Source organism: Paraburkholderia atlantica (genome assembly GCF_009362785.1).
GTDB classification, from domain to species: Bacteria; Pseudomonadota; Gammaproteobacteria; order Burkholderiales; family Burkholderiaceae; genus Paraburkholderia; species Paraburkholderia atlantica.
Genome location: NZ_WHNQ01000040.1, coordinates 1 through 54,174, shown reverse-complemented (window position 1 = coordinate 54,174; position 54,174 = coordinate 1). Strand labels below are relative to the sequence as shown.

Sequence of the window (54,174 nt, the reverse complement as noted above, 5' to 3'; positions counted from 1 at the left end):
AAGACATGCCGGTTGAGATCGGTGTTGTGCCAGAAACAACACAGCCCCACACACGAATCCTTTACGCTTCTTCCCGATTGGCTGTGGCGCCCGGTTGACCCCAACCTGAGAGCGACGCAGCAACCCGTCATGCCTGATGACCATAGCGAGTCGGTCCCACCCCTTCCCATCCCGAACAGGACCGTGAAACGACTCCACGCCGATGATAGTGCGGATTGCCCGTGTGAAAGTAGGTAATCGTCAGGCTCCCCCAAAGCCAGAAACCCCACCCCCAGCGGTGGGGTTTTTGCGTTTACGCCACCGTCATCGGCAGAGATGACGTCTCCGTGGACAAGTGGACCTTCTATCAAGCTCCTGGTCGCCATTACAGTCCGCGCGTAAGCGGCGGGATCAAGCGGAAGTCGTCATTCCCCGCCATGGAAACGCGGCTAGCACCTGCCTGATCGCCGTATCGAAAGGTGTGCGTCGGCCGAGTCCAAGTGCCTCCAGACGGCTCGATGCCAAATGACAGTTGTGCGGGCGCGGCGTCGCGTCGGTGGGTGTGTGCTGCGGCGTCAAATGCGCGTCGAGTTGCAATGCTTCTGCCAGGCGCACGGCGATCTCGTACTTGTTCATCGGTTCGTCGCCCGACCATTGCACGATGCCGGAGATGGTTTCGCCGCGCGCGTGTCGCTCGAGCATCTGTCGGATCACGACCGCGACATCGGGCGTGAACGTAGGATAGCGTATCGCCCAAGCGTCCATCTTGGCAGCTTGGGCGGCCGGCGCGGCCGACGCCGCGATCGCCGGCACGAGGCTAGTCACGGCCGACTCCGACCAATTCGCAATCGGCCCATACAACAGCGGCAGACGCAGCACGCATCCGCGCTCGGCCGTTTCGATTAGCGCTCGTTCGCCTTCGAGCTTGCTCTGTCCGTACGCGTTCAGTGGCGCTGGTGTACTGTCGTGACGATAGGGTGGGTGCTTGCCGTCAAACACGTAGTCGGTCGAGATCGACAGCGTCCATGCGCCGTGTCGATTTGCCGCGCTGGCGATCATTTGCACGGCATCGACGTTCAACGCGCGAGCATGTGCCGGATCGCGTTCGCATACATCGGGTCGGCGCTCCGCCGCGGCGATCACGACGGCATCCGGGACCACATGGTCGATGAAACGCTCGACCGCCAGGCTATCGCGAACATCCAATCGGACCATTTGCGGAGACGGCCGACTAAATGCTGTGGAGGCGATGTGCCAATCGACCTGGCCCGCGAGTTCGTCGATGAGCGCGCGGCCGAGCAGCCCGGAACCACCGATTACGGCGACCTTGAACATGCCGGGCACCCTCAGCGCAGAGACGTGACGGCGTATCCGGCTTCGTCAATCGCGGCCTTCAGTGCCTCGATCGGTTGTGCCGACTCCACGAGCACGCGGCCGCTCGCGAGATCCACCTGAACCTGCGCGGCCGCGTCGTGCTCGCGGATCGCGTTCGTGACGGCGCTAACACAGTGCTGGCAACTCATGCCTTCTACATGGAGTTCGATTGTCATTGCAAGGACCTCGAGGGAGTCAGATCGCGGATAGCCGAATTATGCCTGCCGTTTCGTGTTTGGGTAGCTGACCTTCCCGCGATGGGAAGGTGTAGGATCGGTTCGAGTTCACCCGCAATCTTGGGAAAACAGTCATGAACATTGGCGAAGCGGCCCGCGCGTCGGGCGTCACGGCGAAAATGATCCGCTACTACGAAAGCGTCGGCCTATTGACCGCGAAGGGGCGCACCAGTGCTGGCTACCGCGTGTATGGCCCGCAGGAAGTGCATTCTCTTCGCTTTATCCGCCAGGCGCGCCGACTCGGATTTCTCGTCGAGGATATCCGGCGACTGCTTGCCCTATGGAACGACCGCTCGCGTGCAAGCGCCGAAGTCAAGCGGATCGCGCTCGAACATGTCGCCGAACTCGATCGCCGCATCACCGAGCTGACGGACATGCGCGACACTCTCGCGCATCTGGCCGACCATTGTCACGGCGATGACCGGCCAGATTGTCCGATTATCGAGCGATTAGCGGACACCGATCTTGTTTCGGGACAAGGTTGCCATCCGCTTTAGCCGGGTGGATCGAGGAAAAAGGCGCAACCCGGTCTGCCGTCGCTCAGGCCAGCGAGTTGCGCACCGAAAGTGTGCGTGGAGATTGGCGCAATGACCTGCGCGCCCGGCGTCCTCGGTGAATCTCAATGAAATCAGTGCCCTGAATGCACCTGTACAGTGCGTCATTCCAGAATGGAATGCACGCCATGCGGGCATTTCACTGTTCAGGTTGCACCCTATGGCTATAATACGGGTTAACCCTTTTACGGGAAATCCCTGATGTCAAATCACCGGGGATTCGATCTGATCCTTGGAGAACATCATGTTTGCATTCATTCTTGACAAGCTGAGCACCTGGTTCGAAACCGCGGAACGTAGCCGTCGTGAGGCATACCTCGCATCTTCGTCCGATATCGTCCAGCTCGAACAGCGCATTCGTTCGCTCGAAACCAACGGCTATTCGCGCTGAGTTTCCGCTTTGAGTTTGACCTGGCGGCGCCTTTTGCCTGGCCATTGCAGTACCAATGTCGAGCCCCGTCAAAGCGGGGCTTTGTCGCATCTGAACACCGAAACCGCGTGCCTTCGGCGTTTTTCGATGATCGTCGCAAGAAGGCTTCTCATGGCGAATATCGACTAGCTTCGTAACGCGGGCCGCGGTAATGTAGGGCGTTTTTCGCGCAAGACGGCATTCATAACCAATCGGGCTGCCCATGTCCTCCGTCCGTTCACTGCAAACTTTCCGATCCATGATGGCCGCGGCTGCCACGGCGACCCTCGCCACCCTTTGCGCTGCGTCGGACGCATATGCGGTGTCCGATTACGAGCGTCCTCCCGTGATTCTCGATACGCTTGGCGGCATCAATAATGGCCAGAGCGGTACCGTACTGCTGAGCTCGCCGCCAGCGCCGGAGCCGATCGTCGCCGCGCCGTCGATCGCGGCACCGGTCGAACTGCCTGCAGAATCGTCGCCGCCGTTCGTCGTCGCACCGTATATCCAGTTGCCGGCGGGTGGGGGCGTGCCGCCGCGGCCGATGCCTCGACCGGTGCCGTTTCCGCAATAGGCAGTGACGGCGCGAAAGATCGCCGGTCTCGCTTCTCTCCCTACGCCAGCTTTGCTCGGACCCAGCAACTCCATCCGGGTTTGGGCGCATGGCGTCGGTGAAACCGTCCGACGACAATCGTTCCGACGCCTCGTCGCCCTGAGCTCGGTCCCCGGCGTGCGCGCCTGCGTCACCGCTTCGAACGGAAAACACAAGGAGACGTCACCATGCCCAATCACTGGATGCAGCGTGCGACGCGCGCCTGCGTGATGTTGCTCGCACTGGCTACGCTGCCCAGCGCCGGATTCGCGAAGGACGCGCCGGAAATGCCGACACTGACGATGGCCGTCGGCGGCTTACCAGGTCTCTACTACCTCCCGGTCCTCGCCGCACGGCAACTCGGCTACTTCAAGGACGAAGGCCTGAATGTCACGCTCGAAGATTTCGCGGGCGGCTCGAAGGCGCTAGAAGCGGTGGTGGGCGGCAGCGCCGAAGTGGGCGCGGGCGCATTCGAGCACACGCTATTCATGCAGGCGAAGGGACAGCACTATCGGGCGTTCGTGTTGATGGGCCGCGCCCCGCAGATCGTGATCGGCGTGGTGAAGTCGAAGGCCGATCAGATCAAGTCGCTCGCGGACTTCAAAGGCGCGAAGGTTGGCGTGAGCGCGCCGGGTTCGTCGACGGATCTCGTGCTCACCGTTGCGTTGCGCAAGGCCGGCGTGCAGCGCAGCGACATTTCGGCGATCGGCGTCGGCAGCGGGGCGACGGTGCTGGCCGCGGTGGGCAGTGGGCAGATCGACGCACTATCCAATGTCGATCCGATGATGACCAAGCTCACGCGTAGCGGCGCGATCAAGGTGCTGGTCGATACGCGCACGGTCAAAGGCACGCAGGAGGTTTTCGGCGGCACGATGCCCGCAGCAACGCTTTACGCGCCCGAAAGCTTCATCCAGAAAAATCCGAAGACGACGCAGGCGCTGACCAACGCGATCGTGCGCGCCAATCATTGGCTGCAGACCGCGAGCGATGCGGATCTGTTGAAGATGGTGCCGCCAGCCTACCTGTTGGGCGACCCGACGCTTTATCTCGACGCCTTTCACAACGTGCGCGATGCGTATTCGCCAGACGGACTGATGCCCGCGGATGGGCCGGCGACGGCGCTGCGCGCGTTGTCGTCGTTCGACAGCCGGCTCGATCCGAAGAAGATCGATTTGAGTGCGACCTATACGAACCAGTTCGCGAGCAAGGCGGCCGCGCAGTTGAAGTGAGCCCGGGTGCAGACCAGGTTGCGGGCAGGCAACTGCAGACCGTACGCGCAATCCGCTCACGCGCCGCTCATCGCGTTCAATTGCCGCGATATTCGACTTTGAACGTCGCAGCCTTGTCCTCGCCGAGCGTCTTGACGAGCCATGGCATCTGATCCTTCAGCATCTTCGCAAGCGTATACGGCGGGTTCAGGACGAACATGCCGCTACCGAAGAGCCCATAGCCGTCTTCCGGCGGATTGCTGACGGTCAGGCTGACGTGCAGCCAGTTGTCCTTCTGCAACTGCTTGAGCTGGTCGGGAAAACGCTGCGACTCGGGGCGCTTGACTTGCGGATACCACACCGCATACGTGCCGGTCGGAAACCGCTTCAGACTTTCCTCGACACAGCGCAGCGTGCGCCCGTAATCGCGCTTGTCTTCATACGACGGGTCGAGCAGGATCAGCGCGCGGCGTGGCGCCGGCGGCAACAGCGTGAGAATGCCGTCGAAGCCGTCGCCCGCGTACAGCATCGCGCGGCGTCCCGCGTCGCGGAAATTGTGGCGCAGCACGTCGATTTCGGTGCTGTGCAATTCGAATAGCCGCATCCGATCCTGCGCGCGCAACTGTCGCCATGCGAGATACGGCGAGCCCGGATAGAAATGCAACTGGCCATCGGCATTGAGCGCGCTGACTTCGTCGACGTAGTCGGCGAACAACGGCGGCAGATCGTTGCGGCCCCACAGTTTTGCAATACCCGTCTCGAACTCGCCGGTTTTCGTCGCGTAGCCTTCCTTCAGCGAGTAGACGCCGGCGCCCGCGTGCGTGTCGATATACCAGTAGGCCTTGTCCTTCTGGCCAAGGTAGCGCAGGAGCTGCAACACGACGGCGTGTTTCAGAACGTCGGCGTGATTGCCGGCATGAAAGGCGTGGCGGTAGCTGAGCATGATGAGAGGACGCTAAGAGAGCGCAGGCCGGCCCAAAGGAGCCGGCGACGCGCGGTCGCGTATTGTACGCGACCGCGCGTGCCCGGTTGGCCACTCGGTGCGTGGCGCTGCGCGGGCGATTACTCGTGCGCGTCGCCGATGATCTCCTCGATCCGCTGCTTGATCTCCGGCGTGATGCGCGCCGCCACCTCGGCGGACTGCATGTTTTCGCCGATCTGTTCGACCCGCGAGGCGCCCGTGATCACCGTGCTGACATTCGGATTCTTCAGAATCCACGCGATCGCGAGCTGACCCACGGTGCAGTCGAGTTCGTCGGCGACCGCGCCGAGCTGGCCGACCACGTTGTTCCGTGTCGGGTCGGTGAGTTGCTGACGCAGCCAGTCATAGCCCTGCAACTGCGCGCGACTGTCGGCCGGCACGCCGTCACGGTATTTGCCGGTGAGCAGACCCGATGCGAGCGGACTCCACGTGGTCAGGCCGAGGCCGATGTCCTCGTAGAGCCGCTTGTATTCCTGCTCGACGCGTTTGCGGTGAAACAGGTTGTATTGCGGCTGCTCCATGACCGGCTTGTGCAGATGATGCCGCTCGGCGATTTCATATGCGGCGCGAATCTCGTCGGCGCTCCATTCCGAGGTGCCCCAGTACAGCGCCTTGCCGCGCACGATCATGTCGCTCATTGCCCAGACCGTTTCCTCGACCGGCGTGTTCGGGTCGGGACGATGACAGAACACGAGATCGACGTAATCGAGTTGCAGGCGCTTCAACGACCCGTCGATCGCGTTCATCAGGTACTTGCGGTTCAGCGTGTGGTACTGATTCGGCGCTTCGTTGAGTCCCCAGAAAAATTTCGTCGACACGACGTAGCTCACGCGGGGCCACGCGAGTTCCTTCAATGCATGGCCCATGATTTCCTCGGATTTGCCGCCCGCATAGACTTCGGCGTTGTCGAAGAAATTGACGCCCGCGTCGCGCGCCGCGGCAAGCGATTCGCGCGCGGCGCGGTGATCCACCTGGTTGCCGTATGTGACCCATGAGCCGATCGACAACTCGCTCACTTGCAGGCCGGAGCGGCCCAGACGTCGATAATTCATGCATGTCTCCTGGTTGGTGATGCCACGGGAATGGAGCCCGGATTCAGCCGGAAAGCGTCCAGTTTAAATAGATCCGGTTCGGCGTGCGTTTTACCTATGCCGTTCACAGGGTTCATGCACAATAGCAAAGTCGGCCGCCGCGCTGCATCCGCCGAACGGTCTATACCGTTTGGCCGACTTCTCGCCGCGCGCGGCTTCGTGGTCTCATTGCTCATCAACTGCATGGAGGTTCTGGATGTCGTCTCTGAACTCGAATCTGAACGGCAAGGTCGCCGTCGTCACTGGCGCCGCGAGCGGCATCGGCAAACAGATCGCGTTGACTCTGTCAGCCGCGGGTGCGGCCGTCGCGATCGCCGACCTGAACCAGGACGGCGCGAACGCCGTTGCTGAAGAAATCAGAAAGGGCGGCGGTAAGGCAATCGGTGTGGCAATGGACGTGACGAGCGAAGACGCCGTCAACCAGGGTATCGACAAGGTCGCCGAGGAATTCGGCTCGATCGACATTCTCGTTTCCAACGCCGGCATCCAGATCGTCAATCCGATCGAAAACTATTCGTTCTCGGACTGGAAGAAGATGCAGGCCATTCACGTGGACGGTGCGTTCCTGACCACCAAGGCCGCGCTCAAGCACATGTACAAGGACAATCGCGGCGGCGTCGTGATCTACATGGGCTCGGTCCACTCGCATCTCGCCTCGCCGCTGAAGTCGGCGTACGTGACCGCGAAGCATGCTCTGCTGGGTCTGTCGCGCGTGCTCGCCAAGGAGGGGGCTGCGCATAATGTGCGTTCGCACGTCGTGTGTCCGGGCTTCGTGCGCACGCCGCTCGTCGACAAGCAGATTCCCGAGCAGGCGAAGGAATTCGGCATCAGCGAAGAAGAAGTAATCAAGCGCGTGATGCTGGGCGGTACCGTCGACGGTATCTTCACCACGGTCGAAGACGTCGCGCAGACCGTGCTGTTCCTGTCGACCTTCCCGAGCGCGGCGCTGACTGGCCAGTCGTTCGTCGTGAGCCACGGCTGGTACATGCACTAAGGGGCGGCCCATGGCGCAACGCAATCTGAAGCGGGCGCGCGTGGGCGTGTCCGGCGACGGGGAGGGCGCGGGTCCGGCGGTTGCCGCCCGCTCGCGCCGGCACCTCCGGTTGCCCAACTACGAAACCGTCGCGCTGATGCTGCAAGGCGGTGGCGCGCTCGGCGCCTATCAGGCCGGCGTCTTTCAGGGACTTTACGAAGCCGGCATCGAACCGAACTGGATCGCCGGAATTTCGATCGGTGCGCTCAATACCGCGATCATTGCGGGCAATCCGCCGGAACGACGCGTCGAGCGCCTGCTGCAGTTCTGGGAGACGATCTGCCAGCCGGCGTTCGGACCGCCGTTGCCCGCTCCGGTCGAACACGCGCTGTTCAATTCGAGCGAAGCGGTGCGCAAGGCATTTACGGCAGCGCAGGCAATGAGCGCGATCGTCGAAGGGCAAAAGGGCTTTTTCGTGCCGCGTTTCCCGCCGCCGTTGCCCACGGTGTCCGGTCCGCCGCAATTGGCGAGCTACTACGACACCACGCCGCTGAAGGCCACGCTCGAGTCGCTGTGTGATTTCGACCGGATCAATTCCGGGGAAATACGCGTGTCGGTGGGCGCGGTGAATTGCGGCACGGGCAATTTTGCGTACTTCGACAATACGCATACCACGCTCAGGCCCGAGCATTTCATAGCGTCGGGCGCGTTGCCGCCGGGCTTCGCGGCTGTCGAGATAGACGGACAGTTCTACTGGGACGGCGGCCTGATGTCGAACACGCCGCTCTACGAGGTGCTCCAGACCACGCCGCGTCGCGATACGCTCGCGTTTCAGGTCGATTTATGGAGCGCGATCGGGCCGGTGCCGGACAACATCACGGACGTGCAGGGGCGCATGAAAGACATCCAGTATTCGAGCCGTACGCGTCTCGTGACCGACATGCTGCAGCGCTCGCAGCGTTTCCGCCACGTACTGCGCGAGGTGCTGGACCGTGTGCCCGAAGAGCAACGCGACGATCCGTGGTGCAAGCTCGCCGAAGACCTGTCGTGCTCGAAGCGCTACAACGTGATTCACCTGATCTACCGGCACAAGGAATACGAAGGACATTACAAGGACTTCCAATTCGGTCTGTCGACGATGCGCGAGCATTGGCGAAGCGGTCTTGAAGATATTGTCCGTTCCCTCGAGCAGCCCGACTGGCTCGATATGCCGCAGAACGATGCCGGCTTCGTCACGCACGATATTCATAGGGACTCGCGCTGATTTCTGCGCAGACAGACCCGACGTGACGCCGGCAACGTCCAACGAACAGTCAGGCAGGCATGAAAAAACGGCGCCCTTTTCATAAAAGAGCGCCGTTTCTATAGACAGTTGCAGCGGTGAACCTGCTGCACTGGCGCGGCAAACCTCCGCGCCGTCACTCGCCTTACTTCAGCACGTGAGCAATCGCGTTGGCGACGACGTCGAGGTTGCGCGTATTCAGCGCAGCCACGCAGATACGGCCCGTGCTGACCGCATAGATGCCGAACTCTTCGCGCAGACGGTCCACTTGCGGTGCCGTCAGACCCGAGTACGAGAACATGCCGCGCTGTGCGTTCACGAAGCTGAAGTCACGATCGACACCGCTCGCCTTCAGGCGTTCGACGAGACCGTTACGCATTGCGCGGATACGGTCGCGCATTTCGCCCAGTTCGCTTTCCCACGTCGCGCGCAGTTCCGGCGACGCGAGCACGGCCGCGACCACCGAGCCGCCGTGCGTCGGCGGGTTCGAGTAGTTGGTGCGGATCACGCGCTTCAGTTGCGACAGCACGCGCGCCGCTTCTTCCTTGCTCGAGGTGATGATCGACAGTGCGCCGACACGCTCGCCGTACAGCGAGAACGACTTCGAGAACGACGACGACACGAACACGTTCAGTTCCTGCGCCGCGAACAGACGCACGGCTGCCGCGTCCGCTTCGATGTTGTCGCCGAAGCCCTGGTAGGCGATATCGAGGAACGGCACGAGGTTGCGCGCCTTGACGACCTCGACGACCTGCTTCCACTGTTCGACGCTCAGGTCGACGCCGGTCGGGTTGTGGCAGCACGCGTGCAGCACGACGATCGTGCCCGCCGCATAGCTGTTCAGCGCGTTCAGCATGGCGTCGAAGTTCACGCCGTGAGTCTGCGCGTCATAGTACGGATACGATTCGACGACGAAGCCCGCGCCTTCGAACAGCGCGCGATGGTTTTCCCAGCTCGGGTCGCTGATCGCGACCTTGCTGTTCGGGTTCACGCGCTTCAGGAAGTCCGCGCCGATCTTCAGCGCGCCCGTGCCGCCCAGCGCCTGCGCCGTGACGACGCGGCCGGCCGCGATCAGCGGCGAGTCGTTGCCGAGCAGCAGCTTTTGCACGGCGGCATCGTAAGCGGCGATCCCTTCGATCGGCAGATAGCCACGCGGCAGCGCGGCATCGACGCGGGCCTTTTCCGCCTCGCGCACGGCGCGCAGCAGCGGGATCTTGCCTTCTTCATTGAAGTACACGCCAACCCCGAGGTTGACCTTGGTGGCGCGCGTATCGGCGTTGAAAGCTTCGTTCAGGCCCAGAATCGGGTCGCGGGGAGCTAGTTCGACGGCGGAGAACAGAGACATGATGGGTGGGCAGCAGTAGTAAAAAGAGGGCGGCTTCGCGCGCGGGAGGCCTCATATGGAGCGTCGGCGGCGTTTCGGGCGTGCGGCGTGAGTTCGACGAAACGCGAAAATCAGGGACGGCCTATGGACAGCGGCGGGCGAGCGCAACTTCGCATTGTAACGAATCTGGGCGCGTTTTTCGGACGACCGGATGGCCAAAAGGCAATTATTTGCTTGAAAAACAGGCAGTGGGGGCCATGTGGCAGTAAGGAATTCGAGCGGACGGCGCGCGGTGGACCGCGCGAGCGGGCCGAGGTGCGCTGCCCTTCGCCGCGCGTACGTCCGCAAGGGGCCATAACAGATAGTCGCCCGCACGGCCCAGCGCAGCCCTACGTAACCCCGCTCGATCTTCGCTTTCCACAACCCGTTAGAATGATTCTTTGCCCAAGGCCCGGTGCCGCCCCTCATGTCCGAACACCATCTGACTGAAGCCGACGATACGCTCGACGAATCCAAATTCATCACGTTCGAAGGTTCGCCGTTCAAGCTGTACCAGCCGTATCCGCCCGCCGGCGACCAGCCCACGGCCATCGAGACGCTCGTCGAGGGCGTCGGCGATGGTCTCGCGTTCCAGACGCTGCTCGGCGTGACCGGCTCCGGCAAGACCTTCACGATGGCCAACACGATCGCGCGGCTCGGCCGGCCGGCGATCGTTTTCGCGCCGAACAAGACGCTCGCCGCGCAGCTGTACTCGGAGTTCCGCGAGTTCTTTCCGCGCAACGCGGTCGAGTACTTCGTCTCGTACTACGACTACTACCAGCCGGAAGCGTATGTGCCGCAGCGCGACCTGTTCATCGAGAAAGACTCGTCGATCAACGAGCATATCGAACAGATGCGGCTGTCGGCGACCAAGAGCCTGATGGAGCGGCGCGACGTCGTGATCGTCGCGACGGTGTCGGCGATTTACGGTATCGGCAATCCGTCCGAATACCACCAGATGATCCTGACGCTGCGCACCGGCGACCGGCTCGGCCAGCGCGATGTCATCGCGAGGCTGATCGCGATGCAGTACAGCCGCAACGAAGCCGACTTCCAGCGCGGCTCGTTCCGCGTGCGCGGCGACACGATCGATATCTTTCCGGCCGAGCACGCCGAGATGGCGGTGCGCGTCGAGCTGTTCGACGACGAAGTCGAAACGCTGCAGCTGTTCGATCCGCTCACCGGCCGCGTGCGGCAGAAAATTCCGCGATTTACCGTGTATCCGTCGTCGCACTACGTGACGCCGCGCGACACCGTGCTGCGTGCGGTCGAAACGATCAAGGCCGAACTGCGCGAACGGCTCGAGTTCTTCTATAGCGAAGGCAAGCTCGTCGAGGCGCAGCGGCTCGAGCAGCGCACCCGGTTCGACCTCGAAATGCTGCAGGAACTCGGATTCTGCAAGGGCATCGAGAACTATTCGCGGCACTTCTCGGGCGCGGCGCCGGGCGAGCCGCCGCCGACGCTCGTCGATTACCTGCCGCCCGACGCGATCATGATGCTCGACGAATCGCACGTGCTGATCGGCCAGCTGAACGGCATGTACAACGGCGACCGTGCGCGCAAGGAAAACCTCGTCGACTACGGCTTCCGGCTGCCGTCGGCGCTCGACAACCGGCCGCTCAAGTTCAACGAGTTCGAGCGCAAGATGCGCCAGGTCGTGTTCGTGTCGGCGACGCCCGCCGATTACGAGAAGAAGACGTCGGGGCAGGTTGCCGAACAGCTGGTGCGCCCGACCGGCCTCGTCGACCCCGAGATCGAGGTGCGGCCGGCACGCAGCCAGGTCGACGACGTGCTCGGCGAGATCAACGAGCGCATCAAGGCCGGCGACCGCGTGCTGGTCACGACGCTGACCAAGCGGATGGCCGAGCAGCTCACCGAATTTCTGGCCGACCATGGCATCAAGGTGCGCTATCTGCACAGCGACATCGACACGGTCGAGCGCGTCGAAATCATCCGCGATCTGCGTCTCGGCGCGTTCGACGTGCTGGTCGGTATCAACCTGCTGCGCGAGGGTCTCGATATTCCCGAGGTGTCGCTGGTCGCGATTCTCGACGCGGACAAGGAGGGCTTCCTGCGCGCCGAGCGTTCGCTGATCCAGACCATCGGCCGGGCGGCGCGTAACGTGAACGGCAAGGCGATCCTGTATGCGGACAACATCACCGACTCGATGCGCCGCGCGATCGACGAAACCGAGCGGCGCCGCGCGAAGCAGATCGCGTTTAACGCCGCGCACGGCATCACGCCGCGTGGCGTCGTGAAACGGATTCGCGACATCATCGACGGCGTGTACAACGTCGACGAAGCGCGCGCCGAGTTGAAGGAGCAGCAGACCCGCGCGAAATTCGAGGACATGTCCGAGAAGCAACTCGCCAAGGAAATCAAGCGCCTCGAAAAGCAGATGATGGAGCACGCGAAGAATCTCGAGTTCGAGAAGGCCGCGCAGACTCGCGATCAACTGGCGCTGCTACGTCAGCGCGTGTTCGGCGCGAACGTCGGCGATCACGTGGCGGGCGTCGACTAATTGACGTTTCGCGCCATCGCCTTGTCCACCATGAAAGGGCGCGGCCATTCGCCGCGCCTGTTCGCATTGGCCGGCACTTAAGCTCCCGCGGGAGCCGTCGGAATGGTCACTTTGACGGTGACGAATTCCATCCCTGCTTCCCAGCCACACAAAGATTTTTCTTAAGCGAACCTTAAGACCATGCTGGCATGAGGCCAAGCGCACTAACAGGTTTGTTCTCACCAGCGATCGATGATAAACTCAACCAATATTGAGAATGGTTCGCATTTAAATTTACATCTGACTTGCGACCGCCGTATTTCAATGAAATCGATTCCAGTCTGATAAAAACAAGGAGCATCAATGCGGATTTCTTCCTTTGTGCGCGGTGGCGCGGCAGCGGTAGCCGTGGTCGCGGCGCTGTCGGCCACGGCCGCCGAATATCCGATCGGCAAGCAGCAGATTCAGGGTGGCATGGAAATCGGCGTGGTCTACCTGCAGCCGATCACGATGGAGCCCGAAGGCATGATGCGCAAGGCGTCGGATTCGGACATCCATCTCGAGTCCGACATCCACGCGGTCAAGAACAATCCGACCGGTTTCGCCGAAGGCGACTGGATGCCTTATCTGCAGGTGCGCTACGAACTGACGAAGGCCGGCTCGAACCAGCCGTTGAAGGGCGACCTGATGGCGATGGTCGCGAACGACGGTCCGCACTACGGCGACAACGTCAAACTGCAAGGCCCGGGCAAGTATCACCTGAAGCTGATCGTCGAAGCGCCGATGCAGACGGGCCACATGGCGTTCGGCCGCCACGTCGACAAGGAAACCGGCGTCGGGCCGTGGTTCAAGCCAATCACGCTCGAATATGACTTCACCTTCGCTGGCATCGGCAAGAAGGGCGGTTATTGATCGGCGCGCGGCGCCAACGCGGTCGCTCAACGTATCAGTTAATGCAGCAGACGGCGCGCGGACGGTCGGTGTGAGACCCGCTGTCGGCGCGTCGCGTTTTCCGGAAAGGGCAATGGGAATCAACCGAAAGATCACGATGCTTGCCGCCACGTTCTGCCTGGCGGCCACGGCTCACGCAGCCGATCTGCCGACCTTCAAGCTCGAAATGAACGACGGCAAGCTGAACCCGGCCCGCATCGAAGTGCCCGCGGGGCAGCGTATCAAGATCGAAGTGCGTAACACCGGCAAGGGCGCGGCCGAATTCGAAAGCGTGCAGTTGCGTAAAGAGAAGGTGCTGGCGCCGGGCGCCGATTCGTTCGTCGTGATCGCTCCGCTGGAGCCGGGCGAATACAAGTTTTTCGACGACTTTCATCAGCAGGCGCAGGGCGTGATCGTCGCGAAGTGAAGCGGGCAGTAGAAGGATCGAAGGGAGAGCTTGAATGGGTCAGATTCTGTTCATCGTGTGGCGGGAAAGTGTCGAGGCGCTGCTGGTCGTCGGCATCCTGTACGCGTGGTTGAAAAATGGCGACGACGACGCGCGCCGCGGCCTGCCGTACCTGTGGGGCGGCCTGGCGGCCGGCGTGATCGCGGCGGTCGCGCTCGGCGCGGCGCTGGTTGGCTTCACCGAGGTGCTCTCCGGTGACGCGCAGGATTACTTCCAGACGGCGATGGTGCTCATCGCCTGCGTGCTGATCGTGCAGATGGTGCTGTGGATGAAGCAGCACGGCCGCACGCTGAAGCGCGACATGGAACAGTCGCTGCAAAAGAGCAAGCGCGATTCGAACTGGTGGGGCGTCGCGCTGCTGGTCGCACTGGCGATCGCGCGCGAAGGCAGCGAAACCGTGATCTTCCTGTATGGCTTGGGCTTTGGCCAGTCGGGTCATGTCGACGGCAGCCAGATGCTCGCTGTCGCGATCGGTCTTGCGCTCGCGTTCCTGACCTTCTACGTGTTGCAGCTCGGCGGCAAGATCATCTCGTGGCGGCTCTTTTTCCGCGTCACCGAAATCATGCTGCTGTTCCTCGGTGCGGGGCTGTTCCAGACCGGCATCGACAAACTGATCGACAAGGAAATCCTGCCGACGCTCGTCGACCAGCTGTGGAATTCGTCGGCGATCCTCGATGATTCGAGCACCTTCGGTTCGCTCGTCGCGACGCTGACCGGCTACCGTGCGCATCCGGCACTGATGAATCTGCTTGCCTATGCCGTGTACTGGGCGGTCGTTTATCTGCTGGTGCGCCGCGCCACTCGCAAACCCGCGCAACAAACAGCAGGGCGCGCGGCATGAGCGCCGTGATGGCTTCGCGGCCTGGCCGCCTCGCGGCGGTCGGCCAGTGGATGCAGCGCCATGGCGCGGTGATTCGTGGCATCCAATGGGTCGTCGTCGCGGTGTACGCGTTCCTGATCATCGTGCCCGCGCTGATGCCGCTGCCGGACGATACCGCGCACCTGTGGAGCAACCTGACGCTCGCCGCGCAGTTCGTGTTCTGGGGCATCTGGTGGCCGTTCGTGCTGCTGTCGATGGTGATGCTCGGCCGCGTCTGGTGCGGCGTGCTGTGCCCGGAGGGCGCGCTCGCCGAGTTCGCGAGCAAGTTCGGGCGCGGCCGCGCGATTCCGCACTGGATGCGCTGGGGCGGATGGCCCTTCGTCGCATTCGGCATCACGACGATCTACGGTCAGATGGTGAGCGTCTACCAGTATCCGAAAGCGGTGTTGCTGGTGCTCGGCGGCTCGACTTTCGCGGCGATCGTGATCGGTCTGCTGTACGGTCGCGAGAAGCGCATCTGGTGCAAATACCTGTGCCCCGTCAACGGGGTTTTTTCGCTTCTGGCGCGCCTCGCGCCGTTTCACTACAAGGTCGACGAGGACGCGTGGCGCCGTTCGTACAAGAACGGCGAGCATGGGCACCGGGTGATTCCGATCAACTGCGCGCCGCTCGTGCCGTTGCGCAACATGAAGGGCGCGGCCGACTGCCATATGTGCGGCCGCTGCAGCGGACACCGTGATGCGATCGCGCTGACGTGGCGCAAGCCTTCGACGGAAGTCGTGCAGTTGGGCGACAAGAACGCGAATCCGTGGGACACCGCGCTGATCTTGTACGGCCTGCTCGGCATCGCGATCGGTGCGTTCCACTGGACCGCGTCGCGCTGGTTCATCGACCTGAAGATGTTCGCGGCAACTTGGCTCGTCGATCACGACATCACGTGGCCGCTCGACACCAACGCGCCGTGGTTCCTGTTCACGCATTACCCTGACCAGAACGACGTGTTCTCGTGGCTCGACGGCTCGCTGCTGATCGGCTACATCCTCGCGACGGCGCTCGTCTACGGTACCGCGCTGCTGCTGTTGCTGACGGGCGCGACGCGCATGCTGGGGCGCTTCAACGCAACGCGGTTGCATCATTTGACGCAGGGGCTGATTCCGATCGCGGGCGCGGGCGTGTTCCTCGGTTTGTCGGCGACGACGCTGTCACTGCTGCGCGCCGAGCACGTGTCGCTGTGGTGGGCGTCGGATCTGCGCATCGCGATTCTCGTGATTGCCAGCGCTTGGAGTGCATGGCTCGCGTGGCTCGTCACGCGTCGCTATAGCGAGCGCTTCGTGCCGCGTGCGCTGGCGATGCTGTGGTTCGTCGCGGCGCTGGCGGTCGTCAATAGCGCGTGGTGGCTGATGTTCTGGGGCTGGGCGTCGAAGTAAGTCTTTGGCCTGTGTTCGGTGCGAACGCAGGCGCAAGCGCAAACAAAAAGCCGTGGGATGGTGACATCCCACGGCTTTTCTTTTTCATCTTCAGCGATGTGCGCCGTTGCGCGCATCCGCTTTCGAGTGAGAACCAAAAAAAACGGCCTGGCTTGCTGCGACGGCTGGCTTGGTGTCTGCACGAAGGGGTCTAGTTCTCGCGTGCAAGCCGTCGTGGCTGGCTAATGCCTAACACCTCTCGCAGAGGTGGTCCCCACAATACCCGGTACTTACTTCGTTCGTGTTGCGTTGCTACTTCGTCAGGATCAGCTTGCCGAGGCGCGTCGCACGTAGCTGGTACGTCTCGCCGTTGTGCACGATGCTGATGTGACTATGGCCTTGCAGCAGCGCGTCGCTGCGCACCACCCGTTCCGCAGTCGCGCTCTGGCCGGCGGTGCGTTCGGCGGTGGGCTTTGCCGCGGGCGCGGTCGTCGTCGACGGCTTCGGGCGGCTTGTTAGCGTGGCCGCCGAGCGGCGCAGGCTGAGCGTGGTGGAGCGAGTCATATCGGTCATTCGTTCTAGCTTGTTCGTCGATTCGATGTGAGGATTCTAAATGATAACTATTCCTATTTACAAGGCCGAGAAATTGATCGGATTCGACTTCTGATAGCTGAATGAAATGTGCGGCTAGACGGCGACCTTGGGGCCATCCTGGACATGGCCCCGCGATGGCGCGGGCAGCGCGCCCGCGCGGTTTCTCAGTGCAACGGTCCCGGTTCCTGTCTGGTCGCGACGTACTGGCGGATCAGCCGCACCGTATCGATATCGTTCTCGCGATACGCGGACTTGACGATCTCCTGCGTCCGCACGGCGTCCTGATCTGTCGTCGAAACGGGCAGCGTGGTCGCGTACTCGAAGCGCAGGAACAGCTGCAGCTCATCGGGTTGCTCGATCGTCATCGTCAATGAGCCGCCGACGTGTTCCGCGGTCGGCAGGATGTCGTAACGCACGCTGTCGCTTTCCTGCAGCGTGACGCGATCGCGCACGGTGGCCTGGCCGTAGTGCAACTCGCGCTCGAGCACATTGCCGTCGCGCGACAGGATCGTGCAGCTGTCGAGACCCATCACGAACAGTTGTGGCTGCTCGGCGCGCAGCACGAGGCCTTCCCACAGCTGCTCGCGAGTCATCGATTCGACGAGGGGATTCAACGGATCGTTGATCTGAATGAGATGTTCGAAATTCAAGACGACTGCGTCCTATGAAAATATTGCAATGCCCGTGGCCCGAACGGGCGACGTCCGACCGTCCTATGCATCGTCTGGTGCGCCTGTTAAGCGACGGCGAGCGCGGAGCGGATCGAAATCGTGTGCGTGAGGATTTTGTGCACCGGGCATGCATTGGCAATTTGCAAAAGCCGTTCCCGCTGCTCGTCTGATAGTTCGCCATCGAGCATGATCTGACGGTCGATCGTCGAGCCCGCGTCGCCGGTTTCCATCGACAGTTTGACCCGTACGCCCGCGAGCGGCCAGCCTTTGCGCTGCGCATACATCTTCAGCGTGATCGACGTGCACGCGCCGAGGCTCGACAGCAGCAGCGAGACCGGCGTCGGACCGCGGTCGCCGCCGCCTAGCGATTCGGGCTCGTCGGCAATCCATGTGTGTTTGCCGTCGTCGAACACGACCTGAAAATTCGTCGAACCGATGTGGGCGGTGACGGTGGGCTCTGCCATGCGCGCTCCTGTGATAGCGATCATATTGGGTCGCGCGCCTCGGACTGTTGCAAGCAACGCGGCTCGCGCGACATGAGCCGATATTGTGACCGAATTTACCGGTGTTCGCGCCCCGAGAGGGGCGATCTGGCGGCGCGCGTTAGCCGGTCAATGCGTGATCGCGCCCATCCGCCCGGCCTGATAGTCGACCACCGCCTGACGGATCTCGTCTTCGGTATTCATCACGAACGGGCCGTAGCGCACTACAGGCTCCTTCAGCGGCACGCCGCCGAGCAGCAGCACTTCGAGCGGTTCGTCGCCGGCCGTGATGGTCACCGTGTCGCCGTCGTTGGCGAACACGACCATCGTGCGCGCGTCGACATCGGCGCGCGCGTCGCCTTCGCCATACACGCCCTTGCCGGACAGCCCATACGCGAACGCGCGATAGTCGGCCGGCACCGGCTGGCGGATCGTCGCGCCCGGCTGCAGCGAGAAATGCTGATACAGGATCGGCGTACGCGTCTCGATCGCGGCCTTGACGCCGAGCGCTTCGCCCGCGATGACCTTGACGCGCACCTGGCCGTCTTCGGACGTCGCGACCGGAATGCGTGTCGACGGGATCTCCTGATAGCGCGGCGCGATCATCTTGTCGCGACGCGGCAGATTCACCCACAACTGCAGGCCGTGCACGCGACCGCCGGTGCGCGTGAATTCCGGGTCCGGCATTTCGCTATGCACGACGCCCGCGCCCGCGGTCATCCACTGGACGTCGCCGGCGTGCAGCGTGCCCGAATGGCCCGCCGAGTCCTTGTGGCCGAACTGGCCTTCGAGCACATAGGTGACCGTCTCGAAGCCGCGATGCGGATGATCGGGCGCGCCGATGGCCTCGCCCGGCGCATAGTCGATCGGCCCCATTTCGTCGAGCAGCAGGAATGGATCGAAGTCCATCAAGAGACGCGTCGGAAACGGCCGATGAACGATGAATCCGCCGCCTTCCACCGTGCGAACCGACGGAAACGTGCGTTCGATCGTGCGTGACGTAGTCATCAATATCACCTCGAAAAATGGGGAATAGCGTTATTTCTGAAACATGGAGCTATTATAGGGACCGTTTTTCGCGGTGCCAGCCGCCTCCCAGCAATGGATTGTTCTGTTCACGGAACGATGAGATGAAGATCGATTCACACAACCTGAACGACCTGATGTACTTTTCGCAGGTCGTCGAACATGGCGGATTTTCGGCCGCCGAGCGGGTCTTGGGCATCTCGAAGTCGCGCCTGTCGCGCCGGCTCACGGAGCTGGAGGCGTCGCTCGGCGTGCGGCTGTTGCAGCGTTCCACTCGCAAGCTCGCGCTGACTGAAGCTGGGCAGCTGTTCTACCAGCATTGCCAGGCGATGCTCAGCGAAGCGCAGGCGGCGGTCAATGTCGTGCAGCAATTGCGCTCGTCGCCGCGCGGCACGGTGCGCGTCAGCGTTCCGGTCACGATCTCGCAGACGATTCTGTCGACGATCCTGCCGGAATTCATGCACCGCTATCCGGAGGTGCGCGTCGTGATGCGCGTGACCAATCGCGTGGTCGATCTGTTCGAGGATTCGATCGACGTCGCGTTGCGTGTGCGTTCCGATCCGCCGGAAAACGCGAACATCGTCGTGCGGCCGCTGTGGCGCACCGAGCAGATGCTGGTCGGCGCGCCGAGTCTGCTGCAGCAGAATGCGCCGCCGCTCACGCCGGCCGACCTGAACCGCTTCGAAACACTCGACGTGCCGACGAGCGACGGCCGCCACGTGTACAACCTGATCTCGCCCGACGGCACGCGCCATGCTCACGAGCACGAGCCGCGCCTCGTGACCGCGGATCTGATGACGATCCGCGAGGCGGTGCTGGCCGGCGTCGGCATCGCCGCGTTGCCTGAGATGATGTATGGCGCCGCGTTGAGGGCAGGGCTGTTGTCACCCGTGATGCCGGGCTGGAGTTTTCCGACGCCGCAGTTGTACGCGGTGTTCGTATCGCGTCAGGGGATGGTGCCGGCCGTGCGCGCGTTCGTCGATTATCTGGTCGAGATGCTCGATCCGGATGAAGGTAAGCACATCATGGGCGAGTGTCCTCCGCACGGCAACAAAACGATCGCGCAGGCATCGGTTGCGGCGGCGGCTCCCGTTGCGTCGACGGTGGCTTGATAAGGCGCCTGAGGAAACACAGGAGTCGCACGGTGCGCCGCGACCCTGTATCGCGCTTCGCAAATCGCTTTTAGCATTTAAGCGTGGCCTGTTATGGTTACTTTCAATGGCCGTTTGCTTGAATGCGCGCGCGCACAGGCATATAGTGAAATCCCTTTCGCTAAGGAGTCTCCTATGCGAAAACTCATGGCCGCTATCATAGCGGGCCTGATAGGGCTGACCGCGTTGTCCGTGTCGACCACGGCCCTCGCATGCGGTGATAAAAGCTATCAGTCTTCGGCCGATGGCAAATGATCCCGCCGCCCGAAGGCGCCGAGCGCGCACAAAAAAGGCCTTCATCCGACGATGAAGGCCTTTTACTTTCTGGCCGTGTTTCAACGGGTATTTCGCGTGGACGAGCGTACTGCTTCGCGTGCCACGCCACCCGTTACTTCGCTTTGGGCTGCGTGACGAAACCGATCTTCGTCAGTCCGCCGGCCTGCGCGGCGGACATCACCTGAGCGACCTTCTCGTACGGCACCTTGCGGTCAGCATCGAGATGCAGTTCCGGCTGCGGGCTTGCCTGCGCGGCCGCGGCGATCTTCGCGGCGAGCGCCGCCTCGTCGACCTTGGTGCTGTCCCACAGCACGTTGCCGTCCGCGTCGATCGACACCGTCACCTGCGCGGGCTTCGTGTCTTCCTTTTGACTGCTCGCGTGCGGCAGGTCGATCTTTACCGCGTGACGGATCACCGGAATCGTCACCATGAAGACGATCAGCAGAACCAGCATCACGTCGACGAGCGGCGTCATGTTGATCTCGTTCATCAGGCCGTCGTCATCGTCTCCGGCGAAAGGGCTCATTGCCATCGGGATGCCTCGTCGATCAGTTGGCGCGGGTCGCGAGACGCAGGCCGTCGCCGCGCTTGGTCGACGACAGACGCGCGCCGGTTACGAAGAACGCATGCAGGCCGTGCGCGAAGCGGCTCAGCTTCGCGACGATCGCCTTGTTGGCGCGCGTCAGCGCGTTGTAGCCGAGCACCGCCGGAATCGCGACGAACAGACCGAACGCGGTCATGATCAGCGCTTCGCCGACCGGGCCGGCGACCTGATCGATCGACGACTGGCCGCTCGCGCCGATCGCGAGCAGCGCGTGATAGATGCCCCACACGGTGCCGAACAGGCCGACGAACGGCGCGGTGCTGCCGATCGACGCGAGAATCGCGAGACCGCTCTGCATGCGCGCGACGCTTTCGTCCATCGTGTCCTTCAGGCAGCGCGTGATCCAGTCCGATACGTCCATGCGGTCATGCAGATGCGGCTGCGTCTGGTGGTGATGGTCAGCCGCTTCCTGGCCCGACAGCGCGAGTGCGAGGAACGGGTTGTCATGCGGCGTCGAGGCGCCGCCGCCGAGCTTTTTCACGCCGTCGGCGAGGTCATCCGAATGCCAGAACGCCTGTTCGGCGTTCTTCGTCAGACGCTTCAGGCGCACCACATTCCACCCTTTGACGACGATCACGCTCCACGACATCACCGACATGATCAACAGCGCGAGCGCGATACCGCGCGTCACGAAATCCCCTTGCGCCCAGACGTGCGCCAATCCGTAGTTTTGCATCGCAATTCCTTGTTTTTGAAAGCTTGCTTCAGTCGGTCAGGCCGAAGTTGAAAGGCTGGGTAAAAGCGGCCCGAATCGGTTGGCCGTTCTCGAGGTAAGGCTTGCAGGCGCTTGCGTGCACGGTCGCGACGGCGGCGTCGTCGAGCCGGCTAAAGCCGCTGCTTTTCGCCAGTTCGATGTTTTCGAGCTTGCCGCTCAGGCCGATGACGAACCGCACGGACGCGGTGCCGGTCTCGTGACGGCGCTTTGACAGCGTCGGGTAATCCGGCTGCGCGATATTGCACTCGACGTGCGACACGTTTTTCGGCGCGCTGACCTCCATCGTCGGCTTGCCGATCGCAGGTGCTGCCGCGGCGGGCGGCGTCGCCGGCGCGGTGGGCGCGGGCGGTGTCGGATCGGGCGCGGCGACTGGCGTCGGCGACGGCGCATCGGCTTGCGGCAATGGGGTCGGAGTGGGAGTCGGCTTAGGCGTCGGAGCCGGTTTGGGCTGGACTTTCGGCTTCGTATGGACGGGCGGCGTCGGCTGGGGCGGCGGCGGAGCGATCGATTGCAGCGCGACCGGCGCGGCGACCGGTGCGGGCGGCAGCAGTTCGGCGGTCATCACGCGCGATTCGAGCGCGACCTGCACAGGCTCGTGACGCAGCGTCATGATCACGGCGAGCAGCGCGACGTGAACCGCGGCGACCACGGCGGTGGCCGTCAGCGCGCGGGAATTTGGTCGGGTGGACGACGCCAGCGGGGCGCCTGCGGTAACGGGGTGCGGAGCCTGCATGGTCAGTGTGGCAGCGCACCGTTCGGGCGGCGCGTCGGACAGGACATCGTCATGTTCGGAAAATCAGCAGCGAAATGGACAAAGTAGTCACGAAACCAATCAGCAATTCCATCTCGAGCTCCTTTCGAAGGGAGAGCGGGGTAGCTGGCTGGTACGAATACTGGCTTGCTGACGGCAGTGGGATAACGCGGTACGGCGGACTGTACTGCGGTTGTGTTGCAGACATGCGGCACTTTCAATGTCGCATTAAGCGTTACATTAAACGTGCATGAAGCATAGGGGCTTGGGAAACACCGACACGGCTTGCACCGCGCCCCGCTAGCTAACTCAGGCTGCCTTGCGCTCGTAGAACGTGACTTGCACGACTTCGGCGACGCTCTGCACCTGTTGATGACGCTCGACTACGCCACAACGGCTCGCGCATACGCCGCTTTGCAGCATCACGTCGCGCACGGATTCCTCGCATTTGCCGCAGCACGAGGCGACGCCGAGTTCAAACTGCAACTCGTCGAACGAGTCGATGCCGTCCGCAATCGAGGAGCGGATTGTGCGGTCGGAAACGGATTTGCAGACACAGACGATCATGGCAGGCGTCATAGCTAACGTTAATGCGAATTATTATCATTTTGTTTGGTTCGTTTGGCAAGCGTCCTGTGCGGTTTTTTGTAACAAAACCAGCCGCTTAGAATGGATTTTGTCGGCAGGCAGGGCGACGCGCGTGCCGGATGCCGGCTCTAGGCGGCGCGGGAATCCGATGCGGCAGTGCGGCGGGACGGTATCAACACCTGCTCGACCGCCGCCTCGATCTGCAGCAGTGTGGCAGCCAGTTGCTGCTGATGGATGCCGTCGTCGGTGGAATAGAAGCGCGGCAGCGGCGTGCTCGCGGCTGGCGTGGCGGCGCGCAGGCCGTGTTGCTCGAGCACGCGCTCGAGCTGACGCGCGATCGCCACGCTCGTGTCGATCAGCGCGAGCCGCTCGCCGACGATGTCGCGGATCGCCGCGTCGAGAAACGGGTAATGAGTGCAGCCGAGCACCAGCGTGTCGGCGCCAGCGTCGAGCATTGGTTGCAGATAGCTGCGCAGCAGTGCGCGCAGCTCGGCGGAGCCGACGTCGCAGCGCTCGACCGCCTGCACGAGCCCGTGACCGGGCTGGCACAGAAAGCGGCAATCGGCGGCGTAGCGTTCGAGCAGCCCCTGGAAGCGGGCGCTGCGCAACGTCGCCTGGGTCGCCAGCACGCCGGCGACGCGGCTTTTCGATTGCAGTGCCGCAGGCTTGACGCCCGGTTCGACGCCGACCAGCGGAATCGGCAGCTTTTCGCGCACCAGCGCGATCGACTGCGCGGTCGCCGTATTGCACGCGACCACGAGCGCCTTCGCGCCTCGTGCGGCGAGCCATTCGCCGATGGCTAGCGTGCGGTCGGTGATGAAGTCGTCGTCGCGCTCGCCATAGGGCGCGTACAGCGAATCCGCGACATACAGCAGCGCCTCGTCAGGCAGTTGCGCGCGCACCGCACGCAGCACCGACAGTCCGCCGAGCCCCGAATCGAAAATACCGATCGGCGCCTGCGACGCGGCGCCAGCGGCAACACTGCGGACAGTCGGGGACGGCGCGGGGACGGGCATAGACGAAGCAAACGAGCGTGACGTGGCGGTCGAAGAAACAGGCGGAGCCAAGGGCGAAGCGCGAGCAAGCGCGCAAGTATATCGCCCGCGCGGTACGGTCCGGCGCGAATGCCTGCCGGGCAGGTATCGGGCCGCTACCACGCGGGATGCTTCAACGTGCCTGGATCACGACTCGACCGAGCCCATCGCGCTTTGCTGGTAATTCTGGATACCGACCTTATCGATCAGATCGAGCTGGGTTTCGAGCCAATCGATGTGCTCTTCGGTGTCGTCGAGAATCTTCGTGAAGATTTCGCGCGAGATGAAATCGCGCACCGATTCGCAGTAGGCAATCGCCTCCTTGCAGGTGCTTTGCGAAACCTGTTCGAGCTTCAGATCGCATTCGAGGATCTCTTTGGTTTCCTCACCGATCAGCAGCTTGTGCAGGTCCTGCAGATTCGGCAGACCGTCGAGCATGAAGATCCGTTCGATCAGCATGTCGGCATGCTTCATTTCGCCGATCGACTCGTCGTACTCGTGCTTGCCGAGCTTATCGAGGCCCCAGTGGCCGTACATCCGCGCATGCAGGAAGTACTGGTTGATCGCGGTCAGCTCGTTCTTCAGCTGCGCGTTCAGATATTCGATGACCTTCTTGTCGCCTTGCATGTTATTTCCTTTTTCGGGGACCTTGAATTTCCAACAACAATAAACGCCATGCCCAAAAAAGCCAAGAATCCGACACAACTTTTGGCGCCGTTCGCGGCCCCGTACATACGGCGCCTCGCGTATGCATGATGCGCGGCAAAAAAAAGCCGGGACAGCGGCCCCGGCTTTTCGACTGATCTGAGTGGCGCTAATTGCGACTCATCAAGCCGTGGCGACCGGAATCTTGCCGATCTTGGCCTGCCATTCCTTCGGGCCGGTCTGGTGCACGGAGGTGCCGTTCGAATCGACGGCCACCGTGACCGGCATGTCCTGCACGTCGAACTCGTAGATCGCTTCCATGCCGAGGTCTTCGAACGCGAGCACCTTCGCGCTGCGGATCGCTTTCGACACGAGGTACGCAGCGCCGCCGACAGCCATCAGATACGCGGCCTTGTGCTTCTTGATCGCCTCGATCGCAACCGGGCCGCGCTCGGCCTTGCCGATCATCGAAATGAGGCCCGTTTGCGCGAGCATCGTCTCGGTGAACTTGTCCATCCGCGTCGCGGTGGTCGGGCCTGCCGGGCCGACTGCTTCGTCGCGCACCGGATCGACCGGGCCGACGTAGTAGATCACGCGGTTCGTGAAATCGACCGGCAGCTTCTCGCCCTTCGCGAGCATGTCGGCGATGCGCTTGTGCGCGGCGTCGCGGCCCGTCAACATCTTGCCCGACAGCAGCAGCGTCTGGCCCGGCTTCCAGCCGGCCACTTCTTCCGGCGTCAGCGTGTTCAGATCGACGCGCTTGCTGGTTTCCGTGTTCGGTTCCCAGTGCACCTTCGGCCATGCGTCGAGCGACGGCGCTTCGAGCTTGGCGACGCCCGAGCCGTCGAGCGTGAAGTGCGCGTGGCGGGTCGCCGCGCAGTTCGGGATGATCGCGATCGGCTTGGACGCGGCGTGCGTCGGCGCGGCCATGATCTTCACGTCGAGCACAGTGGACAGACCACCGAGGCCCTGTGCGCCGATACCGAGCGCGTTGACCTTCTCGTGCAACTCGACGCGCAGCTCTTCGATCCAGTCCTTCGGGCCGCGTGCGATCACGTCCTGAATGTCGATCGGGTCCATCAGCGATTCCTTCGCCATCACCATCGCTTTTTCAGCGGTGCCGCCGATGCCGATGCCGAGCATGCCCGGCGGGCACCAGCCGGCGCCCATCGTCGGCACGGTCTTCAGAATCCAGTCGACGATCGAGTCCGACGGGTTCAGCATCGCGAACTTCGACTTGTTCTCCGAGCCGCCGCCCTTGGCCGCGACCTGCACGTCGACGGTGTTACCCGGCACGATCTCGTAGTGGATCACGGCCGGCGTGTTGTCCTTGGTGTTCCTGCGCGCGCCTTCAGGCGGGCTCACGATCGATGCGCGCAGCACGTTGTCCGGGTTCAGGTAACCGCGGCGCACGCCTTCGTTGATCATGTCGGTAACGCTCATCGTGGCGCCGTCCCAGCGCACGTCCATACCCACCTTCACGAACACCGTGACGATGCCGGTGTCCTGGCAGATCGGGCGCTTGCCTTCGGCGCACATGCGGCTGTTGGTCAGGATCTGCGCGATCGCGTCCTTCGCTGCCGGGCTCTGTTCGAGCTCGTAAGCGCGGCCGAGCGCTTCGATGTAGTCGAGCGGATGGTAGTAGCTGATGTACTGCAGCGAATCAGCGATGCTCTGGATCAGGTCTTCCTGTTTGATGACGGTCATGGCTAGCTCAGTGGGGAGGCGCTTGTTGTCGGATCGCAGCGCGGTGCGGTCAGTCTTGCGCCTTCAGGGGAGTGGAAACCTTGATGCCGCCCACGGCGTGCAATGCCGCGGGCTCTTCGAAATGTTTGGGATGCGTGTGCGTGGTAAGGCGGTCGACGAACGCCATCACGAGCGCGGAAACGAGGAACGTGACGTGGATGATCACCTGCCACATGATCGTGTGCGTCGTGTTCTGGTCGGGGCTGATGAAGGTCTTCAGCAGATGGATCGACGAGATGCTGATCAGCGCCATCGACAGCTTCACTTTCAGCACGCCGGCGTTCACATGATCGAGCCATTCCGGTTCGTCCGGATGGCCGTCGAGGCCGAGGCGCGACACGAACGTTTCATACCCGCCGATGATCACCATGATCAGCAGGTTCGAGATCATCACCACGTCGATCAGACCCAGCACGACGAGCATGATGCTGGTTTCGTCGAGCTTCATCGCGTCGGAGACGAGATGCCAGACTTCCTTCAGGAATAGCACGACGTAGACTGCCTGCGCGACGATGAGTCCAAGATACAGGGGCACCTGCAGCCAACGGCTCATGAATACGAGGTGGGGCAGCGCGCGCATAGGGCGGCGCGGACGGGCGGAGGCGGGTCGCGAAGCGGACATAGGCAACGGTCAGATGAAGCGGGGGTGACGGAACACGGGCCACGCGCCGACGGCGGTGCGGGGGCGGCCATCGAAGGATCGCGAGACTCGCGTCGGGCGCCGTATTGTACAGCGTCGGTCGGATCTGCTGCTCTGCGGCGGGCAGCGAGCCCGCCACACTGGGATTACGATGCGACCGGCGGCACGCTGCGCGCCTTCAGGCTCGCGAGGCCGATACCGGCGACCACGCAGGCGAGCGCGATGCCGTGCGCGAGCGTGGGCCGCTCGCCGAGAAACACGATGCCGTAGAGCGCCGCGGCGACCGGCAGTACCGCACTGAACACGCCGGCGAGACTGCCGGGCACGTGACGGATGCCTTTCATCCACAGCCAGAACGAGAAGATGCTGGCCGATAGCCCGTACCAAAGAACCAGCATCCAGACGCTCGATGGCACCGCGCGATAGTCGAAATGCGCGAGCGCGCCGGCGCCGAGCGGCAGCATCAGCAACAGGCCGAACAGATGCGTGTACGTGCAGATGTCGATCGGCGCGAGCGTCTGCGTGAGGCGGCGCGACAGGATGATGTACAGCGATTCGCAGCACACGGCGCCAAGCACCATGAAGTTGCCCGCGAGCGAGCCGGTGCCGGCCGTCGCAGCCGCGCCCGCCTCGACGTGCGCGACATTGATGACGACGACGCCGACGATCGCCAGCACGATCGACGCGAGCGCGCGGCCATCCGGCCGCTCCTTCAGGATCAGCCACGACAGCAGCGCGACGACCGCCGGAATCGTGCTCGTGATCACGCCGGCCGCGACCGCGCTGGTGCGCGCGACGCCGTTGAGCATCAGCAGCGTGAAGCCGAAGGTGCCGAAAAGCGCTTGCAAAAACAGGTTGATCCATTCGTCGCGTTTGACGCGGCGCAGTTTGGTCACGCGCAGGAGCGGCCATAGCACGGCCATCGCGATCACGAAGCGCAGCAGCGCGAACAGCGGGACGGGGACGAAGGCGACGATCGATTTACCGATTCCGACATTGCTGCCGACCAGCAGCATCGAGGTAATGAGAAGCAGGGCGTAGCGATTCAAGCTGGAATCCGGACGGCTAGTTCAGTTAGCATTGTAAGAGGCCGTGCCACAGAGCGTAAGGGTGCGAAAGCGGGCGACCTGGCGGTGCATCGAGTTCGCATTAGCGGCATGCGATGTGCTGCGGGTGAACATGGAACGCTCGATAGAACGGGCGATCTTTTCCGCGCGCATCTCGTCTGATCAACGCGCAAGCGCCTCGATGGCTCGCCCGATCTAAGGGTTTTCGCTTGTAGATCAACACGATGCGCGTAAGTGGCCGGTAAGTTGCGGCGCTTAAGGTTGAACCTTGACGCGGGTTAGGGGTCGAGCAGGGCGCCCGCATGCACGGATGTTGCGATGCCGCACGCACACGCGTTTGACGGCATTGCGAGGTGGGAGACAGCGCCGCTCGTGGCGGCTCGAACAGGATAAGGCGCGCGCGCGACGCGCGCCGGTACAGGTTTTACGTTTTTCATCTTCACCAAGGGGTTGTCGATGTCTGCGATTGAATCGGTTCTTCAGGAACGCCGCGTTTTTCCGCCCTCCGCTGACACGGCGAGGGGTGCCACGATCTCCGGCATGGACGCGTACCGGGCGCTCGCCGCCGAAGCGGAGCGCGATTACGAAGGCTTTTGGGGGCGTCTTGCGAAGGAGACGCTAAGTTGGCACAAGCCATTCACGAAGGTGCTCGACGAATCGAAGGCGCCGTTCTACACGTGGTTCGAGGACGGCCAGCTGAACGCGTCGTATAACAGCATCGACCGTCACGTCGAGGCCGGCAACGGCGGGCGCGTCGCGATCGTGTTCGAAGCCGACGACGGCACCGTCACCAACGTCACCTATCAGGATCTGCTGCAACGCGTATCGCGCTTCGCGAATGCGCTGAAAAAGCGCGGCGTGAAGAAGGGCGACCCGGTCGTCATCTATATGCCGATGTCGATCGAGGCCATCGTCGCGATGCAGGCGTGCGCGCGCATCGGCGCGACGCACTCGGTCGTGTTCGGCGGCTTCTCGTCGAAGTCGCTCAACGAGCGGCTCGTCGACGTCGGCGCGGTCGCGCTGATCACGTCCGACGAGCAGATGCGCGGCGGCAAGGCGTTGCCGCTGAAGAACATCGCCGACGAAGCGCTCGCGCTCGGCGGCTGCGAGAAGGTCAAGAGCGTGATCGTGTACCAGCGCACCGGCGGCAAGGTCGCGTGGGACGCGGCGCGCGACCTGTGGATGCACGAACTCACGCAGGGCGAGTCGGACCAGTGCGCGCCCGAATGGGTCGACGCCGAGCATCCGCTCTTCATCCTTTATACGTCGGGCTCGACCGGCAAGCCGAAGGGCGTGCAGCACAGCACCGGCGGCTATCTGCTGTGGGCCGCGCAAACGCTGAAGTGGACCTTCGACTGGCGCCCGTCCGACGTGTTCTGGTGTACCGCCGACATCGGCTGGATCACCGGCCATAGCTACATCACGTACGGACCGCTGACGCTCGGCGGCACCCAGGTCGTGTTCGAAGGCGTGCCGACCTATCCGGACGCCGGACGTTTCTGGCAGATGATCGCCAGGCACAAGGTCACGCTGTTCTACACCGCGCCGACTGCGATCCGCTCGCTGATCAAGGCCTCCGAGGCCGACGCGAAAGTGCATCCGAAGAGCTACGACCTGTCGACGCTGCGCATCATCGGCACGGTCGGCGAGCCGATCAATCCGGAAGCGTGGGTGTGGTACTACGAGAACGTCGGCGGCGGCCGTTGTCCGATCGTCGATACATGGTGGCAGACCGAGACCGGCGGCCACATGATTGCGCCGATGCCGGGCGCGACGCCGCTCGTGCCGGGTTCTTGCACGCTGCCTGTGCCGGGCATCATGGCCGCGGTCGTCGACGAAACGGGCCAGGACGTGCCGAACGGGCAGGGCGGCATTCTGGTGGTCAAGCGTCCGTGGCCGGCGATGCTGCGCAACGTGTGGGGCGATCCGGACCGCTACAAGAAGAGCTACTTCCCCGAGGAGCTCGGGGGCAAGCTCTATCTCGCCGGCGACGGCGCGGTGCGAGATAAGGAAACCGGCTACTTCACGATCATGGGCCGCATCGACGACGTGCTGAACGTGTCGGGCCATCGACTCGGCACCATGGAGATCGAGTCGGCGCTGGTCGCCAATCCGCTCGTCGCGGAAGCTGCCGTGGTGGGCCGCCCCGATGCGACGACCGGCGAGGCGGTATGCGCGTTCGTCGTGCTCAAGCGTGCGCGTCCGCAAGGCGAAGAGGCCGTCAAGCTCGCGAACGAACTGCGCAACTGGGTCGGCAAGGAGATCGGTCCGATCGCGAAACCGAAGGACATCCGCTTCGGCGAGAACCTGCCGAAGACGCGTTCGGGCAAGATCATGCGTCGTCTGTTGCGCTCGCTCGCGAAGGGCGAGGAGATCACGCAGGACGTGTCGACGCTGGAGAACCCGGCGATTCTCGACCAGCTCGGCGAGTCGATTTAAAGCGTTGTAAGCGGGTCTGCGCGGCCCGCGGCGGTGTGTCGATCGACACACTTGCGGGCGTGCCGCGCGGAGCCGAGATTCGAGCGGGCGGCCTGCATCGCGGCGTTGCGCGGACAATCCTAATTGCTTCGCCGTTGCCTTTTTGATACATAGGCGCATGGCCGCGCCGCACCTATCCTCCCATGCCACGTTGAACCCCCTGCCCGAACCGCCACCGGTCTCGGTGGCGATGGCGCTCGCGCATCGCAAGTACTGGCGTTTCAACCTCGCGCTGATCGCGGTGCTGATGACGCTCGGCTTCTTCGTCTCCTTCGTCGTGCCATTGCTGGCGCCCGCGCTCGCGCGGTTGCGCGTCGGCGGCTTCAGCCTGCCGTTCTACTTTGGCGCGCAGGGCGCGATCCTGATCTACCTCGCGTTGATCGTCGTCTATATCGTGCTGATGCAGCGCGCAGATCGTCAGTTGCAGCGCGCGTTCGAAGCGGATTCGCAGCGCGATGCCGCAAGCGGTCCCGCCGCGGATTCCACCCGCGACGCGAACGATGATGTCAATGTGGGCACGGCCGCGCCGGCCGCGCGTGGACGCTGAGCCGATGAAACTCACGCATCGGTTGATCCGCTCGTACGCGCTCTATACGCTCGGCTTTCTGCTGTTCGTCTATGTGATGTGGCGTATCGAGCGCAGCACCGGTCCCGGTGTGTGGATCGGCTATGTGTTCCTGTTCGTGCCGATCGCGGTGTATGCGGTGATCGGCGTGCTGTCGCGCACGTCCGATCTGGTCGAATACTACGTGGCGGGGCGGCGCGTGCCGTCGGCGTTCAACGGTATGGCGACGGCGGCCGACTGGCTGTCGGCCGCGTCGTTCATCGGCCTGGCGGGCTCGATCTACGCGACCGGCTACGATGGCCTCGCGTACCTGATGGGCTGGACCGGCGGCTATTGTCTCGTTGCGTTCCTGCTCGCGCCATATGTGCGCAAGCTCGCGCGCTACACGATTCCCGACTTTCTCGGCACGCGCTATTCGAGCAACGCGGTGCGCGGCATCGCGGCGCTCGCCGCGATCCTGTGCTCGTTCGTTTATCTGGTCGCGCAGATCCAGGGCGTCGGGCTGATCGCGACGCGCTTTATCGGCGTCGATTTCGCGGTCGGGATTTTCTGCGGGCTCGCGGGCATTCTGGTGTGCTCGTTTTTGGGCGGCATGCGCGCCGTGACGTGGACCCAGGTTGCGCAGTACATCATCCTGATCCTCGCGATGCTGATACCGGTGTCGATGATCGCGCACAAGGACGGCCTCGGCTGGGTACCGCAATTCAGCTATGGGCGCCTGATGGAGCGCATGGAAGCGCTCGAGAAACAGGTGCGCGACGCGCCGCTCGAGGAGCGCGTGCGCGACGACTATCGACGCCGTGCCGCGCTGATGCAGATGCGGCTCGATACGCTGCCGCAATCATTCATCGACGAGAAGCAGCGACTCACGCAGGAGGTCGGCGACCTGCGGCGCCATAACGGTCCGTTGCGCGAGATCAAGGAACGCGAGCGCGCGCTCGAACAGTTTCCGCGCGATGCCGCTGCCGCGCAGATCGTCTGGAGCCAGAAGCGCGACGATATGCTGATGCGGGCGACCGCCCCGGTGCCGATGCAGGAACCATTTCCTGCTGTCGGCGATGAAGACCGGAGCACGCATGCGCGAAACTTTTTGTCGCTGCTGCTGTGTCTGTCGCTTGGCACGGCGAGCCTGCCGCATATCCTGACGCGCTATAACACGACGACGTCGGTGGCGTCGGCGCGCCGCTCGGTGGGGTGGACGCTCTTTTTCGTCGCGCTGTTCTATCTGACGGTGCCGGTGCTCGCCGTGCTGATCAAGTACGAGATCCTGTCGAATCTGGTCGGCCATCATTTTGCCGACCTGCCGCAGTGGCTGATGCAATGGCGCAAGGTCGAACCGAGCCTGATCAGCCTTGCCGATACGAACGGCGACGGCATCGTGCGCTGGAGCGAGATCCAGATGCAGCCCGATATGGTCGTGCTCGCGGCGCCCGAGATCGCGGGGCTGCCGTATGTGATGTCGGGCTTGATCGCGGCGGGGGCGCTGGCGGCGGCGCTATCGACCGCGGACGGTCTGCTGCTGACGATCGCTAATGCGTTGTCGCACGATGTGTACTACCACATGGTCGATCCGAACGCGTCGAGCCAGCGGCGCGTGACGATCTCGAAGATTCTGCTGCTGGGTGTCGCGCTGTTCGCGTCGTACGTGGCGTCGCTGAATACGGGGAATATTCTGTTTCTGGTCGGGGCGGCGTTTTCGCTGGCGGCGTCGAGTCTGTTTCCGGCGCTCGTGCTCGGCGTGTTCTGGAAACGCACGACGCGTCTCGGCGCGGTGGCGGGGATGGTCGCGGGGCTCGTCGTGTGTATCTACTACATCGTCTCGACGTATCCGTTCTTCACGCAGATGACGGGTTTCACGGGCGCGCGCTGGTTCGGCATCGAGCCGATCAGCTCGGGCGTGTTCGGCGTGCCGGCGGGGTTTCTCGTGGCGATCGGGGTGAGTTTGATCGATCGCAAGGCGGACGCTTATACGATCGCGCTGGTCGACTATATCCGGCATCCGTAGGCAGTTTTCGCGCGGCTTGGGCGGGGGTGTGGCGCAGGGCGCGAAGTTTGCTATAATTCGGCTCCCCGCCGGAGAGATGGATGAGCGGTTTAAGTCGCACGCCTGGAAAGCGTGTATAGGTTAATAGCCTATCGGGGGTTCGAATCCCCCTCTCTCCGCCACCCGCCACACCTTGCACCATTGATTGCTCAGTGCAGCAGCCGCACCCGCTTCGGTTCCGTCGATAACTTCGCTCCCCCCTCGGTTTTGCCGCGCCTTACGTGCGACCACGCTGCCCGATTTGCGGTCGACTGAAAGGCAACGCATTCAACGATCTCCACTCCTCGACACAGCCGGTTCGTGGTTTATTTCGGCCCGGTCGGATCTCTGCTGTGAACTGACGGCGATCGAGGTATCCCCACTCGACACATGCAATCGATCATCGATTCCGGTCGGACAATCGGCCGACGAACTTCCATCCCTGATCGGCCACCCAAACATACGTGAAGCCCGTTGGACCGTCGATGAAAACGGTTATGGGCCGCTCTGATCTTGCCGCCTCCTGTTGTCGCTCCGTCGACGCGGGGGTGATTCGCGCTTCGTCCTGTTTCAACGGCACGGCGCGGTCTTCAAGCCGCCAACCGTCTTCATGGACGTAAGTGAGCCGCGACGTTCCGCCTGACGGTGTCAGCAGAGTGAGGGTAAGCGGGCCTTCGTTGATGTCCGCTGGCTGGGCGCCATGGGAGTCCATGTTCGCCGTCACCGATGCATCCGCACCCGTCCTGACGACACCCGCTACAGGTGTGGCAGCCAAACCTATGCTGCACGCCGCTTCGAGCGTCATGAGTGCTGCGAAGGCGAACACCGCGCGTGTGATACGAGGGTTTTTCATGTTAAGTACCTCCTTGCTGGCCGCGCTGTAGGGGTCGTCCATTCGTGCTGTTGAGGGGTGTCAAACGGTACGTTCGGTCGAGGAGCGGCCGTCTCTCGATGAGCTTCACTATCGGCCGAACCGTCGTCGAGCAAAACCCGCACTCCGGAGGGACCGTCTCCCCCCAAGCGGAGCCGTATCAATTGCAGGCTGAGCACGCAGAGATTGCTTGCCGAATGAGCGATCAGCGCGAAGCATCGATGCAAAGACCGATCGCTCCTGGCCGTGCCCGACAGCCGCTTCCATATGAGGAAAACCGAGGGATCGCGGGGTGGATGCCTCGGCATTCCCGCGCATTCGGCTATGTCCTCGCGTCGGCGATTTACATGTTCAGTGAAAAAAGCCGCGGACTTGATCGTCCAAGACTTGCGCTGCTAGGGCGGTTGCCGCTGCGCCGATTGTTCGGAGGGAAGGCGCGTCCTAGAATGATTGAGCTACCTTCATCAAACGCGCCCGGCCAGCGCCGATCGCGACCAACGACGATGAACCTGTTCAGCTTGCCGCAGGCTTCTGCCTGGAAACGCCTGCAACAGCAGCCCGCGCTCGCGACATTCATCGCGCGGCTCGTCGAAACCCTGTGCTGGCCCGCGCGTTTTGCCGATCCCGAGGTCGAGCGCCAGTTCACCATCGAATATGGGCGCGGTTTCGCCGATTTCCGCCGTGCGGCGATCATTCTCGGCACGCTCGTGTGGATGTGCTTCGGCTGGTGGGAGATCAGTCTTGCGCGTCATAGCGAGGCATTCCGGCCGTATTTCGCCGAGATCTTCTTTTTCCGCGTCGCCGGCACGCTCGCCGCAACGGCTGCGATCGTGCTGTCGTTCCGGCCGACGTTCGTGCGCGATGAAACTGCGCATCGAGTCATGCTGTCCGGGATGGCGATCATGTTCGTCTGCCTGACGGTGCAGACTTTCCTCGCGCCACGGCCTTTCAACTACACCCATTTCTTTGTCGGCTTCTACCTGATCCTGTTCTATCAATTCGGTTTTCTGCGTTTGCGCGCGAAGGCGACGTTACTGCTGACGCTCGGCGCAACCGGCGCGATCCTGCTGGCCCAACTCTTGTCGCAGGGAATCGACCCGGACCTCTTCTGGGCGGGCATGTTCTACATCGCAAATGTCGTGGTGATCGGACATAGCGTGAACGTAAATGCGGAGCGGCACGTGCGCGATCGCTACCTCGCAGTGCAGGCGCTCGCGCGCAGCAATGACGCGCTACAGGGTGCCAACGCGGAGCTCGGGCGCAAGCATCAGGATCTGGAGCAGGCGCGGCGCGAGCAGCAGACGCGCTCGGATGCGCTGATGGCGTTGCGCGAGCAGCAGAAAGAGGCCGCCGAGCAGGCGAGTCGCGCCAAATCGCGCTTTCTCGCGGCGGCGGCGCATGATCTGCGGCAGCCGATGCACGCGCTGAACATGTTCCTCGCGGCTGCCGACGAGGCGCTCGCGAAGCGCGACATCGAGACTTCTACCGCACTCATAGGCGATGCACGCAAGGCTTCGGCGCTGAGCGCGCGCCTCTTCAATGCCGTGCTCGATCTGTCGAAGCTCGAGTCGGGCCACGTCAAACCGAGCTATTCGGGTGTCGATCTGGACCGTGTCGCACAGGATGTCGTCGAGCAACTAGCGCCGTTCGCGGCGAGTCTCGACGTCAAGCTGCGCTACTCGCGCGGCGGCCGCCACTGCGCGATGGTCAGGACCGACGCCGACTGGATTCCGCGTGTGCTGAGCAACCTGGTTTCAAACGGCATCAAGTACGCGGATCGCGCGAAGGCCGGACGTTGCGCCGTCATCGTCGCGATCGTGCGCATGCAGAATTACGTGCGCGTCGATGTCGTCGACAACGGCATCGGTATCGCGTCGAAGCATTGGGACGCGATTTTCCAACCCTTCGTGCAGATCAGCAATCCCGAACGCGATCGGGAAAAAGGCTTGGGCCTCGGGCTATCGATCGTCAATGCCGCGGTGTCGCTGTTGGAAGGTCACCGGATGGAGTTCAAGTCGATCGAGGGGAAAGGCTCGCGCTTTTCAATTCGTTTGCCGGTTGCGCAAGCCGGCGCTGAAGTGGCTGTGCCGATTACCGACGTCGCGCCTTCGCGGGCTTCGTTGCGCGGCCTGTATATCCTGCTGGTCGAAGACGACAGGCTGGTGCGCGCGTCGACCGAGGCGTTGTTCGGGCAGTGGGGCGTGTTGTTCGATTCCGCGAATTCACTCGCTGAACTGGAGACCTTAGCGCATACGATCGAACGCTTGCCCGATCTTGTGATTACCGACTATCGGCTGCCCGAGCGGCACACGGCGCACGACGTGGTCCATTTGATCGCCGCGCAATTGCCGCGGCCGGTGCCGTGTCTCGTCATCACCGGCGAGGCGGGCATCAATGCGGAGGGCGTTTTACCGGAACGTTGCATACTCAGCAAGCCGCTTTCCGCCGATACGTTGGCGGCGCGCATGGTCGAACTGGCAAGCCGTCAACGCAGTGTCGTTTAGCACTTGCGCACAGCGCTTGCATATAACCAGCACCTCAGGTTGCCGATGCTTGTGCGGCGGTGGGAATCTCGATGCCGCGGCGCGCCATCTCGACGATCAGGAAAGTGCGTCGCGATACGTTGAAGCGGCTCAACAGATCGCTGATGTACTCTTTCGCGGTGTTTTCCGTGATGCTCATTTTTCGCGCGATCGCCTTGTTCGATAGTCCATGCAGCACGTAGCGCAAGGTTTGCGCGAGTCGCGGCGGCAGATTCAGCGAGTCGATCGGAATGCCTTTGCTGGGCGCCGGCGCTTGTGGTGTGTGTCCGCCTTTGCCGAGCACGCTATTGGGCAGGTACACGCGTCCGTTCAGAATTGTTTGTAGGGCCTCGCGAAATACCGCGCCGCCTTCTTCGCTGGCTTTTGAAATGAAGCCACCCGCGCCATTCTTGATGCAGTCGAGCACCGTTTCGCGATCGTCGCGCGCGGAGAGCATCACGACGTGTAACGAAAGTTCCTGCTGCTGTACCCAATGCAACAACTCGAGCCCGGTGTGCTCGCGCCCTAGCTGATAGTCGAGAAAGATCAGGTCATAGGAGTCGCGCTGCAACCGTTCGACGGCTTCGTCATAACTGCCGGCTTCATCGATATCGAGCGTCGGTTCCGAACTGAGGATCAGGCTTTTCATCGCCGAGCGCGTTAGCCCCTCGTCTTCGACCAGCAAAACGCGGCGAAAAAACAGATTGTCCATCACACCTCCCCGGTCGTAACCATCGTAGCGAGATTGGTGGGGTCTGGAATCCCTCCCTTTCGGGGGACCATTCGGGTATGCGTTCAGGACTAGCTCAGCATCGATTTACTCGTCGCACCTTTTCCGCTCGCGTCCAATCAGTTCGGCAGGGGAGTTACGCAGGATTCCGATAAACCTGGGACATTCCCTATACGACGTCCCAAGCTTTGTAAGCCTCTGATGTTCAGGTTGTTCTTCCTGCCGGCGATAGTCAGCCGCAAAGCCAAGCCCGCTTTGGCTCCCAAAGAATTCCAATTGCAGTGGCACTTTTCTGCAAAAACTACACAAAAGCGCCCCATTACCAAAGGTATGGAAAAGTACCCAGAAAATGTAGCTGGGTGGTGCAATTTGGCGCGCTAATCTCCGATACATGCATTAGGCACCGTTGAACCCGACGTCGACGCACGATTATTCCGCGTCTCACGCAAAGAATAGCGTTTCGTTCAATTGGACAGCGTTGCCATGTTTGCTTTCGGCTCTTGCATTCGCACTTCTGCGATGAAACTGGCTCGGAGGCGGCTAAAAGAAGCGAGACACGCAAGTGGCGACCCTGCAAAGGTCAATACGCCACGCGCTTCAATTTTTGAACCTGCCAGTTGAGATGACAGAATGGCCCAAAACCTGACGTTCGCACCGGGAGGCGTAGTCCATCCCGGCGCCATCAACGCGGAAGACCCGTCCGCCGCAGCGAAATCAATCGCAGTCTCCGGGACCGATATTCTTTCGGTCAGGAATCTGTCGAAGATCTTCGGACCGAAGCCAGAGCGCGCCGCTGAACTCGTAAAGCAAGGTCTCGGTCGGAACGAAATTTTCGAAAAGACCGGCAACATGGTTGCAGTCAATAACGTCAGTCTCACCGTCAAGGCGGGCGAGATTTTCGTGGTCATGGGCCTGTCGGGTTCCGGTAAATCGACGCTGGTTCGACTGCTCAATCGCCTGATTGAACCCACGTCCGGCCAGGTCGTTCTCGAAGGCCGCGACATCGCACCGATGTCCACCTCGGAACTGCGCGAAGTTCGCCGCAAGAAGATGGCGATGGTGTTCCAGTCGTTCGCGCTTCTGCCAAACCGCACCGTCCTCGACAACATCGCGTACGGACTCGAGGTCGCCGGTCTGAAGAAGGCCGAACGCTACGAAATCGCGCGTGCCGCGCTGACGCGAGTCGGTCTGGGCTCGTACGAAAAGCTGCTTCCGAGCGAATTGTCGGGCGGCATGCAGCAGCGCGTCGGCCTTGCCCGCGCACTTGCGGTGAACCCTTCGGTGCTTTTGATGGACGAGGCGTTCTCGGCACTCGATCCGCTGATTCGGTTCGAAATGCAGAACGAGCTTTTGCGGCTACAGAAGGAAGAGCAGCGGACCATCGTCTTCATTTCGCACGACATCGAAGAAGCCATCAAGATTGGCGGCCGGATTGGCATCATGAAGGACGGCTGTCTGATTCAGGTCGGCACACCTGCAGAGCTTATCCAGTCGCCTGTAGACGCGTACGTGCGGGACTTCTTCCGCAATGTCGACGTTTCCCGCTTTCTCAAGGCTGCCACGCTGATGACCGGGGTCGACCGAAGGCTGCTTTCTTGCGACATCGGCACGTCCGCTGAGCGTTACCTCAATCAACTCATCGATAGCGGCGTTGAATGCGGCTATGTATGCGACGACGTAGGTCAATACCGGGGTTGCGTCACGCCCGCATCACTTCATAAGGCAGGCACGCGTCCGGTGCGCGACGCGCTGCTCAGCAATGTGAATGCGGTTTCACTGGAGGCGGACTTGCACGAGCTGGCGTCTATCGCATTGAGCCAGGAACACGATGTACCCGTCACTGATATGGCCGGAAAGCTCGCAGGCGTGGTGTCCTGCCGGACGATACTGAAGCAGGTTATGGAACGGAGGGCAGCATGAATTCGTCAATCATCGGCAAGTTTGCAGAAGACGCCGTCAATTTTCTCTTCCAGCATTTCCGGGGCGGCTTCGACGCATTCTCTGCCGCGCTAGGAGCAGTGGTGAAACTGTTGGAGGATGGACTAGGGGCCATCCCATTCGTCGCCATGCTCGTCATCTTCGTGGCTTTTGCGCTCTGGCGGCGTGGCATCGTGTTCGCGGCGTTCGTGGGCATTGCGCTGTCGGCCATCCATTACATGGGACTGTGGACTCAAACCGTCTCCACGCTCGCACTCGTTATTGCCGCAACGTTCTTCAGTCTGGTCGTTGGTGTGCCACTGGGAATCTGGGGGGCAAGGAACAAGCGGGTGGAAGTCGTGTTGCGCTCGCTGCTCGACTTCATGCAGACGATGCCAGCCTTTGTCTATCTGATTCCAGCCGTCATCCTGTTCGGATTGGGGCGTGTTCCCGCCGTGATTGCCACCGTCGTTTTTGCCATGCCACCCGTCGTACGTCTCACCACGTTGGGTATCCGGCAGGTGCGCGAAGAGTTGCTGGAGGCAGGCCGCTCTTTTGGCAGCACAGACATGCAACTTCTCTGGAAAGTCCAGTTGCCGAACGCACTGCCGTCCATCATGGCCGGCGTGAACCAGACCATCATGATGGCGCTTTCGATGGTCGTCATCGCATCGATGATTGGCGCCGGTGGCTTGGGCGAGTATGTGTTGAGCGGCATTCAACGGCTCGACATCGGGATTGGCTTCGAAGGCGGGCTCGGAGTCGTATTGCTCGCCATCGTTCTCGACCGCCTGACCGAAAGCTTCGGCATGAAGGCGAACAAAACAAAACGCAGCGGTCGAGCAGCAAAAGCCGGCACAGGCGCCGCAGCTCGCACGTGACGCAAACGACCTACGGTCGCTGATTGCACGGCCGGTGCGGTGCAATCAGCAAAGGCAGTATCGAGTTCAAGTACCGGGCCTGTCGTTTAGCCGAGTCCATCGAATATTCAATGATTTTCTCTTCAACTGGGAGTGCGATATGAAAAGCCATCTGCTCAAGTCGCTTATTGCGAAAGTAGCGATATCGACAGTCGTTGCCATGAGCGCCGGCACTGGGACTTCGGTCGCGGCCGAATCCATCAAGATGGCGGTCACGAACTGGGCAGACGTTTTGGCCGTTGCGAACGTGGCCAAATACGTGCTCGAGACCAAGCTTCAGCAGCCGGTCAAGTTTGTGCAGGCCGACATCGGCATTCAGTATCAAGGTGTCGCGCGTGGTGACCTTGACATCATGGTGGGCGGCTGGCTGCCGGTCACCCACGCGGCTTATTACGCGAGGTACAAGAACGATATGGATGATGTCGGCATCATCTACACGGGAGGCAAAAACGGCTGGGCCGTGCCGGCGTACATTCCCGAGTCGGAACTGTCGTCCATTTCCGACCTCAACAAGCCGGACGTCAAAGCCAGGCTGAATGGGACGATCGACGGCATCGAGCCGGGCGGTGGCTTGATGCAGGCGTCCGAAAAGACCATCAAGGGCTACGACCTCAACGGCTACAACCTGCAGTCGTCGAGTGAGGCCGGCATGCTCGCTGGCGTTTCGCGAGCCTATCAGTCGAAGCAATGGGTGGTTGCCACGGTGTGGAGTCCCCACTGGCTTTTTCAGAAGTGGCAGATGCGTTATCTGAAGGACCCGAAAGGGACCTTGGGTAGCGAGGAGCAGGTTCACGCCTTCGCGTCCAAACAGTTCGCATCCAGGTATCCCCGTGCCGACGTCTTCTTCAAGCATTTCAAGCTGACGCTCGCTGACGTCGAATCGATCGAGTACGAAGGCAATGCCACGAACGACTATGCAAGCGCGGCGAAAAAATTCGTCGACGCACATCCCGACAAGCTGAAGGACTGGTTGCAGCAGTAGGTCGAGGTGAGTTCGCCGTGGACGAGTGGAGTCGATCTTGTTCCCGGCGAGTCGCGCATTGCCCGCGTCAACGGTCGCACTTGCAAGTCTTGCTTCAAACGATTTCATCCGGAGTGACCACGTGAACGAGAACTCACGCTTTTTTGCTGAAACCCTGCAGAGCCGCGACCCGGTTATCGCATCAGAGATTGCGTTGGAGATGCGCCGGCAGCAAACGCAGATCGAGCTGATTGCGTCCGAAAACATCGTTTCGGCTGCGGTGATGGAAGCACAGGGTACTGTGCTGACCAACAAGTACGCCGAGGGATACCCGTCGAAGCGCTATTACGGCGGCTGTGAACACGTGGACAGGGTCGAAGCGCTCGCCATTGACCGCGTCAAAGCCCTGTTCGAAGCCGAATACGCGAACGTGCAGCCTCATTCGGGAGCGCAAGCGAACGGCGCTGTGATGTTGGCGCTCGTGAAGCCGGGCGACACGGTGTTGGGCATGTCGCTCGATGCGGGCGGCCACCTGACGCACGGAGCCCGCCCGGCGCTTTCCGGCAAGTGGTTCAACGCCGTCCAGTACGGCGTAAGTCCAGATACTCACCGCATCGATTACGAGCAGGTCCGGCGGCTCGCGGAAGAGCATCGTCCTAAGCTCATTATCGCGGGCTATTCGGCCTATCCGCGTGCTTTGGATTTCGCTGCATTCCGCGATATTGCAGATAGCGTTGGCGCACTATTGATGGTCGATATGGCGCACATCGCAGGCATCGTGGCGGCCGGCCGGCACGAGAATCCTATTCGTTTCGCAGATGTGGTGACGTCGACTACCCACAAGACGCTTCGCGGTCCGCGAGGCGGGTTCATCCTGACGAACAAAGGCGAGATTGCCAGGAAAATCAATTCCGCCGTATTCCCGGGCCTACAGGGGGGCCCGCTCATGCACGTCATCGCAGGTAAGGCTGTGGCATTTGGCGAGGCGCTTCGTCCGGAATTCGCGGCGTATATCGACCGGGTGCTGCGTAACGCGCAGGCGCTCGGCAACGTCCTCAAGTCGGGTGGCCTGAACCTGGTCACGGGTGGAACCGACAACCGCCTGCTGCTCGTCGATCTGCGCTCGAAGCGCCTGACCGGTACGCAGTCGGAAAAGGCACTGGAGCGTGCGGGCATCACCTGCAACAAGAACGGTATTCCATTCGACACGGAGAACCCGACCGTCACTTCGGGAATCCGGCTTGGCACACCTGCAGGTACGACGCGCGGTTTGGGAACCGAGCAGTTCGAGCAGGTAGGACACATGATTCTGGAGGTCCTGGCCGCACTCGAACAAGCTCCCGACGGCGACGAACGGGTCGAGCGTGCTGTGCGCAGCCGGGTACGAGACCTCTGCAACCAGTTTCCGATTTACTCACATGCGGACGCTCTCGTTTAACCCACAAGAGAGCGAAATGACTTCGGCAATTCGTCGGAAAACGTTGCCATTCCTTATTTGAAGAGAGAACCAATATGAGCTTCGAGGGAGTACATACACCGCTGGTTACGCCGTTCAAGGCGGACGGCGAGATCAATTATCAATTGCTCGGCAAGCATGCAGCCAATCTGGCGGGGCGTGTCGCAGGTCTTGGAGTCGGCGGGACCACGGGCGAATACTACGCGCTCAATTTCGACGAGCGTGTCCGGACATTCAACACCGTAGCCGAAGCGGCAGGCGGAAAAACGTATCTGACGGCCGGCATCAACGCGACGACGACGAATGAAGTCATTCGCCTCGGGCAGGAAGCGAAGCGCGCGGGTCTGCCTGCATTGCTGCTTGCCGCTCCGTATTACGCCCAACCCACGCAGGAAGAGTTGCTGACTCACATGCTGAAGGTGGACGACAGTCTCGATATGCCCATCATGCTTTACAACTTTCCGGCCCGCACGGGAACGGAGATTGGCGATGCCGTACTGGAAAAGCTGCTGGAGCGTCCGAACTTCGTCGCGATGAAGGAGAGCACCGGCGATATTTCGCATCTGCATCACCTTGCCACGCACTTCCGCGACAGGCTGGTGCTGAGCTGCGGCATGGACGACCAGGCGCTCGAGTTCTTCGTTTGGGGGGCAAAGAGCTGGGTCGGCGGCGCGTCCAACTTTCTGCCCGAAGCTCACACCGCGCTTTTCGACGCGTGCGTGAAGCGTAATGACTTCGAATCCGGCCGCAAGCTGATGGCACAACTGCTGCCCGTGCTCGAACTGCTGGAACGCAGCGGGAAGTTTATCCAATACGTTCGATACGGATGTGAGCTGGCAGGTACGCCTGTAGGTGTCGCCCGGGCGCCGCTCGGTACGCTAACGGAAGACGAGCGCAGCGCGTTTTCGAAGCTGGTTCAACCCCTGTTGCGCAACGCGCAGTAACGTTCATGGCCTCGAACCTCGAATTCGCGCGCTTCCCGGCTCCGGATGGGGTGAACGGGTGGTGGGAAAGTCTGCCGCCGCCTCGCCCGGCCGAAACTGTCTCGTCTGAACGGCGATTCGACTGGGTGATTATCGGCGGTGGAATCACGGGGCTATGTGCTGCCCGGCGGCTGGCTGAACTGGCACCGGACGCCTCGATAGCACTGGTCGAGGCCGACCGAATTGGGCGCACCACAGCAGGACGCAATTCCGGGTTCTTCGTCGATTTGCCGCACGACATCAGCAGCGAAAGCTACTCGCGAAGCGTTGAGGCGGACAAGGCGGATATTCGCCTGCAACGCCACGGCATCGACTACGTACGGTCGGTGGTGAAGCAACACGGCATCGACTGCGACTGGCGGGATGACGGCAAATTCCATGCTTCGGTGAACAGGAAGGGTCACGCAGCACTGACTCAATTCGCTAGCGGACTCGCTCGCATCGATGAAGATTTTGAATGGCTGGACGAAGCCGCCATCGCGAAGGTGACTGGCACCGGGTTTTACCACGGCGCGCTCTTTACGCCAGGATGCAGCACGGTCCAGCCCGCGGCCCTGATGCGCGGCCTTGCCGCGACTCTGGCGGCAAACGTGAAGGTCTTCGAGCTCAGCGCGGTGAAGGGAATCGACGACCTGGGGGCGAACAAAGTCTTGAGCTTTGCCACAGGGAAAATCGTGGCGAAGCGTGTGATTCGCTGCACCAATGCCTACGCCGCGACGTTCGGCGGGCATCCGAACGGCCTGTTGCCTGTGTACACCTTCGCGTCGATGACCCGCGCGATGACGCCGGACGAAGTACGGCAACTGGGCGGCACGCGCTCGTGGGCACTGATTCCGGCCGACCCGATGGGTTCGACTGTACGGCGTCTGATTACCGACCGCATCTGCGTCCGCAATCATTTCGCGTTTCGACCCAGCCTCGAGTTGTCGGAAACTGACCTGGCGAAAGCCAGGAGCCTGCATCAACGCTCGTTCGACCGGCGCTTTCCGATGCTGAAGGGCGTTGAGCTCGAGTACACGTGGGGCGGCCCGTTGTGTCTGTCGGTCAACAACGGAGCACTCTTTGGGCGCCGTGGCGATGGTGTTTTCGAAGCCGTAGGGTGCAATGGTCTCGGTCTGAGCAGGGGCTCCGCGTCCGGGAAGCTGATCGCCGAATACGCACTCGGTCACGACAACGACCTGATTCAGCAGCTATTGAATCAACCGCATCCGCGCTCACTGCCGGTTCGTCCCATTGCCGACGTCGCTGTTACCGCGGCTATCTGGATGAAGGAATTTGCGGCGGGAACCGAGCTTTAAATCTGTGAGGACAGGACATGACGACTTATCAGGAATGGAAGCACAAAGCACAGAACTTGTCGCTGGACGGGCGAGCGTTTATCGCCGGGCAGCGATGTCCGGCGGCATCGAACGAGACCTTTCAGACTTTGAATCCGTCGACGGGAAAAGTACTGGCCGAGATTGCGAAGTGCGAATCGAAAGATATCGACCGGGCAGTCGCGGCGGCGAGAGATGCGTTCGAGTCCGGAGTGTGGTCAAAGGCAGCGCCCGCCCAGCGAAAAGCAGTGCTTTTGCGTCTGGCGCAACTGATTGAGGAAAACGCCGAAGAGCTGGCGCTTCTCGAGGCGCTAGAGGCCGGCAAGCCGATCAGCGAGTGCATGGGACTGGATATCCCGGAGTCGGCGGCGTGCATCCGTTGGCACGCGGAAGTCACCGACAAGCGATACGACGCGCTGTCGCCATCGGGCTCGAGCGTCGTGAGCATGATTACCCGTGAACCGATTGGTGTCGTGGGCGCGGTGTTGCCGTGGAATTTCCCGGCGCTGATGCTCGCGTGGAAAGTCGGTCCGGCGCTTTCGGTCGGCAATAGCGTCATCGTGAAACCCGCGGAGCAAACCTCGCTTTCCACGTTGCGTATCGCGGACCTCGCTTTGCAAGCCGGTGTGCCTGCGGGCGTGTTTAGCGTCGTTACCGGCTTCGGCGAAAGCGCAGGCCAGCCATTGGGCCGACATGCCGATGTCGACCTCGTGGCGTTTACGGGCTCCACCGAAACGGGAAAGCGATTCCTTCACTATTCCGCCGACACAAACCTGAAGCGGGTCGTGCTGGAATGCGGTGGCAAAAACCCGCAAGTCGTGCTTCCCGACGTCGCGAATCTCGATGCTGTCGCGGAGCAGGCGGTGGCCGCCGCGTTCTGGAACATGGGCGAAAACTGCAGCGCCGGCTCGCGGATTCTCGTTCCGTCTGCCACCAAGGCGCAGTTGCTCGAAAAGGTGCAGGGCGTCCTCGAAGGATGGAAGACGGGCGACCCGCTCGACCCCGACGTGAAGCTCGGCTCTCTGATTGAAGAAAAGCACTATGAAAAAGTGCTCGCGCACGTCGAGAAGGCGAAGTCGGAAGGGGCGCGCCTGGTTTGTGGCGGCAAGGCCACTCGCACTGACACGGGCGGGTGGTTTGTCGAGCCGACCATCTTCGATAACGTCACGCCGGAGATGAGCATCGCGCGCGAAGAGGTCTTTGGTCCTGTGGTCTGCTTTATCGAATACGCTGATGTCGACGAGGCAGTGCGGATCGCCAACGATACGTGCTATGGACTGGCCGCATCGCTGTGGACCGACAACGTCAATAACGCGCACAAGATGGCTGCTCGCATCCGCGCGGGTACGGTAACGGTGAACTGCTTCGGCGAAGGCGACCTGTCGACCCCATTCGGCGGCTTCAAGCAATCCGGCTTCGGCGGTCGTGACAAGTCCGTCTATGCGCACGACCAGTATTGCGAGCTGAAGACCACCTGGCTGAAGCTCGATTGAGTCCTGTCCGACGCTTGGCGTCGTGTGTCTGGCCGTTGTTCCGCAAATAGCAGGCAGCCGCGAAGCGTAATATAGGTAGATAGGGCAGCTGTCTTTTGCTGCCTGCCCTTGTCAGCCAACCCGAAGACTCACTAACCATTGTTGCGCGAGAGCGAGTTGGCTCGGACGCGGGTTCGACGCACTGTCAGGGGCAGTGCGCAGCGTTGATGGGGCGGCCTTAAGGCCGCCCGGGCGCTTCCGCTTCATAGGGTGATAGCCATGCAAAAGAAACAGGTATTTGCCGACCGATTGCTCACACAGATGCCGTCTTTACGGGCGCTCAAATGCTTTGTCACGGCCGCTCGGTACGAAAGCTTCACACAGGCAGCAGAGGTGCTTTGTGTTACGCAGGCGGCAATTAGCAGACAAATCAAGGAACTCGAGGACTCGCTCGAAGTTGCGCTGTTCGAGCGGACCGGGAGGCACATCGCGCTCACCGACGCGGGGCGCATTCTGTACAACGCGTCCTATCTGTCCATCATGAACATCGCCGAGGCGGCACAGGCGGTACGCCGGACCGACAAGCATGCGCTGACGCTGTGCGTTTCGCACACTTTCTCGGCGCTATGGCTGTCGTTCAGGCTGCCCTCGTTCCGCAAGCGCTTTCCAGACATCCGGTTGCACGTGATGGTGACGGAGCATTTCATGGAACTCGATGATCTGATGGAACCCGACATCATCATCACCAAGAATCCGCCACGCGAACCGGAATACGAAACCGAGCCGCTCTTTCATGATGTCGTGTATCCGGTCTGCAGCCAGTCGTTTTACGAGCGTCATTTTCAAGGCCGGTACGTGAAACCGCTGGACCTTCTGTCGTACGCCACGCTGAATCTTTCGTTGTTGGGGCGAGCCCAGATTTGCGAGCACGTCGACTGGTCCGTGTGGCGAAACTGGTTTCAGGAAGGTGATGGTCCGGACAAACTGGTCGAGAACGAACGTCTGGAAAGCAACGATTATCGACTTCTTGTATCGCAAGCTGAAGCTGGCGAGGGCACTCTGCTTGGCTGGCATCACCTCGTCCACCGCCAGGTCGCGCAGGGAATACTGGTTCGTCCGGTACAAAACGCGCTCGAATTTCACGACCGGCACCATTACTTGATAACGCACAAGAACGCAAAGCTTCGTCCGGAATATCTTCAGTTCCGCGCATGGCTCGGGGAGGAAGTGGCCGCAATGATGCGCGAATGGCGAGGTGTCGAGGCCGAAACAACAAAGTAAGGCGTGCGGATCTCGGTCGCAAAAGGCGTTTGGCGAATCGCCAGACGCTTATCGCGTGGCGCGACCACAGAGTCAAACACACGCGTTTGCCGATGCTCAACGACATGCAGCTTGCGCAGCAGCGAGCTCGGGAAGCCTCACGGCTCACCCTTCATCCCGCTCCCGCAACTCTCCCGTATCCCCCCGGTTCGCACTCGCCCCCGTAGCAGGCGGCCGCCCCCGCGTTGCCCGCCATAGCGGCACCCCCTGCTGGGTCCCAGCCTTGGCCAGCATATGCGCACTGATCGGCGCGGTAAGAAACAGGAACGCCGGAATCAGCAACTCATGCAGGCTCGCGAAGTTGTTATGCGCGCTGAAATACACCACCGACGCGAGCACGATACCGCCCACACCGAGCGTGGTCGACTTGGTCGGACCGTGCAGCCGCATGAAGAAATCAGGCAGTCGCGCGAGCCCGACCGCCCCGATCAGCGTAAACAGACTGCCGACCAGCAGCAGCAAACAAACGATCGCTTCGACAAAGGTTTCCATCGGCATACCTCACGCTAGTTGAGTTCGATGATGTCGCCGCGCTGCAGGTACTTCGTGAGCGCGACGGTACCCACGAAACCCATTACGGCAATCAGCAGCGCCACCTCGAAGAGAACCGTCGAGCGCAGGCTGATGCCGTACACGACGATCAACGCGATCGCATTGATGTTCAGCGTGTCGAGCGCGACGATGCGATCGGGCAGCAACGGACCGCGCACGAGGCGCCACAGCGTGAGCAGAAACGCGATGCCGAGGATCGCGAGCGAGATCGGAATCACGATGGCTAGCATGCGAAGATCTCCATCAAAGGGGCTTCATAACGGGATTTGATCAGCGCGATCAGCGCCGCTTCGTCGTCGAGGTCGAGCACGTGCACGGTGAGGCGCGTGCGGTCGTCGCTGAGTTCGGCGCACAGCGTGCCGGGACTCAGCGACACCACGCTGATGAGCACCGTGAGCGCGATCTCGTGGGTGCTGTCGAGCGGCACTTCGATGAACGCCGGGCGCAGCCGCGTCGTCGGGCCGAGCACGAGCAGCGCGACCTCGATATTGGCCACGATGATGTCGACCAGCACATGCCAGGCGAGACGAACGAGCAGCCACGGCCGGCCGAAGCGCATAGGCCTCAGCCACAAGCCTTCGGCGACGCGAAAGGAGATCACGCAGCCGAGCACGGCACCGAGCAGCAGATTGCCCGGCGAGACGTCGTTCATCAGCAGCACCCAGCAGATGATCAGCAACACGGTGAGCCACGGGTGGGGGAAGAGCCTTTTCAGCATCATCAGTTTCCCTGAGCGTCGGCCGTAGACGCGGCGGCCGCTGGTGGCGAAGATCGCGGCGCGGGCAGGATCGCGTGCACATAGGCGGCGCGATCGAATAGCTGCGCAGCGGTATCGGTCAGGTAGTGCCGCACCGCCCCCGCGCCGAGCGTGATGGCCACGACGCAGCCGAGCAGGGCCGCGCAGGCCGCGAGCTTCGCGTTGCTGCCGCGCGGCGCGCGCTCCTCCTCGCCGGCCGCGGCGCGCGCGGCCGGCGCGGCCCACAGCAGGCGCGTGCCCGTGCGGCTCAGCGCGACGATCGACAGCAGGCTCGATAACAGTACAGCCGGCCACAGCACGCCTGCCGCCCCGGTCGGGGTGGCGGCCAGCACCATCGCCTTGCCGAGGAAGCCAGACAGCGGCGGCAGGCCCGCGGCACCCACCGCGGCGATCAGATAGAGCAGCGCCGCAAGGTTCGAAGGCCACGGTGCACGCGTGCGCGGGGCTGCGTCGACCGGAGCTTCGGCTTCGGCGTGAGCCGGTTGCGCGGCTAGCACGGCGAGCGCGCCGGCCGTCTCGATCTGCGGCGGCTGCACGCGCGCCAGCGTCGCCAGCGCCTCGCCGCCGGGGTCGGGCGAGAAGGCCAGGGCGGCCGCGTCGTCTAGCGCTTCGAGCGAGCCGGGTTCGATCGCGTTGGCATCCGCATTGGCGTCGGCGGAAACAGCGGCTTGGGCGGCATGGGCGGCGCGCGGTGCCGGGGCTGGCTCGGGTTCGAGCGTGTCGGCGAGCAGGAACAGCGCGCCTGTGCAGAGCGTCGTGCTGATCAGGTAGTAGAGCAGTGCGCTCCATGCAAGCGGCGTCTGTTGCGCGATCGCCGCAATCAGCAGCCCCACCGAAACAAGCACGAGATAGCCCGTCGTGGTCTTGAGACTCGACACCGCCAGCGCGCCCAGCGCGCCGAACACGATCGTCGCGATCGCGAGCCACCATGCCCACTGATGCATGAACGCATCGAGCACGCCGCCGGCCGCGCCGAACACGAGCGCATCGCAGCGCAGCATCGCGTAGATGCCGACCTTGGTCATGATCGCGAACAGCGCGGCCACCGGGCCGATGGCGCTGCGGTAAGCCTGCGGCAACCAGAACGACATCGGAAACACGGCGGCCTTGAGGCCGAACACCAGCATCAGCGTCGCGCCCGCGAACTGCGCGAGCGGCAGCGTCTCGGGACCGAGACGCGCCAGATGTTCACCCATGTCGACCATGTTCAGCGTGCCCGTGACGCCGTAGAGCACGCCGATCGCGACCAGGAAGAACGACGAGCCGACCAGGTTCAGCAACAGATAGTGCAGTCCGTTGCGCACCCGTCGCGCGCCGCCACCATGCAGCAGCAGCGCGTACGACGCGATCAGCAGCAGCTCGAAGAACACGAACAGGTTGAAGAGATCGCCTGCGAGGAAGGCGCCGTTCAGGCCCATCAGCTCGAACTGGAACAACGCGCGGAAATAGCGGCCGCGCCTCGCGTCCTCGCTCGAGGTGCCAAGCAGGCAGCAGACCGCGAGCACCGCGGTGAGCACCAGCATCAGCGCGCCGAGCCGGTCGAGTTCCAGCACGATGCCGAACGGCGCGGGCCATGCGCCGAGCGCGTAGCTGGCGATCTCGCCTTGCGCGGCGCGCGCCATCAGCAGGCACGCGACGGGCAGCAGCGCGATGATGGCGAGCGCGTTCAGCGCGCGCTGCAGGCGCTTCGCGCGCAGCGGCAGCGCGACGATGACGCCAGCGGAAAAGAGCGGAATCAGGATCGGGAGCAGGAGGACGTGGTTCATTCGCCGAGCGTCTCCTCGCCATTGACGTGATCGTTGCCGGTGCTCGCAAACGAGCGCAGCGCGAGCACCACGGTGAAGGCCGTCATCGCGAAGCCGATCACGATGGCCGTCAGCACGAGCGCCTGCGGCACCGGATCGACGTATTGCGCCCCCGCCGTGATCACCGCTGGCTTGCCGATCGTGAGCCGGCCCATGCCGAGCAGGAACAGGTTGATCGCATAGGAGAACAGCGTGATGCCGAGAATCACCGGCAACACGCGCGCGCACAGCAGCAGGTAGATGCCGCACGCGCAAAGCACGCCGATCGCGATGGCAAAGGCGGCTTCCATCAGCTTTTCTCCACGGACTGCATGTCCTTGTCGCGCACGCCGAGGTGCGAGACGATCGTGAGCGTCGTGCCGACTACCGCGCCCATCACGCCGAGATCGAACAGCATCGCCGTGGACAGTTCGATTTCGCCGATCAGCGGCACGTGCAGATGCCCGAACGCGCTGGTCAAAAACGGCTGGCCGAACGCGAGGCTGCCGAGCCCCGTGGCCGCCGCGATCAGAATGCCGAGGCCCGCGAGCGCGCGGTAGTTGAGGTGGATGCGCGACTCGGTCCACAGCACCCCGCTCGCGACGTACTGCAGCAACAGCGCGATCGAGATGATCAGCGAAGCGATGAAGCCGCCCCCGGGCAGGTTGTGGCCGCGCAGGAACACGAACACGGCGACGAGCACGGTGAGCGGCAGCATCAGCCGCGCGAGGATCGCCAGCATCAGCGGATGCGATTGCGACGACCACGGCCGGCCGTCCGGCCCCGCCTCGGGCGACTTCAGGCGCAATCCGCGCAGCAGCGCCTTGACGGCGAGCCCCGCGACCACGAGCACGCTGATTTCGACCATCGTATCGAAGCCGCGGAAATCCACGAGGATCACGTTGACGACGTTGTGGCCGCCGCTACCCGGCAGCGCGTTGGCGAGGAAGTACGGTGCGATGCCCGGCAGCGGTGCGCTCGTCATGATCCGGTACGACACGGCGCCGAGCAGTGCGCCGCCGCCGAGCGCGAGCACACCGTTGCGCAGCCGGACGGGGAGCGGCTCGACGACACGTTGCAGCGCGGGCAGGAAATAGACGGCCAGCACGAGCAGCAAGATCGTGACCACTTCGACGGAGATCTGCGTGAGCGCGAGATCGGGCGCGGAGAAGCGCACGAAGGCGAGCGACACGAGCAGGCCGCAGGTGCTCAGCATCACCAGCGCGTAAAGCGTGCGCGCACGCACCAGCACCACGCCGACCGCGAGCAGTGCCATCAGCACGAGGCCGCCAAGCGTGAAGGGATCGGGCGGCAGGCGGGTATGGCTGCCGCTCCACGTATCGAGCGCGACGAGCGGCACGCCCGGCACGATCAGCATCGCCGCGATCAGCCATGCGAGGTAGGCCGGCAGCGAGCGCGTCTCGAACACGCGCACGATCACGCCGGCGCTCTGTTCGAGACGCTGCACGAAGCGGTCGAAGATCTCGCTCGCGTTCAACTCGGTGAGCGCCGTGCGACGGTGGCGGAACGTATTGCGGCGCAGGAAAAAGAGCGCCGCGCCCGCCGCGAACGACACCACGCTCATCACGAGTGGCGTGTTGACGCCGTGCCACAGGCTCAGGCTGTAGTCGGGCAGCTTGCCGCCGAGCGTGACCCACGCGGCCGACTCGAGCAGCCTGCCGATGCTTTGCTGCGGGAACAGGCCGATCAGCAGGCAAAGCGCCACCAGAATCTCGACCGGCAGCCTCATGAAGCGCGGCGCCTCGTGCGGCGGATAGTGCGGCAGGTCGCGCGGCGTCTCGCCGTCGAAGAACACGCCCCACACGAAACGCAGCGAGTACGCCACCGAGAGCGCCGCCGCCGCGATCGCGATGACCGGCACGGCGAGGTTCAGCGGCCCGAACATGCTTTGCGCGAGCGTTTCGCCGAAGAACATTTCCTTCGACAGAAAGCCGTTGAGCAGCGGCACGCCGGCCATCGACAGCGACGCCACGCTCGCGAGCAAGGCCGTATGCGGCATGTACCTGCGCAGGCCGCGCAGACGGCCCAGATCGCGCGTGCCGGTTTCGTGATCGACGATGCCCGCCGCCATGAAGAGCGACGCCTTGAACACCGCGTGGTTGACCGTGTGAAAAAGCGCGGCGACGGTCGACAGCTGCGTGTCGAGGCCGAACAGCAGCACGATCAGGCCGAGATGGCTGATGGTCGAATAGGCGAGCAGGCCCTTCAAATCGCGCTGGATCAACGCCATCCCCGCGCCGCCGACGAGCGTGACGAGCCCGGCCACCGTCGCCGTGTACGCCCACAGGTGAGTGCCTTCGAAGACCGGATAGAGACGCGCGAGCAGGAACACGCCGGCCTTCACCATCGTCGCCGAATGCAGATAGGCCGACACGGGCGTGGGCGCCGACATCGCGTGCGGCAGCCAGAAGTGGAAAGGAAACTGCGCCGACTTGGTGAACGCCGCGAACAGCGTGAGCAGCAGAATCGCCGGATAGAGTGGATCGTGCTGCACCTTGTCGAGCTGGGCGAGCACGTCGTTCAGCTCGTAGCTGCCGCATACGTCGCCGAGCAGCAGCACCGCCGCCAGCAGCGCGAGCCCGCCCGCGCCGGTGATGGTGAGCGCCATGCGCGCGCCGCGCCTCGCGTCGGGCCGGGTAGGCCAGAAGCCGATCAGCAGAAACGAGACGAGGCTCGTCAGTTCCCAGAAGATGACGAGCAGCAGCAGGTTGTTCGACAGCACGATTCCGAGCATCGCGCCCATGAAAAGCAGAAGCTGCAGATACAGACGCGGCAACGCATCGCTGCCGGCGAGGTAGTAGCGCGCGTAGATGAAGATCAGCAGGCCGATCGCGAGTACGAGCAGCGCGAACATGAACGACAGGCCGTCGAGTCGCAGCGACAGCGCGAGGCCGATGTCGGGCACCCACTGATGGCGCCATTGCAGCACGTCGTGGTCGGCCATGCCCACCCGTTCGCTCAGTAGCAGCCCGCACCCGAACAGCGCCGTCGCGAATGCGATCCAGGTGCTGAGCGCGGCGGCGCGCCGCCTCGTGAGCGCAATCAGCGTCGCGGCCATGAATGGAAGTAGGACGAGCCACGCCAGTACCATTCGATGCCCTCCGGGAGTTCGAGTGTCAGGCGGTGATGCTGGCCGGTAGAGTGAACGAGAATTCCACCGGACGGGCGGCCGCCCAACGCACACAATCATAGCCGCAACCGGGTCGGCTTCTCGCATCGATGCATGAGGCATCAAGATCGTGAACCAACCGATCTCCGATCATGCGGTCAGGTCCTTGCGCCAAGTCTTACGACGTGAGTACAGAAACGCCCCCCATCACGCCCCCATCACGCCGCCCTGGCCAGCCGCCTTCCTGCACGCCCCCCCGTTC

The 54,174-nt window shown here is 62.6% G+C and carries 50 protein-coding genes, 1 tRNA gene and 1 rRNA gene; 26 read left to right on the top strand and 26 right to left on the bottom strand.

Features of this window, described 5'->3' with window-relative positions; all coding sequences use genetic code 11:
• Window positions 1-132: 132 nt before the first annotated feature.
• Window positions 133-246, top strand: a 5S ribosomal RNA gene (gene rrf, locus GCT19_RS34590).
• A 144-nt stretch (window positions 247-390) separates the two neighbouring features.
• Here the strand turns inward: rrf and GCT19_RS34585 are convergent.
• Both GCT19_RS34585 and GCT19_RS34580 read right to left on the bottom strand, forming a co-directional pair.
• Window positions 391-1,314 (bottom strand): dTDP-4-dehydrorhamnose reductase family protein, encoded by a 924-nt coding sequence (locus tag GCT19_RS34585; RefSeq protein WP_152854442.1) that lies wholly within the window; start codon window positions 1,312-1,314, stop codon window positions 391-393.
• A gap of 11 nt (window positions 1,315-1,325) precedes the next feature.
• Window positions 1,326-1,529 carry a heavy-metal-associated domain-containing protein gene (locus GCT19_RS34580; RefSeq protein WP_018432419.1) on the bottom strand — a complete coding sequence of 68 codons (204 nt, stop codon included), beginning with the start codon at window positions 1,527-1,529 and terminating at the stop codon, window positions 1,326-1,328.
• A gap of 134 nt (window positions 1,530-1,663) precedes the next feature.
• On the opposite strand from GCT19_RS34580, the gene cueR reads away from it, so the two are divergent.
• From cueR to GCT19_RS34560, 4 genes are all read left to right on the top strand, one after another.
• Window positions 1,664-2,086, top strand: a complete 423-nt coding sequence (cueR, locus tag GCT19_RS34575) for a Cu(I)-responsive transcriptional regulator (RefSeq protein WP_013088977.1) — start codon at window positions 1,664-1,666, stop codon at window positions 2,084-2,086.
• A gap of 301 nt (window positions 2,087-2,387) precedes the next feature.
• Window positions 2,388-2,534, top strand: coding sequence for a DUF3563 family protein (locus GCT19_RS34570; protein WP_018432418.1), 147 nt, complete (start codon window positions 2,388-2,390; stop codon window positions 2,532-2,534).
• Between the two features lie 241 nt (window positions 2,535-2,775).
• A complete protein-coding gene (locus GCT19_RS34565) occupies window positions 2,776-3,126 on the top strand; it encodes a hypothetical protein (protein WP_227749397.1) in 351 nt (116 codons plus the stop codon).
• Window positions 3,127-3,332: 206 nt separating this feature from the next.
• Window positions 3,333-4,373 carry an ABC transporter substrate-binding protein gene (locus GCT19_RS34560; RefSeq protein ID WP_018432416.1) on the top strand — a complete coding sequence of 347 codons (1,041 nt, stop codon included), beginning with the start codon at window positions 3,333-3,335 and terminating at the stop codon, window positions 4,371-4,373.
• Window positions 4,374-4,449: 76 nt separating this feature from the next.
• Here the strand turns inward: GCT19_RS34560 and GCT19_RS34555 are convergent, their stop codons facing one another.
• Window positions 4,450-5,295: a 23S rRNA (adenine(2030)-N(6))-methyltransferase RlmJ gene (locus GCT19_RS34555; protein ID WP_018432415.1), complete on the bottom strand. Its 846-nt coding sequence runs from the start codon at window positions 5,293-5,295 to the stop codon at window positions 4,450-4,452.
• 119 nt (window positions 5,296-5,414) lie between these two features.
• Window positions 5,415-6,386, bottom strand: a complete 972-nt coding sequence (locus GCT19_RS34550) for a potassium channel beta subunit family protein (protein WP_018432414.1) — start codon at window positions 6,384-6,386, stop codon at window positions 5,415-5,417.
• 235 nt (window positions 6,387-6,621) lie between these two features.
• Between GCT19_RS34550 and GCT19_RS34545 the strand changes: the two genes are divergently transcribed.
• Complete coding sequence (locus GCT19_RS34545) at window positions 6,622-7,419, top strand: 3-hydroxybutyrate dehydrogenase (protein WP_013088983.1); 798 nt, start codon at window positions 6,622-6,624, stop codon at window positions 7,417-7,419.
• A gap of 10 nt (window positions 7,420-7,429) precedes the next feature.
• A complete protein-coding gene (locus GCT19_RS34540) occupies window positions 7,430-8,662 on the top strand; it encodes a DUF3734 domain-containing protein (RefSeq protein ID WP_018432413.1) in 1,233 nt (410 codons plus the stop codon).
• 163 nt (window positions 8,663-8,825) lie between these two features.
• On the opposite strand, the gene GCT19_RS34535 is transcribed toward GCT19_RS34540, so the two are convergent.
• The gene (locus GCT19_RS34535) at window positions 8,826-10,025 is read right to left on the bottom strand and encodes an amino acid aminotransferase (protein WP_013088985.1); all 1,200 of its coding nucleotides are present in this window, start codon (window positions 10,023-10,025) and stop codon (window positions 8,826-8,828) included.
• 445 nt (window positions 10,026-10,470) lie between these two features.
• Here GCT19_RS34535 and uvrB point away from each other — a divergent pair, with 445 nt between their 5' ends.
• The 5 genes from uvrB to GCT19_RS34510 all read left to right on the top strand — a co-directional run bounded on the left by uvrB (window position 10,471) and on the right by GCT19_RS34510 (window position 16,186).
• Entirely contained in the window at window positions 10,471-12,564 is a 2,094-nt protein-coding gene (gene uvrB, locus GCT19_RS34530) for an excinuclease ABC subunit UvrB (protein ID WP_018432412.1), read from the top strand.
• Window positions 12,565-12,906: 342 nt separating this feature from the next.
• The gene (locus GCT19_RS34525) at window positions 12,907-13,455 is read left to right on the top strand and encodes an iron transporter (protein WP_152854441.1); all 549 of its coding nucleotides are present in this window, start codon (window positions 12,907-12,909) and stop codon (window positions 13,453-13,455) included.
• A gap of 112 nt (window positions 13,456-13,567) precedes the next feature.
• Window positions 13,568-13,900, top strand: coding sequence for a cupredoxin domain-containing protein (locus GCT19_RS34520; RefSeq protein ID WP_013088988.1), 333 nt, complete (start codon window positions 13,568-13,570; stop codon window positions 13,898-13,900).
• 34 nt (window positions 13,901-13,934) lie between these two features.
• Entirely contained in the window at window positions 13,935-14,780 is an 846-nt protein-coding gene (locus tag GCT19_RS34515) for an FTR1 family iron permease (protein WP_018432410.1), read from the top strand.
• Window positions 14,777-16,186, top strand: coding sequence for a 4Fe-4S binding protein (locus GCT19_RS34510; protein WP_152854440.1), 1,410 nt, complete (start codon window positions 14,777-14,779; stop codon window positions 16,184-16,186). Before GCT19_RS34515 ends, GCT19_RS34510 begins: the two co-directional genes overlap by 4 nt.
• 291 nt (window positions 16,187-16,477) lie before the next feature.
• On the opposite strand, the gene hemP is transcribed toward GCT19_RS34510, so the two are convergent.
• The 4 genes from hemP to GCT19_RS34490 form a co-directional block, all read right to left on the bottom strand.
• The gene (gene hemP, locus GCT19_RS34505; protein ID WP_152854439.1) at window positions 16,478-16,738 is read right to left on the bottom strand and encodes a hemin uptake protein HemP; all 261 of its coding nucleotides are present in this window, start codon (window positions 16,736-16,738) and stop codon (window positions 16,478-16,480) included.
• Window positions 16,739-16,923: 185 nt separating this feature from the next.
• Complete coding sequence (locus GCT19_RS34500; RefSeq protein WP_013088992.1) at window positions 16,924-17,409, bottom strand: SRPBCC family protein; 486 nt, start codon at window positions 17,407-17,409, stop codon at window positions 16,924-16,926.
• Between the two features lie 86 nt (window positions 17,410-17,495).
• Complete coding sequence (locus tag GCT19_RS34495) at window positions 17,496-17,894, bottom strand: OsmC family protein (RefSeq protein ID WP_018432407.1); 399 nt, start codon at window positions 17,892-17,894, stop codon at window positions 17,496-17,498.
• Between the two features lie 147 nt (window positions 17,895-18,041).
• The gene (locus tag GCT19_RS34490; RefSeq protein ID WP_152854438.1) at window positions 18,042-18,920 is read right to left on the bottom strand and encodes a pirin family protein; all 879 of its coding nucleotides are present in this window, start codon (window positions 18,918-18,920) and stop codon (window positions 18,042-18,044) included.
• Window positions 18,921-19,042: 122 nt separating this feature from the next.
• Here GCT19_RS34490 and GCT19_RS34485 point away from each other — a divergent pair, with 122 nt between their 5' ends.
• The gene (locus GCT19_RS34485; protein WP_152854437.1) at window positions 19,043-20,050 is read left to right on the top strand and encodes a LysR family transcriptional regulator; all 1,008 of its coding nucleotides are present in this window, start codon (window positions 19,043-19,045) and stop codon (window positions 20,048-20,050) included.
• A gap of 427 nt (window positions 20,051-20,477) precedes the next feature.
• Here the strand turns inward: GCT19_RS34485 and GCT19_RS34480 are convergent, their stop codons facing one another.
• The 9 genes from GCT19_RS34480 to GCT19_RS34440 form a co-directional block, all read right to left on the bottom strand.
• Entirely contained in the window at window positions 20,478-20,897 is a 420-nt protein-coding gene (locus GCT19_RS34480) for an ExbD/TolR family protein (protein ID WP_013088997.1), read from the bottom strand.
• A gap of 16 nt (window positions 20,898-20,913) precedes the next feature.
• Window positions 20,914-21,645 carry a MotA/TolQ/ExbB proton channel family protein gene (locus GCT19_RS34475; RefSeq protein ID WP_013088998.1) on the bottom strand — a complete coding sequence of 244 codons (732 nt, stop codon included), beginning with the start codon at window positions 21,643-21,645 and terminating at the stop codon, window positions 20,914-20,916.
• 28 nt (window positions 21,646-21,673) lie between these two features.
• Window positions 21,674-22,417: an energy transducer TonB gene (locus GCT19_RS34470; RefSeq protein ID WP_152854436.1), complete on the bottom strand. Its 744-nt coding sequence runs from the start codon at window positions 22,415-22,417 to the stop codon at window positions 21,674-21,676.
• Between the two features lie 327 nt (window positions 22,418-22,744).
• Window positions 22,745-23,002 (bottom strand): (2Fe-2S)-binding protein, encoded by a 258-nt coding sequence (locus GCT19_RS34465; protein ID WP_026228088.1) that lies wholly within the window; start codon window positions 23,000-23,002, stop codon window positions 22,745-22,747.
• Between the two features lie 149 nt (window positions 23,003-23,151).
• On the bottom strand, window positions 23,152-24,039 hold the full coding sequence (gene murI / locus GCT19_RS34460) for a glutamate racemase (protein ID WP_018432402.1): 888 nt from the start codon (window positions 24,037-24,039) through the stop codon (window positions 23,152-23,154).
• A 165-nt stretch (window positions 24,040-24,204) separates the two neighbouring features.
• Entirely contained in the window at window positions 24,205-24,684 is a 480-nt protein-coding gene (gene bfr, locus GCT19_RS34455; RefSeq protein ID WP_013089002.1) for a bacterioferritin, read from the bottom strand.
• Window positions 24,685-24,885: 201 nt separating this feature from the next.
• A complete protein-coding gene (locus GCT19_RS34450) occupies window positions 24,886-26,409 on the bottom strand; it encodes a fumarate hydratase (RefSeq protein ID WP_018432401.1) in 1,524 nt (507 codons plus the stop codon).
• 49 nt (window positions 26,410-26,458) lie between these two features.
• Window positions 26,459-27,028, bottom strand: coding sequence for a TIGR00645 family protein (locus GCT19_RS34445; RefSeq protein ID WP_013089004.1), 570 nt, complete (start codon window positions 27,026-27,028; stop codon window positions 26,459-26,461).
• A 206-nt stretch (window positions 27,029-27,234) separates the two neighbouring features.
• Entirely contained in the window at window positions 27,235-28,137 is a 903-nt protein-coding gene (locus tag GCT19_RS34440) for a DMT family transporter (RefSeq protein WP_152854434.1), read from the bottom strand.
• Between the two features lie 474 nt (window positions 28,138-28,611).
• Between GCT19_RS34440 and acs the strand changes: the two genes are divergently transcribed.
• The 4 genes from acs (at window position 28,612) to GCT19_RS34420 (ending at window position 33,364) form a co-directional block, all read left to right on the top strand.
• Complete coding sequence (gene acs / locus GCT19_RS34435) at window positions 28,612-30,594, top strand: acetate--CoA ligase (protein WP_152854433.1); 1,983 nt, start codon at window positions 28,612-28,614, stop codon at window positions 30,592-30,594.
• A gap of 157 nt (window positions 30,595-30,751) precedes the next feature.
• On the top strand, window positions 30,752-31,180 hold the full coding sequence (locus GCT19_RS34430) for a DUF4212 domain-containing protein (protein ID WP_026228086.1): 429 nt from the start codon (window positions 30,752-30,754) through the stop codon (window positions 31,178-31,180).
• 4 nt (window positions 31,181-31,184) lie between these two features.
• The gene (locus tag GCT19_RS34425; protein ID WP_152854432.1) at window positions 31,185-33,203 is read left to right on the top strand and encodes a sodium:solute symporter family protein; all 2,019 of its coding nucleotides are present in this window, start codon (window positions 31,185-31,187) and stop codon (window positions 33,201-33,203) included.
• Window positions 33,204-33,273: 70 nt separating this feature from the next.
• A tRNA-Ser gene (locus GCT19_RS34420) sits at window positions 33,274-33,364 on the top strand.
• Window positions 33,365-33,621: 257 nt separating this feature from the next.
• Here GCT19_RS34420 and GCT19_RS34415 read toward each other — a convergent pair.
• A complete protein-coding gene (locus tag GCT19_RS34415) occupies window positions 33,622-34,074 on the bottom strand; it encodes a hypothetical protein (RefSeq protein ID WP_152854431.1) in 453 nt (150 codons plus the stop codon).
• A 521-nt stretch (window positions 34,075-34,595) separates the two neighbouring features.
• Here GCT19_RS34415 and GCT19_RS34410 point away from each other — a divergent pair.
• Window positions 34,596-36,596: an ATP-binding response regulator gene (locus GCT19_RS34410; RefSeq protein ID WP_193727479.1), complete on the top strand. Its 2,001-nt coding sequence runs from the start codon at window positions 34,596-34,598 to the stop codon at window positions 36,594-36,596.
• A 34-nt stretch (window positions 36,597-36,630) separates the two neighbouring features.
• On the opposite strand, the gene GCT19_RS34405 is transcribed toward GCT19_RS34410, so the two are convergent.
• Entirely contained in the window at window positions 36,631-37,326 is a 696-nt protein-coding gene (locus GCT19_RS34405; protein WP_018432394.1) for a response regulator, read from the bottom strand.
• A 648-nt stretch (window positions 37,327-37,974) separates the two neighbouring features.
• Here GCT19_RS34405 and GCT19_RS34400 point away from each other — a divergent pair.
• The 8 genes from GCT19_RS34400 (at window position 37,975) to GCT19_RS34365 (ending at window position 47,650) form a co-directional block, all read left to right on the top strand.
• Window positions 37,975-39,264: a quaternary amine ABC transporter ATP-binding protein gene (locus tag GCT19_RS34400; RefSeq protein WP_152854429.1), complete on the top strand. Its 1,290-nt coding sequence runs from the start codon at window positions 37,975-37,977 to the stop codon at window positions 39,262-39,264.
• Window positions 39,261-40,142, top strand: a complete 882-nt coding sequence (locus GCT19_RS34395) for an ABC transporter permease (protein WP_018432392.1) — start codon at window positions 39,261-39,263, stop codon at window positions 40,140-40,142. Before GCT19_RS34400 ends, GCT19_RS34395 begins: the two co-directional genes overlap by 4 nt.
• A gap of 139 nt (window positions 40,143-40,281) precedes the next feature.
• On the top strand, window positions 40,282-41,163 hold the full coding sequence (locus GCT19_RS34390) for a glycine betaine ABC transporter substrate-binding protein (protein ID WP_152854444.1): 882 nt from the start codon (window positions 40,282-40,284) through the stop codon (window positions 41,161-41,163).
• 121 nt (window positions 41,164-41,284) lie between these two features.
• The gene (gene glyA, locus GCT19_RS34385; RefSeq protein ID WP_321576921.1) at window positions 41,285-42,580 is read left to right on the top strand and encodes a serine hydroxymethyltransferase; all 1,296 of its coding nucleotides are present in this window, start codon (window positions 41,285-41,287) and stop codon (window positions 42,578-42,580) included.
• A gap of 74 nt (window positions 42,581-42,654) precedes the next feature.
• Window positions 42,655-43,542, top strand: a complete 888-nt coding sequence (locus GCT19_RS34380; protein WP_018432389.1) for a dihydrodipicolinate synthase family protein — start codon at window positions 42,655-42,657, stop codon at window positions 43,540-43,542.
• 5 nt (window positions 43,543-43,547) lie between these two features.
• A complete protein-coding gene (locus GCT19_RS34375) occupies window positions 43,548-44,879 on the top strand; it encodes an NAD(P)/FAD-dependent oxidoreductase (RefSeq protein ID WP_152854428.1) in 1,332 nt (443 codons plus the stop codon).
• Between the two features lie 17 nt (window positions 44,880-44,896).
• Window positions 44,897-46,390 carry an aldehyde dehydrogenase gene (locus GCT19_RS34370; protein WP_152854427.1) on the top strand — a complete coding sequence of 498 codons (1,494 nt, stop codon included), beginning with the start codon at window positions 44,897-44,899 and terminating at the stop codon, window positions 46,388-46,390.
• Window positions 46,391-46,648: 258 nt separating this feature from the next.
• Window positions 46,649-47,650, top strand: coding sequence for a LysR substrate-binding domain-containing protein (locus GCT19_RS34365; RefSeq protein WP_152854426.1), 1,002 nt, complete (start codon window positions 46,649-46,651; stop codon window positions 47,648-47,650).
• Window positions 47,651-47,794: 144 nt separating this feature from the next.
• On the opposite strand, the gene GCT19_RS34360 is transcribed toward GCT19_RS34365, so the two are convergent.
• Genes GCT19_RS34360 through GCT19_RS34335 form a run of 6 tightly spaced genes read right to left on the bottom strand, consistent with a single transcriptional unit; the run spans window position 47,795 to window position 53,894 of the window.
• Window positions 47,795-48,187, bottom strand: a complete 393-nt coding sequence (locus tag GCT19_RS34360) for a Na+/H+ antiporter subunit G (RefSeq protein WP_018432384.1) — start codon at window positions 48,185-48,187, stop codon at window positions 47,795-47,797.
• A gap of 8 nt (window positions 48,188-48,195) precedes the next feature.
• Window positions 48,196-48,471, bottom strand: a complete 276-nt coding sequence (locus GCT19_RS34355; protein WP_152854425.1) for a K+/H+ antiporter subunit F — start codon at window positions 48,469-48,471, stop codon at window positions 48,196-48,198.
• Entirely contained in the window at window positions 48,465-48,959 is a 495-nt protein-coding gene (locus GCT19_RS34350; RefSeq protein ID WP_026228081.1) for a Na+/H+ antiporter subunit E, read from the bottom strand. Before GCT19_RS34350 ends, GCT19_RS34355 begins: the two co-directional genes overlap by 7 nt.
• Window positions 48,960-48,961: 2 nt before the next feature.
• Window positions 48,962-50,764, bottom strand: a complete 1,803-nt coding sequence (locus GCT19_RS34345) for a monovalent cation/H+ antiporter subunit D (RefSeq protein ID WP_152854424.1) — start codon at window positions 50,762-50,764, stop codon at window positions 48,962-48,964.
• Window positions 50,761-51,093 carry a Na+/H+ antiporter subunit C gene (locus tag GCT19_RS34340; RefSeq protein WP_013089015.1) on the bottom strand — a complete coding sequence of 111 codons (333 nt, stop codon included), beginning with the start codon at window positions 51,091-51,093 and terminating at the stop codon, window positions 50,761-50,763. Before GCT19_RS34340 ends, GCT19_RS34345 begins: the two co-directional genes overlap by 4 nt.
• The gene (locus GCT19_RS34335) at window positions 51,093-53,894 is read right to left on the bottom strand and encodes a monovalent cation/H+ antiporter subunit A (RefSeq protein WP_152854423.1); all 2,802 of its coding nucleotides are present in this window, start codon (window positions 53,892-53,894) and stop codon (window positions 51,093-51,095) included. The genes GCT19_RS34340 and GCT19_RS34335 overlap by 1 nt, the downstream gene beginning before the upstream one ends.
• Between the last annotated feature and the right edge of the window lie 280 nt (window positions 53,895-54,174).

Coding starts and splice junctions, on each gene's coding strand:
- GCT19_RS34585 (WP_152854442.1), bottom strand. CDS start 1,314: ATGTTCAAGGTCGCCGTAATCGGTGGTTCCGGGCTGCTCGGCCGCGCG.
- GCT19_RS34580 (WP_018432419.1), bottom strand. CDS start 1,529: ATGACAATCGAACTCCATGTAGAAGGCATGAGTTGCCAGCACTGTGTT.
- cueR (WP_013088977.1), top strand. CDS start 1,664: ATGAACATTGGCGAAGCGGCCCGCGCGTCGGGCGTCACGGCGAAAATG.
- GCT19_RS34570 (WP_018432418.1), top strand. CDS start 2,388: ATGTTTGCATTCATTCTTGACAAGCTGAGCACCTGGTTCGAAACCGCG.
- GCT19_RS34565 (WP_227749397.1), top strand. CDS start 2,776: ATGTCCTCCGTCCGTTCACTGCAAACTTTCCGATCCATGATGGCCGCG.
- GCT19_RS34560 (WP_018432416.1), top strand. CDS start 3,333: ATGCCCAATCACTGGATGCAGCGTGCGACGCGCGCCTGCGTGATGTTG.
- GCT19_RS34555 (WP_018432415.1), bottom strand. CDS start 5,295: ATGCTCAGCTACCGCCACGCCTTTCATGCCGGCAATCACGCCGACGTT.
- GCT19_RS34550 (WP_018432414.1), bottom strand. CDS start 6,386: ATGAATTATCGACGTCTGGGCCGCTCCGGCCTGCAAGTGAGCGAGTTG.
- GCT19_RS34545 (WP_013088983.1), top strand. CDS start 6,622: ATGTCGTCTCTGAACTCGAATCTGAACGGCAAGGTCGCCGTCGTCACT.
- GCT19_RS34540 (WP_018432413.1), top strand. CDS start 7,430: ATGGCGCAACGCAATCTGAAGCGGGCGCGCGTGGGCGTGTCCGGCGAC.
- GCT19_RS34535 (WP_013088985.1), bottom strand. CDS start 10,025: ATGTCTCTGTTCTCCGCCGTCGAACTAGCTCCCCGCGACCCGATTCTG.
- uvrB (WP_018432412.1), top strand. CDS start 10,471: ATGTCCGAACACCATCTGACTGAAGCCGACGATACGCTCGACGAATCC.
- GCT19_RS34525 (WP_152854441.1), top strand. CDS start 12,907: ATGCGGATTTCTTCCTTTGTGCGCGGTGGCGCGGCAGCGGTAGCCGTG.
- GCT19_RS34520 (WP_013088988.1), top strand. CDS start 13,568: ATGGGAATCAACCGAAAGATCACGATGCTTGCCGCCACGTTCTGCCTG.
- GCT19_RS34515 (WP_018432410.1), top strand. CDS start 13,935: ATGGGTCAGATTCTGTTCATCGTGTGGCGGGAAAGTGTCGAGGCGCTG.
- GCT19_RS34510 (WP_152854440.1), top strand. CDS start 14,777: ATGAGCGCCGTGATGGCTTCGCGGCCTGGCCGCCTCGCGGCGGTCGGC.
- hemP (WP_152854439.1), bottom strand. CDS start 16,738: ATGACCGATATGACTCGCTCCACCACGCTCAGCCTGCGCCGCTCGGCG.
- GCT19_RS34495 (WP_018432407.1), bottom strand. CDS start 17,894: ATGGCAGAGCCCACCGTCACCGCCCACATCGGTTCGACGAATTTTCAG.
- GCT19_RS34490 (WP_152854438.1), bottom strand. CDS start 18,920: ATGACTACGTCACGCACGATCGAACGCACGTTTCCGTCGGTTCGCACG.
- GCT19_RS34485 (WP_152854437.1), top strand. CDS start 19,043: ATGAAGATCGATTCACACAACCTGAACGACCTGATGTACTTTTCGCAG.
- GCT19_RS34480 (WP_013088997.1), bottom strand. CDS start 20,897: ATGGCAATGAGCCCTTTCGCCGGAGACGATGACGACGGCCTGATGAAC.
- GCT19_RS34475 (WP_013088998.1), bottom strand. CDS start 21,645: ATGCAAAACTACGGATTGGCGCACGTCTGGGCGCAAGGGGATTTCGTG.
- GCT19_RS34470 (WP_152854436.1), bottom strand. CDS start 22,417: ATGCAGGCTCCGCACCCCGTTACCGCAGGCGCCCCGCTGGCGTCGTCC.
- GCT19_RS34465 (WP_026228088.1), bottom strand. CDS start 23,002: ATGATCGTCTGTGTCTGCAAATCCGTTTCCGACCGCACAATCCGCTCC.
- murI (WP_018432402.1), bottom strand. CDS start 24,039: ATGCCCGTCCCCGCGCCGTCCCCGACTGTCCGCAGTGTTGCCGCTGGC.
- bfr (WP_013089002.1), bottom strand. CDS start 24,684: ATGCAAGGCGACAAGAAGGTCATCGAATATCTGAACGCGCAGCTGAAG.
- GCT19_RS34450 (WP_018432401.1), bottom strand. CDS start 26,409: ATGACCGTCATCAAACAGGAAGACCTGATCCAGAGCATCGCTGATTCG.
- GCT19_RS34445 (WP_013089004.1), bottom strand. CDS start 27,028: ATGCGCGCGCTGCCCCACCTCGTATTCATGAGCCGTTGGCTGCAGGTG.
- acs (WP_152854433.1), top strand. CDS start 28,612: ATGTCTGCGATTGAATCGGTTCTTCAGGAACGCCGCGTTTTTCCGCCC.
- GCT19_RS34430 (WP_026228086.1), top strand. CDS start 30,752: ATGGCCGCGCCGCACCTATCCTCCCATGCCACGTTGAACCCCCTGCCC.
- GCT19_RS34425 (WP_152854432.1), top strand. CDS start 31,185: ATGAAACTCACGCATCGGTTGATCCGCTCGTACGCGCTCTATACGCTC.
- GCT19_RS34415 (WP_152854431.1), bottom strand. CDS start 34,074: ATGAAAAACCCTCGTATCACACGCGCGGTGTTCGCCTTCGCAGCACTC.
- GCT19_RS34410 (WP_193727479.1), top strand. CDS start 34,596: ATGAACCTGTTCAGCTTGCCGCAGGCTTCTGCCTGGAAACGCCTGCAA.
- GCT19_RS34405 (WP_018432394.1), bottom strand. CDS start 37,326: ATGGACAATCTGTTTTTTCGCCGCGTTTTGCTGGTCGAAGACGAGGGG.
- GCT19_RS34400 (WP_152854429.1), top strand. CDS start 37,975: ATGGCCCAAAACCTGACGTTCGCACCGGGAGGCGTAGTCCATCCCGGC.
- GCT19_RS34395 (WP_018432392.1), top strand. CDS start 39,261: ATGAATTCGTCAATCATCGGCAAGTTTGCAGAAGACGCCGTCAATTTT.
- GCT19_RS34390 (WP_152854444.1), top strand. CDS start 40,282: ATGAAAAGCCATCTGCTCAAGTCGCTTATTGCGAAAGTAGCGATATCG.
- GCT19_RS34380 (WP_018432389.1), top strand. CDS start 42,655: ATGAGCTTCGAGGGAGTACATACACCGCTGGTTACGCCGTTCAAGGCG.
- GCT19_RS34375 (WP_152854428.1), top strand. CDS start 43,548: ATGGCCTCGAACCTCGAATTCGCGCGCTTCCCGGCTCCGGATGGGGTG.
- GCT19_RS34370 (WP_152854427.1), top strand. CDS start 44,897: ATGACGACTTATCAGGAATGGAAGCACAAAGCACAGAACTTGTCGCTG.
- GCT19_RS34365 (WP_152854426.1), top strand. CDS start 46,649: ATGCAAAAGAAACAGGTATTTGCCGACCGATTGCTCACACAGATGCCG.
- GCT19_RS34360 (WP_018432384.1), bottom strand. CDS start 48,187: ATGCCGATGGAAACCTTTGTCGAAGCGATCGTTTGTTTGCTGCTGCTG.
- GCT19_RS34355 (WP_152854425.1), bottom strand. CDS start 48,471: ATGCTAGCCATCGTGATTCCGATCTCGCTCGCGATCCTCGGCATCGCG.
- GCT19_RS34350 (WP_026228081.1), bottom strand. CDS start 48,959: ATGCTGAAAAGGCTCTTCCCCCACCCGTGGCTCACCGTGTTGCTGATC.
- GCT19_RS34345 (WP_152854424.1), bottom strand. CDS start 50,764: ATGAACCACGTCCTCCTGCTCCCGATCCTGATTCCGCTCTTTTCCGCT.
- GCT19_RS34340 (WP_013089015.1), bottom strand. CDS start 51,093: ATGGAAGCCGCCTTTGCCATCGCGATCGGCGTGCTTTGCGCGTGCGGC.
- GCT19_RS34335 (WP_152854423.1), bottom strand. CDS start 53,894: ATGGTACTGGCGTGGCTCGTCCTACTTCCATTCATGGCCGCGACGCTG.